Annotated in this window: 61 protein-coding genes (2 of these 61 cut by a window edge); 34 read left to right on the top strand and 27 right to left on the bottom strand. The window is 33.2% G+C overall.

Translation table 11 applies throughout. The annotated features are described in order from the left end of the window. Positions 1–2,279, top strand: the 3' portion of a protein-coding gene (locus IEV10_RS01330; protein ID WP_188372895.1) for a DUF8818 domain-containing protein. It extends 1,165 nt beyond the left edge of the window; 2,279 of the gene's 3,444 nt are visible here — the last part of the coding sequence; the start codon falls outside the window, past its left edge; it ends in the stop codon at positions 2,277–2,279. Positions 2,280–2,356: 77 nt separating this feature from the next. Further along, a complete protein-coding gene (locus IEV10_RS01325; protein WP_188372894.1) occupies positions 2,357–2,872 on the top strand; it encodes a DUF3575 domain-containing protein in 516 nt (171 codons plus the stop codon). A gap of 71 nt (positions 2,873–2,943) precedes the next feature. On the opposite strand, the gene IEV10_RS01320 is transcribed toward IEV10_RS01325, so the two are convergent. Continuing rightward, positions 2,944–4,488, bottom strand: coding sequence for a glycine--tRNA ligase (locus IEV10_RS01320; RefSeq protein WP_188372893.1), 1,545 nt, complete (start codon positions 4,486–4,488; stop codon positions 2,944–2,946). A 228-nt stretch (positions 4,489–4,716) separates the two neighbouring features. On the opposite strand from IEV10_RS01320, the gene IEV10_RS01315 reads away from it, so the two are divergent. Together IEV10_RS01315 and IEV10_RS01310 are read left to right on the top strand one after the other, a co-directional pair. Continuing rightward, positions 4,717–5,397 carry a ComF family protein gene (locus tag IEV10_RS01315; RefSeq protein ID WP_188372892.1) on the top strand — a complete coding sequence of 227 codons (681 nt, stop codon included), beginning with the start codon at positions 4,717–4,719 and terminating at the stop codon, positions 5,395–5,397. A gap of 55 nt (positions 5,398–5,452) precedes the next feature. Next, on the top strand, positions 5,453–7,063 hold the full coding sequence (locus IEV10_RS01310; protein WP_188372891.1) for an Ig-like domain-containing domain: 1,611 nt from the start codon (positions 5,453–5,455) through the stop codon (positions 7,061–7,063). On the opposite strand, the gene IEV10_RS01305 is transcribed toward IEV10_RS01310, so the two are convergent. Continuing rightward, positions 7,047–7,829, bottom strand: a complete 783-nt coding sequence (locus IEV10_RS01305; protein WP_188372890.1) for an amidohydrolase — start codon at positions 7,827–7,829, stop codon at positions 7,047–7,049. The two genes, IEV10_RS01310 and IEV10_RS01305, sit on opposite strands and share 17 nt — an antisense overlap. 57 nt (positions 7,830–7,886) lie before the next feature. Between IEV10_RS01305 and IEV10_RS01300 the strand changes: the two genes are divergently transcribed. Continuing rightward, positions 7,887–9,044: a serine hydrolase domain-containing protein gene (locus IEV10_RS01300; RefSeq protein WP_188372889.1), complete on the top strand. Its 1,158-nt coding sequence runs from the start codon at positions 7,887–7,889 to the stop codon at positions 9,042–9,044. Here the strand turns inward: IEV10_RS01300 and IEV10_RS01295 are convergent. The 4 genes from IEV10_RS01295 to IEV10_RS01280 all read right to left on the bottom strand — a co-directional run bounded on the left by IEV10_RS01295 (position 9,041) and on the right by IEV10_RS01280 (position 12,811). Next, positions 9,041–10,183: a methionine aminotransferase gene (locus tag IEV10_RS01295; RefSeq protein WP_188372888.1), complete on the bottom strand. Its 1,143-nt coding sequence runs from the start codon at positions 10,181–10,183 to the stop codon at positions 9,041–9,043. The two genes, IEV10_RS01300 and IEV10_RS01295, sit on opposite strands and share 4 nt — an antisense overlap. Positions 10,184–10,322: 139 nt before the next feature. Next, a complete protein-coding gene (locus tag IEV10_RS01290; protein WP_188372887.1) occupies positions 10,323–10,835 on the bottom strand; it encodes a hypothetical protein in 513 nt (170 codons plus the stop codon). A gap of 2 nt (positions 10,836–10,837) precedes the next feature. Next, positions 10,838–11,809, bottom strand: coding sequence for a hypothetical protein (locus IEV10_RS01285; protein WP_188372886.1), 972 nt, complete (start codon positions 11,807–11,809; stop codon positions 10,838–10,840). A gap of 21 nt (positions 11,810–11,830) precedes the next feature. Continuing rightward, positions 11,831–12,811: a hypothetical protein gene (locus IEV10_RS01280; protein ID WP_188372885.1), complete on the bottom strand. Its 981-nt coding sequence runs from the start codon at positions 12,809–12,811 to the stop codon at positions 11,831–11,833. A gap of 156 nt (positions 12,812–12,967) precedes the next feature. On the opposite strand from IEV10_RS01280, the gene IEV10_RS01275 reads away from it, so the two are divergent. The 3 genes from IEV10_RS01275 to IEV10_RS01265 all read left to right on the top strand — a co-directional run bounded on the left by IEV10_RS01275 (position 12,968) and on the right by IEV10_RS01265 (position 17,077). Next, a complete protein-coding gene (locus tag IEV10_RS01275; RefSeq protein WP_188372884.1) occupies positions 12,968–14,233 on the top strand; it encodes a sensor histidine kinase in 1,266 nt (421 codons plus the stop codon). Then, positions 14,226–14,897, top strand: coding sequence for a response regulator transcription factor (locus tag IEV10_RS01270; protein ID WP_188372883.1), 672 nt, complete (start codon positions 14,226–14,228; stop codon positions 14,895–14,897). The genes IEV10_RS01275 and IEV10_RS01270 overlap by 8 nt, the downstream gene beginning before the upstream one ends. Before the next feature lie 92 nt (positions 14,898–14,989). Further along, the gene (locus tag IEV10_RS01265) at positions 14,990–17,077 is read left to right on the top strand and encodes a S46 family peptidase (protein WP_188372882.1); all 2,088 of its coding nucleotides are present in this window, start codon (positions 14,990–14,992) and stop codon (positions 17,075–17,077) included. A gap of 38 nt (positions 17,078–17,115) precedes the next feature. Here the strand turns inward: IEV10_RS01265 and IEV10_RS01260 are convergent, their stop codons facing one another. The 4 genes from IEV10_RS01260 to ahcY form a co-directional block, all read right to left on the bottom strand. Then, positions 17,116–17,856: a DUF5131 family protein gene (locus IEV10_RS01260; protein WP_188372881.1), complete on the bottom strand. Its 741-nt coding sequence runs from the start codon at positions 17,854–17,856 to the stop codon at positions 17,116–17,118. Between the two features lie 5 nt (positions 17,857–17,861). Further along, positions 17,862–18,998, bottom strand: coding sequence for a three-Cys-motif partner protein TcmP (tcmP, locus tag IEV10_RS01255; RefSeq protein WP_188372880.1), 1,137 nt, complete (start codon positions 18,996–18,998; stop codon positions 17,862–17,864). A 114-nt stretch (positions 18,999–19,112) separates the two neighbouring features. Further along, the gene (locus tag IEV10_RS01250) at positions 19,113–19,577 is read right to left on the bottom strand and encodes a DinB family protein (RefSeq protein ID WP_188372879.1); all 465 of its coding nucleotides are present in this window, start codon (positions 19,575–19,577) and stop codon (positions 19,113–19,115) included. Between the two features lie 87 nt (positions 19,578–19,664). Beyond that, positions 19,665–20,981: an adenosylhomocysteinase gene (gene ahcY, locus IEV10_RS01245; protein WP_188372878.1), complete on the bottom strand. Its 1,317-nt coding sequence runs from the start codon at positions 20,979–20,981 to the stop codon at positions 19,665–19,667. Between the two features lie 127 nt (positions 20,982–21,108). Between ahcY and IEV10_RS01240 the strand changes: the two genes are divergently transcribed. The 8 genes from IEV10_RS01240 (at position 21,109) to IEV10_RS01205 (ending at position 28,243) form a co-directional block, all read left to right on the top strand. Continuing rightward, the gene (locus IEV10_RS01240) at positions 21,109–21,738 is read left to right on the top strand and encodes a 4'-phosphopantetheinyl transferase family protein (RefSeq protein WP_188372877.1); all 630 of its coding nucleotides are present in this window, start codon (positions 21,109–21,111) and stop codon (positions 21,736–21,738) included. Beyond that, a complete protein-coding gene (locus tag IEV10_RS01235) occupies positions 21,735–22,454 on the top strand; it encodes a phosphoglycerol geranylgeranyltransferase (protein WP_188372876.1) in 720 nt (239 codons plus the stop codon). The genes IEV10_RS01240 and IEV10_RS01235 overlap by 4 nt, the downstream gene beginning before the upstream one ends. Before the next feature lie 9 nt (positions 22,455–22,463). Next, a complete protein-coding gene (locus IEV10_RS01230) occupies positions 22,464–22,724 on the top strand; it encodes a hypothetical protein (protein WP_188372875.1) in 261 nt (86 codons plus the stop codon). After that, positions 22,708–23,340: a nicotinamide riboside transporter PnuC gene (gene pnuC, locus IEV10_RS01225; RefSeq protein ID WP_188372874.1), complete on the top strand. Its 633-nt coding sequence runs from the start codon at positions 22,708–22,710 to the stop codon at positions 23,338–23,340. Before IEV10_RS01230 ends, pnuC begins: the two co-directional genes overlap by 17 nt. Then, positions 23,301–23,864, top strand: a complete 564-nt coding sequence (locus IEV10_RS01220; RefSeq protein ID WP_188372873.1) for an AAA family ATPase — start codon at positions 23,301–23,303, stop codon at positions 23,862–23,864. The genes pnuC and IEV10_RS01220 overlap by 40 nt, the downstream gene beginning before the upstream one ends. A 3-nt stretch (positions 23,865–23,867) precedes the next feature. Next, complete coding sequence (locus tag IEV10_RS01215; RefSeq protein WP_188372872.1) at positions 23,868–25,421, top strand: DUF4301 family protein; 1,554 nt, start codon at positions 23,868–23,870, stop codon at positions 25,419–25,421. A 1-nt stretch (position 25,422) separates the two neighbouring features. Then, entirely contained in the window at positions 25,423–25,827 is a 405-nt protein-coding gene (gene arfB / locus IEV10_RS01210; protein ID WP_188372871.1) for an alternative ribosome rescue aminoacyl-tRNA hydrolase ArfB, read from the top strand. A gap of 232 nt (positions 25,828–26,059) precedes the next feature. Next, complete coding sequence (locus IEV10_RS01205; RefSeq protein ID WP_188372870.1) at positions 26,060–28,243, top strand: TonB-dependent receptor; 2,184 nt, start codon at positions 26,060–26,062, stop codon at positions 28,241–28,243. On the opposite strand, the gene IEV10_RS01200 is transcribed toward IEV10_RS01205, so the two are convergent. Continuing rightward, a complete protein-coding gene (locus IEV10_RS01200) occupies positions 28,240–28,671 on the bottom strand; it encodes a hypothetical protein (protein WP_188372869.1) in 432 nt (143 codons plus the stop codon). The two genes, IEV10_RS01205 and IEV10_RS01200, sit on opposite strands and share 4 nt — an antisense overlap. 171 nt (positions 28,672–28,842) lie before the next feature. Here IEV10_RS01200 and greA point away from each other — a divergent pair, with 171 nt between their 5' ends. Both greA and IEV10_RS01190 read left to right on the top strand, forming a co-directional pair. Then, on the top strand, positions 28,843–29,316 hold the full coding sequence (gene greA / locus IEV10_RS01195) for a transcription elongation factor GreA (protein WP_188372868.1): 474 nt from the start codon (positions 28,843–28,845) through the stop codon (positions 29,314–29,316). Between the two features lie 86 nt (positions 29,317–29,402). Further along, on the top strand, positions 29,403–29,795 hold the full coding sequence (locus IEV10_RS01190) for an HIT family protein (protein WP_188372867.1): 393 nt from the start codon (positions 29,403–29,405) through the stop codon (positions 29,793–29,795). Here IEV10_RS01190 and IEV10_RS01185 read toward each other — a convergent pair. After that, positions 29,792–30,148, bottom strand: coding sequence for a hypothetical protein (locus tag IEV10_RS01185; protein WP_188372866.1), 357 nt, complete (start codon positions 30,146–30,148; stop codon positions 29,792–29,794). The two genes, IEV10_RS01190 and IEV10_RS01185, sit on opposite strands and share 4 nt — an antisense overlap. Before the next feature lie 4 nt (positions 30,149–30,152). After that, positions 30,153–31,382 carry a sensor histidine kinase gene (locus IEV10_RS01180; protein ID WP_188372865.1) on the bottom strand — a complete coding sequence of 410 codons (1,230 nt, stop codon included), beginning with the start codon at positions 31,380–31,382 and terminating at the stop codon, positions 30,153–30,155. A gap of 123 nt (positions 31,383–31,505) precedes the next feature. Here IEV10_RS01180 and IEV10_RS01175 point away from each other — a divergent pair, with 123 nt between their 5' ends. From IEV10_RS01175 to aat, 3 genes are all read left to right on the top strand, one after another. Continuing rightward, positions 31,506–32,405 (top strand): flavin reductase family protein, encoded by a 900-nt coding sequence (locus tag IEV10_RS01175; protein ID WP_188372864.1) that lies wholly within the window; start codon positions 31,506–31,508, stop codon positions 32,403–32,405. Positions 32,406–32,409: 4 nt separating this feature from the next. Further along, the gene (locus tag IEV10_RS01170; RefSeq protein ID WP_188372863.1) at positions 32,410–32,787 is read left to right on the top strand and encodes a DUF3127 domain-containing protein; all 378 of its coding nucleotides are present in this window, start codon (positions 32,410–32,412) and stop codon (positions 32,785–32,787) included. 263 nt (positions 32,788–33,050) lie between these two features. Then, positions 33,051–33,674, top strand: a complete 624-nt coding sequence (gene aat, locus IEV10_RS01165; protein ID WP_188372862.1) for a leucyl/phenylalanyl-tRNA--protein transferase — start codon at positions 33,051–33,053, stop codon at positions 33,672–33,674. Position 33,675: 1 nt separating this feature from the next. On the opposite strand, the gene IEV10_RS01160 is transcribed toward aat, so the two are convergent. Beyond that, entirely contained in the window at positions 33,676–34,239 is a 564-nt protein-coding gene (locus IEV10_RS01160) for a DNA-3-methyladenine glycosylase I (protein WP_188372861.1), read from the bottom strand. Positions 34,240–34,319: 80 nt separating this feature from the next. Here IEV10_RS01160 and IEV10_RS01155 point away from each other — a divergent pair, with 80 nt between their 5' ends. Continuing rightward, complete coding sequence (locus tag IEV10_RS01155) at positions 34,320–34,937, top strand: thioredoxin family protein (RefSeq protein WP_188372860.1); 618 nt, start codon at positions 34,320–34,322, stop codon at positions 34,935–34,937. Here the strand turns inward: IEV10_RS01155 and IEV10_RS01150 are convergent. The 6 genes from IEV10_RS01150 to IEV10_RS01130 all read right to left on the bottom strand — a co-directional run bounded on the left by IEV10_RS01150 (position 34,934) and on the right by IEV10_RS01130 (position 38,853). After that, entirely contained in the window at positions 34,934–35,659 is a 726-nt protein-coding gene (locus tag IEV10_RS01150) for a hypothetical protein (protein ID WP_188372859.1), read from the bottom strand. The two genes, IEV10_RS01155 and IEV10_RS01150, sit on opposite strands and share 4 nt — an antisense overlap. Before the next feature lie 76 nt (positions 35,660–35,735). Continuing rightward, on the bottom strand, positions 35,736–36,440 hold the full coding sequence (gene truB / locus IEV10_RS01145) for a tRNA pseudouridine(55) synthase TruB (protein ID WP_188372858.1): 705 nt from the start codon (positions 36,438–36,440) through the stop codon (positions 35,736–35,738). Between the two features lies 1 nt (position 36,441). Then, complete coding sequence (locus IEV10_RS01140) at positions 36,442–37,239, bottom strand: undecaprenyl-diphosphate phosphatase (protein ID WP_188372857.1); 798 nt, start codon at positions 37,237–37,239, stop codon at positions 36,442–36,444. 56 nt (positions 37,240–37,295) lie between these two features. Then, positions 37,296–37,556 carry a DUF3098 domain-containing protein gene (locus tag IEV10_RS01135; protein WP_188372856.1) on the bottom strand — a complete coding sequence of 87 codons (261 nt, stop codon included), beginning with the start codon at positions 37,554–37,556 and terminating at the stop codon, positions 37,296–37,298. Positions 37,557–37,690: 134 nt separating this feature from the next. Beyond that, a complete protein-coding gene (locus tag IEV10_RS14375) occupies positions 37,691–37,825 on the bottom strand; it encodes a hypothetical protein (RefSeq protein ID WP_262890097.1) in 135 nt (44 codons plus the stop codon). Positions 37,826–37,974: 149 nt separating this feature from the next. Further along, a complete protein-coding gene (locus IEV10_RS01130) occupies positions 37,975–38,853 on the bottom strand; it encodes a cell division protein FtsX (protein ID WP_188372855.1) in 879 nt (292 codons plus the stop codon). A gap of 124 nt (positions 38,854–38,977) precedes the next feature. Here IEV10_RS01130 and leuS point away from each other — a divergent pair, with 124 nt between their 5' ends. The 6 genes from leuS (at position 38,978) to IEV10_RS01100 (ending at position 45,497) form a co-directional block, all read left to right on the top strand. Next, complete coding sequence (gene leuS / locus IEV10_RS01125; RefSeq protein ID WP_188372854.1) at positions 38,978–41,797, top strand: leucine--tRNA ligase; 2,820 nt, start codon at positions 38,978–38,980, stop codon at positions 41,795–41,797. A 5-nt stretch (positions 41,798–41,802) separates the two neighbouring features. Further along, complete coding sequence (locus IEV10_RS01120; RefSeq protein ID WP_188372853.1) at positions 41,803–42,279, top strand: hypothetical protein; 477 nt, start codon at positions 41,803–41,805, stop codon at positions 42,277–42,279. Between the two features lie 27 nt (positions 42,280–42,306). Further along, complete coding sequence (gene bamE, locus IEV10_RS01115) at positions 42,307–42,660, top strand: outer membrane protein assembly factor BamE domain-containing protein (RefSeq protein ID WP_188372852.1); 354 nt, start codon at positions 42,307–42,309, stop codon at positions 42,658–42,660. A gap of 148 nt (positions 42,661–42,808) precedes the next feature. Further along, complete coding sequence (ald, locus tag IEV10_RS01110; protein ID WP_188372851.1) at positions 42,809–43,909, top strand: alanine dehydrogenase; 1,101 nt, start codon at positions 42,809–42,811, stop codon at positions 43,907–43,909. A gap of 91 nt (positions 43,910–44,000) precedes the next feature. Beyond that, a complete protein-coding gene (locus IEV10_RS01105) occupies positions 44,001–44,696 on the top strand; it encodes a zinc metallopeptidase (protein WP_188372850.1) in 696 nt (231 codons plus the stop codon). A gap of 96 nt (positions 44,697–44,792) precedes the next feature. After that, positions 44,793–45,497 (top strand): Bax inhibitor-1/YccA family protein, encoded by a 705-nt coding sequence (locus IEV10_RS01100; protein WP_188372849.1) that lies wholly within the window; start codon positions 44,793–44,795, stop codon positions 45,495–45,497. Positions 45,498–45,553: 56 nt separating this feature from the next. Here IEV10_RS01100 and IEV10_RS01095 read toward each other — a convergent pair whose 3' ends face one another. Then, the gene (locus tag IEV10_RS01095) at positions 45,554–46,024 is read right to left on the bottom strand and encodes an Lrp/AsnC ligand binding domain-containing protein (protein WP_188372848.1); all 471 of its coding nucleotides are present in this window, start codon (positions 46,022–46,024) and stop codon (positions 45,554–45,556) included. A gap of 63 nt (positions 46,025–46,087) precedes the next feature. Next, a complete protein-coding gene (locus tag IEV10_RS01090) occupies positions 46,088–47,452 on the bottom strand; it encodes a saccharopine dehydrogenase family protein (RefSeq protein ID WP_188372847.1) in 1,365 nt (454 codons plus the stop codon). Positions 47,453–47,534: 82 nt separating this feature from the next. Here IEV10_RS01090 and IEV10_RS01085 point away from each other — a divergent pair, with 82 nt between their 5' ends. Next, positions 47,535–47,924: a DUF423 domain-containing protein gene (locus IEV10_RS01085; RefSeq protein WP_188372846.1), complete on the top strand. Its 390-nt coding sequence runs from the start codon at positions 47,535–47,537 to the stop codon at positions 47,922–47,924. A 65-nt stretch (positions 47,925–47,989) separates the two neighbouring features. Then, positions 47,990–49,606, top strand: coding sequence for a phosphoenolpyruvate carboxykinase (ATP) (gene pckA / locus IEV10_RS01080; protein ID WP_188372845.1), 1,617 nt, complete (start codon positions 47,990–47,992; stop codon positions 49,604–49,606). A 71-nt stretch (positions 49,607–49,677) separates the two neighbouring features. Here pckA and IEV10_RS01075 read toward each other — a convergent pair whose 3' ends face one another. Both IEV10_RS01075 and IEV10_RS01070 read right to left on the bottom strand, forming a co-directional pair. Then, complete coding sequence (locus IEV10_RS01075; protein WP_188372844.1) at positions 49,678–50,427, bottom strand: uroporphyrinogen-III synthase; 750 nt, start codon at positions 50,425–50,427, stop codon at positions 49,678–49,680. A gap of 15 nt (positions 50,428–50,442) precedes the next feature. After that, a complete protein-coding gene (locus tag IEV10_RS01070) occupies positions 50,443–51,096 on the bottom strand; it encodes a DUF4271 domain-containing protein (RefSeq protein ID WP_188372843.1) in 654 nt (217 codons plus the stop codon). Between the two features lie 106 nt (positions 51,097–51,202). Between IEV10_RS01070 and IEV10_RS01065 the strand changes: the two genes are divergently transcribed. From IEV10_RS01065 to IEV10_RS01055, 3 genes are read left to right on the top strand one after another with little or no spacing between them, the layout of a single operon-like run. Further along, positions 51,203–51,928, top strand: a complete 726-nt coding sequence (locus tag IEV10_RS01065; protein ID WP_188372842.1) for a polyprenol monophosphomannose synthase — start codon at positions 51,203–51,205, stop codon at positions 51,926–51,928. A 3-nt stretch (positions 51,929–51,931) separates the two neighbouring features. Beyond that, positions 51,932–53,275: a dihydroorotase gene (locus IEV10_RS01060; RefSeq protein ID WP_188372841.1), complete on the top strand. Its 1,344-nt coding sequence runs from the start codon at positions 51,932–51,934 to the stop codon at positions 53,273–53,275. Next, complete coding sequence (locus IEV10_RS01055; protein ID WP_229719556.1) at positions 53,272–53,727, top strand: DUF4296 domain-containing protein; 456 nt, start codon at positions 53,272–53,274, stop codon at positions 53,725–53,727. The genes IEV10_RS01060 and IEV10_RS01055 overlap by 4 nt, the downstream gene beginning before the upstream one ends. On the opposite strand, the gene IEV10_RS01050 is transcribed toward IEV10_RS01055, so the two are convergent. Further along, positions 53,711–54,742 carry an NAD-dependent epimerase/dehydratase family protein gene (locus IEV10_RS01050; RefSeq protein WP_188372839.1) on the bottom strand — a complete coding sequence of 344 codons (1,032 nt, stop codon included), beginning with the start codon at positions 54,740–54,742 and terminating at the stop codon, positions 53,711–53,713. The two genes, IEV10_RS01055 and IEV10_RS01050, sit on opposite strands and share 17 nt — an antisense overlap. A 90-nt stretch (positions 54,743–54,832) precedes the next feature. Between IEV10_RS01050 and tyrS the strand changes: the two genes are divergently transcribed. Continuing rightward, the gene (gene tyrS / locus IEV10_RS01045; RefSeq protein ID WP_188372838.1) at positions 54,833–56,131 is read left to right on the top strand and encodes a tyrosine--tRNA ligase; all 1,299 of its coding nucleotides are present in this window, start codon (positions 54,833–54,835) and stop codon (positions 56,129–56,131) included. Between the two features lie 86 nt (positions 56,132–56,217). On the opposite strand, the gene IEV10_RS01040 is transcribed toward tyrS, so the two are convergent. Both IEV10_RS01040 and IEV10_RS01035 read right to left on the bottom strand, forming a co-directional pair. Further along, the gene (locus IEV10_RS01040) at positions 56,218–56,658 is read right to left on the bottom strand and encodes a YHS domain-containing (seleno)protein (RefSeq protein ID WP_188372837.1); all 441 of its coding nucleotides are present in this window, start codon (positions 56,656–56,658) and stop codon (positions 56,218–56,220) included. A 43-nt stretch (positions 56,659–56,701) separates the two neighbouring features. Next, positions 56,702–56,945: the 3' portion of a LuxE/PaaK family acyltransferase gene (locus IEV10_RS01035; protein ID WP_188372836.1), read on the bottom strand. Its footprint extends 737 nt past the window's final position; only the last 244 of its 981 coding nucleotides appear in the window; its start codon lies off the right edge, out of view — the gene reads right to left on this strand; the stop codon is at positions 56,702–56,704.

Below are 56,945 nucleotides of genomic sequence, written 5' to 3'. Positions count from 1 at the left end.
GAGATGATAAAAGTTTAATGACGGCACCTTCTGCCGTTGAAGAATCATTTTCTGAAAACAGGATTCTGTACCGTAAAGAGTTATTTGGTACTGAAGAAATATTTGTGTTTTCTAATGATCCTAATGACCAACTCTTTAGCGTGCGATTTACTTTAGTGGGAAATAATCAAGGGAATTATGTATTGAGTAACGATAGTACAGTTGCTAATATTTATGAATTTGTACCACCAATTGCAGGAATTCCTCAAGGTAATTTTGAGCCTATTATTCAATTAGTCGCTCCAGAACGCTTACAAATAGCAACGCTAAATGGATCTTATATACCAACTGAAAAGACAAATGTGTTTTTTGAATTGGCAGGTAGTAAAAATGATTTGAACCTTTTCTCAAGTGCTGACGATAATAATAATGATGGTTTTGCTGGGAAGTTTAAAGTGCAACAAAAGCTCATAAAAAAAGATAGTGCTTGGAATGTTTCGGCTATTGCAGATGTTGATTATCTACAAGATAATTTTAGAACAGTACAACGACTGTACCGACCAGAATTTGCACGTGATTGGAATCTGGATAATTCTGAAGCTAATCAAGGTAATGTAAGTTTAGGAGACCAGCTACTTTTTAATTCAGGCGTTCAAATATTTCATCATAAAAAAGGACGAGCTGCGTATAATTATGAACACCTTAATTATTCCGAGGCTTTTAATGGAAATAGACATAATCTCAATGCAGATTTACGATTAGGAAGCTTCAGTATCTATTCTCAATCAAGTGCTCTGAGTAATAATTCGACATTAAACAGGTCAGAATTTGTAAGGTCTTTTAATCGTGTTGTTTATGGTAAGGACAATAAATGGGCTGGTGTGAAATTTGCTCTTGAAGATAATAAGCAAACCGAAAAAGCCTCGGGGAACTTAACAGCTTTAAGTCAGAAATTTACATCTTATGAGGCCTTTGCCGGGATTGGTGACAGCACAAAAGTATTTGTAGAATTGGGCTATATACATAGACTTAATGACAGCTTAAGAAATAATAATTTGCAACGTGTAAACACCTCTAACACCTACTATTTAAAGTCACGTTTAATTCAGAATAAGACCAGTAATTTACAGTTATTTGTTAATTATAGGACGCTAAAGGCGGAAGATAACACCTCACAAGATGAGCAATCTCTTAATAGCAGATTAAACTACAATCAACGCTTATTTAAAAATGTTTTAATTCTCAATACAAGTTACGAGACCAATTCTGGAACCTTACCACAACAAGATTTTACTTTTGTTGAGGTTGAGCCCGGTCAAGGTAATTTTACATGGATAGATTATAACGAAAATGGGATACAAGAATTAGGCGAATTTGAAGTCGCCCAATTTGCTGATCAAGGCAATTATATAAGAGTATTGTTACCTAATCAGGTATTTGTACAAACACATCAAAATCGTTTTAGTCAAACAGTAACGTTTAATCCTCAGAAATGGAATTCATCAGAAAACAAATCCAAAAAGTTCTGGTCACATTTTTACAATCAAACCTCTTTTTTAGTGGATAACAAATTGCGTCGTGATGGCGGTGATTTTAATTTGAATCCGTTTGAAGTACTTTCTATAAAAAGTGGCATAGATCCAAACCGATTAGGATTAAACTTTAGTTTACGTAACGTATTGTTTTACAACCGCGGGAAACAACGCTACACCACATCTTATACCTATCTAACAAATAAGAGTCAGAGTCTATTATCTATTGGCGCTCAGACGAGTAATTTACGAAGCCATCAGTTTAATTTTAACCATAAGTTTGCTAAAAGTTGGTTGTTAAATCTTGAAAATATATTTAGTAATTCTGAAAGTACAAACGAGGGCTTCTCATCTCGAGATTTTAATATAGATGAGACACAGTTTCAACCAAAACTATCTTACATATTTAGTGAAAATGCGCAGTTCGATGTTTTTTATAAATACACTAATAAGAAAAACACTATAGGCAATTCTGAAGAGTTACTGCAAAACAACTATGGATTTTCATTCACCTATAACAATGCCCAGAAAGTTGCATTGACAGGTGAGTTTAATTATTTTCAAAATGATTACACAGGTAATGCAAATACAGCTGTAGCGTTTCAGATATTAGAAGGTTTGCAACCAGGGCGAAACTTTACGTGGAGTTTAATTGCACAGAAAAAGTTAACTAAGTTTTTGGATTTAAACCTTAATTATTTTGGACGTAAAACCGAAACGTCAAAGACTATACATACTGGTACTGTACAGTTGAAAGCTTATTTTTAAAAATATGATTTATTTAACGCAACCTTTTATAAAATTAAACATCTTTGCGTTGTAATCACAAAACAATTCAATCAATTATGAAAAAAATCTTTTTAATACTATTATGTATTTCTTTTGTTAGCATGCAAGCTCAAGAGCAGTCAGAATCTGATATTTATTCAGGAAATCATGAACTCAAAGTCAATGGGCTTTTTCTAGTCATAGGTGCTTTTGATGTGACTTACGAATATTTACTAAACGAAGAATCTGGTCTAGGAATTAACGTTTTCTTGCCTTATGATTCTGATATAAAAGATGATATTCAGTATTATATTTCGCCGTATTACCGTTTTTACTTCGGTAAAAAGTATGCAGCAGGATTTTTCTTAGAAGGATTTGGTATGCTTAATTCTATTGAGCCAGATTTATTTGGTAATACAGATGATTTTGAAACCGATTTTGCCTTAGGTATTGGTCTTGGAGGCAAATGGGTAACCAAAGGAGGCTTTGTAGGAGAATTGAGTTTAGGTGTTGGTAGAAACCTTTTTAATACAGATAAAACGGATATAGATTTTGTTTCTAAAGTAGGGATTACTTTAGGTTATCGTTTTTAAAATTAAACTTAATATAAAACAAAAAGCACCTAAATTCTTAGGTGCTTTTTTTATAAATTGATTTTTGTTTATTACATCCTCATCAACCATTCCTTAACGTCTACTTCTTTTTTGATGATTGCTTTTAAATCTTCAATCTTTACTCGCTGTTGTTCCATAGTATCTCTATGACGTATGGTTACAGTATTATTCTCTAAACTTTCTCCATCTACAGTAATGCAAAATGGAGTTCCATTTGCATCTTGACGTCTGTAACGACGGCCAACTGCATCTTTCTCGTCATAAGCTACGCTAAAATCCCATTTTAAATCATCAATAATTTTCTTAGATAATTTTACTAAGGCTTCATCTTTTCTTACGAGTGGTAAAATAGCCGCTTTAACAGGTGCTAAAACTGCAGGTAATTTTAAAACGGTACGGGTTGTGTTATTTTCTAATTCTTCTTCTTGTAATGCGTTTGAGAATACCGCCAAAAACATACGATCTAATCCAATAGAGGTTTCTAAAACATATGGTGTGTAGCTTTCGTTATCTTCATGGTCAAAATACTGTAGTTTTTTACCAGAGTATTCTTCGTGTTGTTTTAAATCAAAATCAGTACGGCTGTGGATACCTTCTAATTCTTTAAATCCAAAAGGGAATTTAAACTCAATATCTGTAGCTGCATCTGCATAATGTGCTAACTTTTCGTGGTCGTGAAAACGGTAATTATCTTCTCCCAATCCAAGCGATAAGTGCCACTTTAATCGTGCTTCTTTCCAATGTTTAAACCATTCGCCTTGCGAGCCTGGTTTAATGAAAAATTGCATTTCCATTTGTTCAAACTCACGCATTCTAAAGATAAATTGGCGTGCCACAATCTCATTTCTAAAGGCTTTTCCAGTTTGTGCAATACCAAACGGAATCTTCATTCGACCTGTTTTTTGCACATTTAAAAAGTTGACAAAAATACCTTGCGCGGTTTCAGGTCTTAAATATAAATCCATTGCGGAATCTGCAGAGGCACCTAATTTTGTGCCAAACATCAAGTTAAATTGCTTGACGTCTGTCCAGTTTTTACTTCCAGATAATGGGTCAGCAATTTCTAGCTCTTCAATCAATGCTTTAACGTCTGCTAAATCTTCATTTTCTAAAGATTTACCCATTCGAGATAGAATAGTATTTATTTTTTCTTGGTATCCTAAAACACGGCCATTTGTTGATAAAAACTCTTCTTTATTAAAAGCATCACCAAAACGCTTGGCTGCTTTTTTCACTTCTTTTTCTATTTTGTTTTCAATCTTAGCACAATAATCTTCGATTAAAACATCTGCACGATAACGCTTTTTAGAATCTTTGTTATCTATTAAGGGATCATTGAAGGCATCAACGTGACCAGAAGCTTTCCATGTGGTTGGATGCATAAATATTGCAGCATCTATACCTACAATATTATCATTCATTTGTACCATGGCTTTCCACCAATAGTCGCGTATGTTTTTCTTTAATTCAACACCGTTTTGTGCGTAATCATAAACAGCACTTAAACCGTCGTAAACTTCACTGCTCTGAAATACATATCCGTACTCCTTTGCATGCGAGATTACCTTTTTAAATTTGTCATCGTTATTTGCCATGCTGCAAAAATATAAAACCGTCACAATTAACGGTTGGTTTTTGGTAATTTATAGAAGCTTCAAAAATAAAGATTACATTTAAGTTATAAATGAAAAAATTCGTCAATTCGAGTGTCTCGACTTAAGGAGAGATGTATCGAAAATAGAATTTAATAAATTAAGTGTCTTGTTCTCGATACTTTTCTTTCAGAAAAGCTCGAACTGACGACTATTCAAATCAAAACACGTTTGCTTAAAAATCTCATCAATTTATTCTTTCCGCAAATATGCGAAGCTTGTAAAACACCATTACAAAATAATGAGAAAGTGATTTGTATAAATTGTAGGCATGAGCTACCGGTGACTAATTTTCATTTTGAAAATAGTCATGCTGTTAAAAAAATGCTATACGGCCGTGTAGAACTCGAAAACACCACAGCATTACTTCATTTTTCAAAAAAAGGATTGGTACAAGAACTACTTCATAATTTAAAGTATCGTGGTCACGAACAAATAGGTAAATTTCTTGGAGATTGGCTTGGTGAAGAATTAGCTAAAATCGAAGACTATAAGGATATAGATATTGTAGTACCTGTGCCTTTACATAGAAACAAACGTAGAGAACGAGGTTATAATCAAGTTACAAAATTTGGACAAGCTATTGCAAAAGCTTTAGGTTCTGAATATAATGAAGGTGTTTTGGTAAAAATAAAGCATGCAAGAACACAAGTTTTTAAAGACCGAAATACCCGTTTTGATAATGCCAATACACGATTTGCTCTTGGAGAAGTGGAAAGTTTAGAAGGCCAACATATTTTATTAGTCGATGATATTATTACAACTGGCGCAACTATAGAAGCTTGTGTTACACTTTTAAATACAATTCCGAATGTAAAAATTAGTGTTGCCACTATGGCAATTGCTGAGTAGTTTGTTCGTTATTAATAGAATTAAGTTGTTAATTTGCTTAAATTTTTTGAAGCTAATGTTTATAAAGTCCTTTAGGGTATATTTTGTAATTCTATCTGCAATTTTATTAGCTGCAGGTTGTGCAAGTCGTGGTAGACCTTCTGGCGGAGAAAAAGATGTGACACCACCAGAAATTACTAATGAGAATCCTAAAAATTATTCTACAAATTTTAGAAACCGAGAGATTAAAATTTATTTCGATGAGTTTGTGAAACTCAAAGATTTGCAGAAGCAGTTGATTATTTCACCGCCAATGGATACGCCACCAGTAATCACGCCTTTGGGTACTGCAAGCAAGTATATTACCATAAAAATTAAAGATACATTAGCAGATAACACGACTTACGCCATCAATTTTGGTCAAAGTATAGTAGACAATAATGAGGAAAATCCATATCCGTATTACCGTTATGTGTTTTCGACAGGCGATACAATAGATTCTTTATCTGTAAAAGGCGCTGTTTTTGATGCCGAGAATAGAAATGCAGATCCATTTATTTCTGTGATGCTTTACGAATCTGATACAACGTATACTGATTCTATTGTCTACAAGGAGAAACCAAAATTTGTAACCAATACGCTAGATAGTTTAACAACATTTAGTATCGATAATATTAAAGCTGGTAAATATAGACTGGTGGCTTTAAAAGACGAAAATGCTAATTTCACTTACCAGCCAAAAACTGATAAAATAGGATATTACGAAGGTGAAATTACAGTGCCAACAGATGCCATATATAATATTACCCTTTTTAAGGAAACATTAGATTTTAAGGTTTTAAAACCAAGCCAAATCGCAGAGCAGCGAATACTATTTCCATTCGAAGGTGAATTAGAAAACGTTGAAGTTGAAGTGCAATCAGATTCAATAAAAAATATAGAATATAGATTAACTAGAGACAAAGAAACGGATAGTTTGTATTATTGGTATAAGCCAAAAGTCGAAGTGGATTCTGCTTTATTCCTAGTGAAGAGTGAAAATTTCACAGAGACGTTTAAATACAAATTCAGAAATGCAGATAAAGATTCTTTGACTATAACGGCATTTAAACCAGGAACACTAAGTTTTAATGATGATATAGCGCTTGAAGCATCTACACCATTTGCCAAAATAGATACAACAAAGATTAAGCTAATTGATAAAGATTCTGTACCGGTAAAATATAATGTAGAGTTTGATGAACTTTATAACCGTTATAAATTTAAAATAGATTTAAAAGAAACTGAAAAATACAAAATGGAGATATTGCCATCTGCATTTACAGATTTTTATGGCGAAGTAAATGACACCTTAAACTTTAGTTTTAATACACGTAAAAAATCTGATTTTGGCAATATTAGGGTGAATTTGATCAATGCAAAATTCCCTTTGATCGTTCAGCTTATTGACGACAGAGGAAAAGTATTGTATGAGCAATATGCAGACACATATCCAGTGGTAGATTTTAATGATATTGAAGCAAGACAGTATCAACTTCGAGCTATTTTTGATACCAATAAAAATGGCAAATATGATTCTGGTAATTACTTAAAGAAGATTCAGCCAGAGCGTGTCAGTTACGCTGAACCTATTGACCCTGTAAGACCAAATTTCGATTATATTATTGAGTTTATTCTAAAAGAGTAAAACGATCTCTATCGTTTAAAAAATTAAGTTTATTACGATAGGTTTCAATAACTGTTTTTTCAAGAGTTACAACTTCAATAGCGTCTTGATGAGGTTTTAGGTCACTTATTTTTCTACCTAAAACATCGTAACAAGTAGAGTGGCCTGGGTAATCATGGCCTGTATCGTCCATACCAATGCGATTAATACCAATACAATAACTCATATTTTCAATAGCTCGAGCTTTTAAGAGCGCATCCCAAGCATTAATACGAGGTTTAGGCCAATTGGCGACATAAAGTAACACATCGTAGTCTTCCGTATTTCTTGCCCATACAGGAAATCGTAAATCGTAACAAATTAGAGGGCAAATTTTCCATCCTAGATAATCAACTGTAGTTTTAGATGTCCCCGAAGTGTAAGTTTTGTGTTCACCTGCTAAAGTAAATGTGTGACGTTTATCATAAGTATCTACTTTTCCATTAGGATGAACAAAAACAGAACGATTATAAAAGATGTTGTTTTCTGAAATCACCAAACTTCCTGTTATAGCAATATCCTTTTTTGAAGCCAATTCTTTTAGCCAAGTTAAAGTTTCGCCATTCATAGTTTCTGCAACTGAGCTTGCATTCATCGTAAAACCAGAGGTGAACATTTCAGGTAATACAATGATATCTATTGTATCAGAAATACTTTCAATTTTCTGATGAAATTTTTTGCGATTTTCTTCAGGACTTTCCCAAACTAAATCGGTTTGGATAAGCGCAATTTTTAAGTCGGTTTTCATGATTTAAAATTAGTAAATTTACAAGGCTTAATAAATTAATTAACATAAATAGATACTATGTTTCTAGCTAAGAGAGGTTTTCTGCTTGTACTGTTGTTTTGTTTTTATTGTGTTTCTGCACAAGTTGAGTATTTTCCTAAGAAGAATGAAGTTTGGGAAGAAAAAGTACCGGCAGATGTAGATATAAACTCGGAATGGTTAAATGATGCAGTTGAGTTCGCCAAGACTAATGAATATTCTGGTTCAAGAGATTTACGTATTGCCATTCTCAAAGGATTTGCTCGTGAACCTTTTCATGACATTTTAGGACCAACAAAAAAACGTGGTGGACCAGCAGGCTTAATACTCAAAGATGGTTATATAGTTGCAAAATGGGGAGATACAAAACGTGTAGATATGACGTTTAGTGTCACAAAAAGTTTTTTGTCTACAGTTACTGGTTTGGCTGTTGATAAAGGGTTGATTGCTAATGAGATCGATTTTGTGAAAGATTATGTTTGGGATGGTACTTTCAATGGTGCTCATAACTCAAAAATTACGTGGCAGCATTTACTACAACAAAACTCAGATTGGTCAGGTGAAATATGGGGCGGAAAGGATTGGGCTGATAGACCTCCAAGAGAAGGCGATTTGGACGATTGGAAAAACAGAAAATATCACGACCCAGGAACAAAAATGGAATACAATGATGTGCGTGTAAATGTATTAGCATACTCTGCATTACAAGTTTGGCGCAAACCACTACCACAAGTCTTAAAAGAACACGTGATGGATAAAATTGATGCTTCAACAACGTGGCGTTGGTTTGGTTATGATAATGCTTGGGCAACAATTGATGGGCTTAAGATGAAATCAGTTACAGGCGGTGGCCATTCAGGAGCAGGAATTTTTATTTCAGCTGAGGATATGGCACGTTTTGGATTACTGTTTTTAAATAATGGCAAATGGAAAAATGAACAGTTAATTAGTAAGGATTGGATAGAACGCGCAATTACACCATCACAACCAAATATAAATTATGGTTATATGTGGTGGCTCAATAAAAAAGGCCCTCGTCATTGGGAGAATGTTTCTGAGAGCATCTATTATGCTGCAGGCTTTGGTGGTAATTTTATTGTTGTTGATAGAGCTCATAATGTTGTTGTCGTAACACGTTGGTTAGAGCCTTCCAAAGTGGGAGAGTTTATGCAGAAGTTAACTAAGGCTTTGGATTAGATGTTATTTAAAATCTCAGCAGCTTTTACTAAAGTTTCATCTGTTTTAGCAAAACAAAAACGTAAGACTTTATCATCTTTTTGATTGAGGTTAAAAACTGAAAGCGGAATCGATGCTATACCAAATTCTTTGGTTAGGCGTTTAGCAAAATTCACATCATTTTCATCTGTAATTTCAGAATAATCTAAGACTTGAAAATAAGTCCCTTTTGAAGGTGTAAACTTAAATATAGAATCTTTTATTAAGCTTAAAAACAAATCGCGTTTTTGTTGAAAAAATTGATTTAAACCTAAATAGGTCGTTTCGTCTTGCATATAATCAGCAATCCCTTTTTGAGATGGATGATGTACAGAAAACACGTTGAATTGATGCACTTTTCGAAACTCTTTCATAAGTGCTTCAGGACCGCATGTATAACCAATTTTCCAACCCGTATTATGAAACGTTTTTCCAAAAGAAGCCGTAATAAAACTGCGTTGTTTTAAATCTGAAAATAGACAAGCACTTTGATGTTGCTCATTATCAAAAACAATATGCTCATATACCTCGTCACTTAAAACAATAATATCAGTGTTATGAGTTATTTTTTGAAGTTCGAGCATATCTTCTTGAGACCAAATTGTTCCACTTGGGTTATGCGGTGAGTTGATGAGAATCATCTTGGTTTTAGAAGATGTTTTTGAAGCGACTTCAGTCCAGTCCACTTTGTAATCAGGAGCCGATAACTGAATAGGAATCACTTTTCCACCATTAACTTCTATAGCAGGCTCATAACAATCATAAGCAGGTTTAAAGACAATGACCTCATCATTGGGTCTCACAAATGCTGATATAACACAGTAAATGGCTTGAGTTGCACCTGCTGTTACGGTGATTTCTTTTTCAGGATGATAGGTGTTTTGGTAAAGCCTTTCATATTTGTTAGCAATCGCTATGCGTAACTCTAAATTTCCAGCCATCGGCGCATATTGGTTATGCCCATTGTTCATGGCCATATTCACCAAATCAATTAATTTTTGGTCGCTAGGATAATTCGGAAACCCTTGCGATAAGTTAATAGCATTGTGTTTGTTTGCAAGTGCACTCATTACAGTAAAAATTGTGGTGCCTATGTTTGGGAGTTTAGAGGTGAAATTCATAAGACTAAATATACCATAAGTTTGCTTACTATTTTTTAATTAATAAACCCTTTCTTGTAGAAGAAAAGGTTTATTACTATTATCAACAATGATTTAAAGAAATGTTTTATTTCTTTCTTCATCAAAAGAGTGCAGTAGCTTAGAATGATTTATCTTTAAGCCATCTAAAATAGTTTTTCTGTTTTTCTAGCTTTGGAAAGTTATTAGAATTTGAGTTTTCTAGCTCAATTTCTACTCCTGAGCAGTCACTTAAATTGACTAATCTTTTTTGACCTAAGAATTTATAAAAGCGAGAATCAGTTATCTTATTTGTACTATTATTAAGTTGTGCATTTAAAATAATACAGAACCCTTGTTTATTATTTTCTTTAGATTTTAATAATAGTTCGTAAACTGTTTCTTTGTCAACTCCCATATAGATATAGGCAACAGCCACACGCCAATAATCCACATAATCTAAATTTCTGTTTGGATGCTCTTCAATATCTGCATAGGCATAAGCTAAATCTCTTACGCCTTTATTGTAGTTTTTGGCACTTACCACATCTTTTTTTGGCGGGTAATAGTTGATATCAATTTCTTGTGCATTTACTGCTGTAATTGTGTAAATAGTCATTAAAATGGCACCTATTATTTTTTTGAATATTTTCATGATTATTGTTTTTTGATTATAATTTTTCTTGAATTCTGATTTAATTTCATAACTGATTTTTCTACAGAAAAGCTATATTTCTTTTTAATTTCTGAAATGATTTCATCGCTTTGAAAAGGTATGCCGGCGTGACTTCCAAAAACTTGTTTACCAGTAGTTCTCCAATAATAACGATCGATTAACATTTTAAAATAAGGTCGAATTGAATTATCGGTTTTTAAAGCATTTGCAACTAATGGGATATATTTTTTCTGTGTTTTTGGTTGCCCACTGTGTTCAAGAAGTAAACAGCCTAATCTAGCATAAGTATCACCAACAAGTTCTTTTGAAGGGTAGCCAAATTCTTCAAATATTTTTATGAGTTCTTGCTCTACTTCTCTGTCTAATCTGTGTTGCTTTTCTCGATTATTCTCGTAAGCAGAATGTCCATTACCTCTGTATCTTTGGTCTTTTTCTAATAGAACGAGGAGTTTCTCTATTAAGGGTTCGTTTAAGTGCTCTAGATTTAGTTGTTCCTTTTCTTTGAGTAATTCTTCTAGAGACTTACTCTTTATATGTATGCCTTCACAGTCTGAAATCCAATTTAGATAAGTCTTACCAAAGATTTTATACAATCGGATATCTTCCAAATTACTCTTATGAGACTCATATTCATAATTCAATATCATACAAAATGAAGACGCATTTTTCTGTTTTGAACTTAATAAAAGCTGATGTATAATCTCTTTATCAACCTTCATGTAAGCATAGCATATTGCAATGTTCCAATAGTTCAGATAATTTAAATCTTTGGTTGCAATATTTTTGATAATTGCATAACTGTTTTCTAATTTTTTTATGTAGCTTCTATAAACTTCATTAGTAACATCTTCAGCTTTTTTTGGATAGAAGTTAGTGTCAATTTCATGTGCATTTGATATACTCAAACTAAAAATTAATGAAATTGTACTTAGTAATATTTTAATTGTTTTCATGATTTTATATTTAGGAGGTTATTAAAAGACGCTACCATTGTCCTTTCTAGTATTTCTATTTTTAATTTCTTGTTGAGTGAGTTCAGGGAGACCAATACTTTGTCTTTTTATATTAACGGTTCTAGGATCTACTTTTCCAGGATGATAACCATAAATGCTTTTCCCTGTTTTGTATAGGGAAGTAATATCTTCAAACATAACCCAGAAGAATGGGGTTATTTTTCCTTTTGAAATTTCGTTATCAATATAAGGTTTAAAGAAATCCCATACCCAATTTTTTTCTCCATAAGAACCTCTTTGATGCCAAAGCAAAACCCAAGCTTCATTATGCCAACCATGAGCTTTAGTAATGTCAATAAGCTTTACAATGTTTAAGCTATCAGCGTATCTCATTACTTTTAGGTTATAAGCTTTAAGCTCTTTGTCAATTTTAGGAAACAAAATATCTTGGAGTTTTTTGATTGCAATAGTATCGTTATTAGCTCTTGCTTTTAACCAACTATCCATAGCGACTTCTTTGTTCTCGTCAGTAATTCCTAAATGATAATCACTCAACTTTCGAGTTACTTGATCTCTATCAACGAGTTCTTGTATTTGGAAATATACCATAGGATTATCAATAGCTTTATAAAAGTTAGCCAAATGATTATCATAGTTTGGTAATATGTTATTGAGGCATTTACGATAAAGGTCATTATCAGAGAAACTGAGTAAAAACTTTTTAGAAATCCTCTCTTTTTCTATTGCTTCTATAATCCATTTTTTGCAAGATATCTCATCTCTAAGTTGTGCAGCGCATGTAGCAGCTTTTATGTATTCTGCAGGTGTATTAACACCATTTATTTTAAAAGCTTCTTTATAAAAATCTAATGCTCTTTTTGGTTCGTTTTTTTCAAAAGCACGACGTGCAGACATTAATAAATCGGCATGCTTTACAAAGTCAATCTGTGCGTTACAAAATACAGTAACTAATAAACAGATACATAGAATTAATTTTTTCATTTTAATGTGATTTTATGATTACAGTGCAAATCTATTTCAGTTAATTCTGAAGTTGAATGAATTGAAAATGAATGATCTATAACAAAAACTTAAAAACCTTAACGAAATCTGAAAAATGTTAAATCTATACTTAGAATTTTTAATTTAGCCTTTATAATGAAAAGAAATAGTATCATAATAATTGTTTTGTCACTTTTAATTTTAGGATGGTTAGTCATTTGGCAAATCAACCATATTAAAGAAGAGTACAAGTTGAAAATTGACTTAGATAAAGTTGAGATGCAGACTGCTTTAATGGAAAGCGCAATTGAACTACGCCAATTAGAGAATAAAGATAAGTCACTAAGGAAGGATTCAGTTAAACTAAACCGTTTTACAGATTCTATTTTGCGTAAAAATTTTGAACCTTTTGATGCTGATATTATTTGGGGATACTTCAACGGTTTGCAAGAGCCTATTTCCCGATTGAATATAAATGAACCAAATGAAAATTTAAAAGCATCTTCATTAAAAGTATGTACATCTTGTTTATTAATGATTGGTTTAGTCAAAGATGTTAATCCAGATACTGTCACTGAAAAAGAAGTTGAAGAATCTGGCTATATTTTAGACCATACTCCAGCACAAATGCGAAGTATTCGTGGGATTGCTGCAGATGGGTTAAATTATTTGCATATACTACCAAAATCTAAAAACATGGGATTACTCAGTTATACTATACCTATTACTTTTTTAGTTGGCCTTTCTTCACTTTTCGTATGGTTATTCTATCTCAATGATAAGCAGAGTAGACTCATTAAACAAAAGAATGAATTCGTTAATCATTTGTCTCATCAATTTCAAACACCTTTATCATCTATAAAGCTAAGTGCTAATTTATTAGCTGAGGAAAAAAATCCTAACGAGTTGATAACTATAATACAAAGGGAAAGTAATAGGTTAGAAAATCATATAAAAACAGTGTTACATTGGGTAAAATCTGATGCTGACAGATTGCATATTAGCAAAAAACTTTTGAGTGTTACTGATATTATTGAACGCTCACTTAAACAGATGAAACCTATTTTTATTACAAATAAAACAAAAATTAGCTTTATACCTTCAGAAGAAGATTATAAAATATTTGCCGATGAAAATCATTTACAATTGATGCTTTTTAATATTTGGGAAAATGCAATGAAACATAATGAAGAAGCTATTGAATTGACTATAAGCTATTTTAAAAGTGAAGATGAAATTTCTATAAAAACATCAGATAATGGTATTGGATTACAGAAAGAAATAGTACCTGAAAAATTTAAAGGATTGGGTTTAGCGTATATTCGAAGTATTATGAATGAACATTTTGGTAGTATGGAGTTGAATTCATTAAATAATCAGGGTTTAAGTGTACAATTAAATTTCCCTTTAGAAAATGACTAATATTTTACTCATAGAAGATGATAAAAGCTTTGGTTATGTTTTGACTGAATATATGAAGCTCAAAAAATACAATGTAATTTGGAAAGAAACTGCAAGTGAAGCTATTTCAGAATTAAAATCATCTACAATATTTAATTTAGCCATTTTAGATATTAATCTAAAACAATCTTCAGGCTATGAAATAGCTAAAATGATAAAAGAAGAAAATATAGAGTTACCCTTTATCTTCCTAACCGCACGTGACTTAAAAATAGATCAGTTAAAGGGTTATCAGCTAGGTGCTGAAGAATATATAACCAAACCCATAGATGAAGAAATTCTTTTAGCAAAGATAGAGACCATTTTAGCTCGGAATAAAAATCATATCACTGAAAAAAATGAACTTTTTTGGAAAGATGTTCTTTTAAACATAGATAAAAGAAAACTTCACATAAATGATTCCGTATTGCAGCTTACGGAGCGAGAGTGCTTATTACTTAAAATGCTATTATCTAATCCTGAACAACTTGTTGAAAGAAATAAGATTTTGAAAAAATTATGGGAGAGTCAGGATGAATTTTCTCGTAATTCAATGGATGTTTATATTTCTAGACTTCGAAAATACATTTCTAATAGTGAAATCAATATTCGTAATGTACATGGTAAGGGTTTTGTTTTAGAATAGTAAAGTTATTAATGTTAACAAGAAATTTGCTGTTTTGAGTTGACAAAATCCTTTGCTTTTTTATCTTTATTAAAATCAAAACATTATAGACTATGCGTATTTTAAAAGTTATTATTTTATTTGTTGTTTTTCAAGTTTCAGCACAACAAGGCGGTATGTGGATTCCTTCACTTTTAGAAGGAATGAATGAAAGAGAAATGCAAAGTTTAGGAAGTAAGCTTACTGCCAAAGATATTTACGACGTTAATAATTCAAGTTTAAAAGACGCAATTGGTCATTTTAATGGCGGTTGTACAAGCGAAGTAATTTCTCCAAAAGGACTATTACTTACTAATCATCACTGTGGTTTTAGTCAAATCCAATCACATTCATCTTTAGAAAACGATTATTTAAAAGATGGCTTTTGGGCTATGAATTTTGAAGAAGAAATTCCTAATGAAGGACTCTATGTAGAGTTTATTGTGCGTATTGAGGACGTTACAGATGCAATGTTAAAGGGTGTATCAGACGAGATGAGTCCACGCGAAAAACAGTCGCAAATAGATAAGAATAGAAATGCTGTTGAAAAAAACGTTGCTAAAGAAACTTGGCAGGGCATAAAAATTCGTCCGTTTTACAAAGGCAATCAATATTATTTATTTGTAACAGAACGTTTTGAGGATGTTCGTCTAGTAGGAGCACCACCAAGTAGTATAGGTAAGTTTGGTAGTGATACCGATAATTGGGTATGGCCTAGACATACGGGGGATTTTTCGTTATTCAGAATTTATGCCGATAAGAATAATAGACCTGCTAAATTCAGCAAAGATAACGTGCCTTACACGCCTAAACACTTTTTACCAGTTTCACTAGATGGTGTTGAAGAAGATGATTTTACAATGGTTTTTGGATTTCCAGGGCGTACCAATGAATATCTTCCTGCTGTAGCCGTTGAGCAGATTACACAAAAGGTAAATCCATCTAACATAGCAATCAGAGAAGCTGCCTTAAAAGTTATTGATGCTAATATGAAGGCTGATGACCAAATTCGTATTCAATATGCCTCTAAACAAGCGCGTATTGCCAATGCTTGGAAGAAATGGATTGGCGAAAATCAAGGAATTGAAAAAAGCGGTGCCGTTGATATAAAAAGACAATTTGAAAAGGAATTTGTAAAGGCATTAAAGGCGCAAGGGAAAGAAGCGGCATATGGAGATATTTTACCAGAATTCGAGAAACTATATAAAGAGTTTGAATCCGTAAATGTAAAGCGTAATAATTTTGTTGAGGTCTTCTTGCGTTCTAATGAGTTGATGCAAATGATGTTCCGATTGGTGCAAATGGAAAACACTGCTAGTAGAGGTGACGAAGCTTTTGAAAGAGCAAGAGCATCAATGGTAAATCGATTAAAAGACATACACAAAAACTATAATTCAGCTGTTGACAAAGGTGTTTTTGAAGCTGTAATGCCACTATACACATCTAATTTTGATGCTTCTATTTATGACAAAACAGCTTTTGTAAATCTCGATAGTGCGTTAAAATTATTAGAAGGAGACTCTAAAACTGTATTACAAAAATTAAATAATGATGCGGCTTATCAATATGCGAAACCTCTAGTTTTAGAATTTTACACCAATTTGGAGCCGGAATTTCAGCGTATTAATACGCAAATAAATGCATTACAAACCAAATACATGAAAGCCTTAATGGAAGTACTCCCTGAAGAACGGTATTTTCCAGATGCTAACAGTACGCTTAGAGTTACTTACGGTAAGGTTAATGGTTATGCACCTAGAGATGCTATTTACTATAATCCTGTAACATATCTCGATGGTGTGATAGAAAAATACGTGCCAGGAGACTATGAATTTGATGTGCCTGAAAAACTCAGAGACTTGTATGCAGCAAAAGATTATGGGCAGTATGCAGACAAAAACGGTAAATTACCTATTTGCTTTTTGGGAACTAACCATACCACAGGTGGAAATTCTGGAAGCCCAGCGATTGATGCTGAAGGTAATCTAGTTGGTCTTAATTTTGACCGTGTTTGGGAAGGTACTATGAGCGATATCTATTACGACCCTGAGATATGTCGAAACATCATGGTTGATTTAAGATATGTCTTGTTTATTATAGATAAGTATGCTGGAGCTAAACATTTAATTGATGAAATGACATTGGTGCATCCGAAGAAGTAAGAATTAAAAGCCTCAATGATTATTGAGGCTTTTTTGTTTTAAATCATTTCCAATTCAGCAGGATATTCGTTCCATTCTTCTCCTTCTAATAGACGGCCATTGGCTTTTTTGCTTCTTTTTACATTGTCAGCTCCCCAAGTCCCCCATTGTTTGAAAAAGAAATGAACATTCTGCTCTTTACATTGGTTTTTAATGTTAATTGCCCAAATAGGCTTCATTGGTCTAGCTTTATGCCCACTTTCGCCACCAACTATTGCCCAATGTATATTTGATAAATCTAACTCGCCTAAATCTTCTAACAAAGGCTCTAATGAAAGAAAACGAATTTTTGCATCTATATTCCTTAAAATATCTATTCTATTTTTTGATTTTTTATTCTCAACTGTAACTCCTAACCAAACATTATTTGGAACAGATCTATCTACAAAATAATCAGCTAGAATCTTTTCTCGTTTAGTAAGAATTTGATACTGATGCCTTGGTGTTTTTTCCATGACTTCAAAAATTCTATCTAAATAATCATAAGGCATTTTTTCATGAAATAAGTCACTCATAGAGTTTACAAAAAAACGAGTTGGCTTTTTTATGTTCAAAGGTTGAGCTAAGCGTTCGGGCATTAAAGAGAATTCAAAACCGTTATCATATCCTGGGGTTCCCATAGCCTTTAAACGAAAAGACATGGTTTCAGCGTAGCAATTTTTACAGCCGGCAGAAACTTTAGTGCATCCTGTTGTAGGGTTCCATGTTGCTTCAGTCCATTCTATTTTAGTTTTTTTCATGGTATTTAAGTTAAATAAAATGTTACTACTTTTTCGGGATTTGATTTATAATTTTCGTAGTTTAAATAATAGCCATTCTTTGGCATTACTTTACCTAGTAAATCTTTTACTATTAATTTACTATTATTTCTAAACGGTTTTAGAATTTCAATAGTATGTTTAGGTAAATATCCTTTTTTTAGGCCAAACATATATATTTCTGCATTAGTTTTAGGATTATTCCTTAAAAAATTTGTGAGTTCGAAAGGATAATTAGAGACTTCTAATGTGTCAAAAAAAGAGCCTTGGTTAATTATTCTTTTGCTGAAACCACGACCTTGTTCAGTATCCACTTTCCATTTAGCTTCAAGCATTTTTTCAAAACCAAGTGCATTAGGCGTGAAAAAAAATAGACCATAATAATTACTTTTATCTTTCTCTAAAAGAAAGGTGTCAACAAAACAATTAGTTTGCTTAATAAATGCTTCTTTTAGCTTATCGGAAAAATCAAATACAGAGTTAAAGCTCATTTTTTTATTGTCAAAACATTTATTTAGAAAAGTTCTTAAGGCATTACCACTCTTAAATTCTGGGTCATAACTCTTGTTTGCAAATCGATACATGTCGAATAAAGGTAAAAAGAGAATTACTTCTGAATTACCAATACTCAGGAACTTAATTATTTGATTGATATCAATCTCTTTATAACCATGTGGGTCTATAAATATTAGATGCTTATCCTCATAATATTTTTTTACTTTTTTAAAAACTAAAGAATCTATTTCTGTGTAATCAATTTTGGTGAAGTCAATCTTTAAGTTTTTAGGCTTAAATATACCTTCTGTATATTCTTTTACTCTTTCAATTTTTAGCTTATTTGGCTCAATTTCTGATTCCCCATTGTCATTTAGCCATAAATCAATGTTAGGACATGTACTATCATTTGAAAAATAGTGGTCTTTTATTGTTTTTAAAATAGCAATAGGACTTCCTTCAGATTTATCTACATATACTCCTTCTCCACATAATAAATCATATATGTGAATTTTACTATAGTATTTTACTCTAGAAATAATGTTAAGGTAAGTCGATAGGTAAGTTTTAAGTAATACAACTTTCGCTCTTGAATGTTCTAATAATTCTGTTCTAGTGGTAGTCTTCATATATGATTATTAAAATAAAAAACCCTACTTATTACCATCTGGTAATAATATAGGGAGATTCTAATATAGCTAAAATTATTTAATGCTATCTAAATCACAAAAAGAATAGTAATCTCATCCTTTCAAAATATCTTTAATAATCTTTAAGTGGTGCTTGGTATGCACTTCTATAAATCTAATGGATTGTTGTTTGGTCAAAATGCCAAAATAAGGATGCTTAAACGTAGCTTTAGTATTAACGTTTTTAAGTTCAGGCACTAATTCTTTAGCCATTGCCAACTGTTCATCTAATTGTATTTTTTCAATATGTTCTGGAGGTAAAACATGCTTAGGGGCTTTTCCCATTCCTCTGGGGATGTAGCCTAATGTTAAGAATAATCGCCCAGAAAACCTAAGCTTTGGAGTTTTGTCTGTTGGAGCGTCTTTTAGTAGTCCAATAATTCCATTAATTACTTTAAGGCTATGGTCTATCTGCCAACCCACTGTAGATTTAGAAATTTTTGAATTTGAAATTTCATACTCTGGGATATGGGTTTCGAGTTGCTTTATATAGCTATCTAATTTTGAATGGTTTTTCATGATAAAACTTTGAGACAAGATAAATAAAAAACCTCCACATTTCTGTGAAGGTTTTTGTTTTATAATCTAAAAGCTTAACGCTCTTCCTTAGTATCTGTAGTGTTCTGGCTTGTATGGACCTTCAACAGTTACACCAATATATTCAGCTTGGTCAGATTTAAGCTCTGTTAATTCTACACCAATCTTTTCTAAGTGTAATTTAGCTACTTTCTCATCTAAATGCTTTGGTAACATGTATACATCGTTTCCGTATGCCTCACTATTATTCCAAAGTTCGATTTGTGCTAAAGTTTGGTTTGTAAATGAGTTACTCATTACAAAACTTGGGTGACCTGTTGCACAACCTAAGTTTACTAAACGACCTTCAGCTAATACAATGATGTCTTTTCCATCAACAGTATATTTGTCTACTTGTGGCTTAATCGTGTTCTTAGTATCACCATAGTTGTCGTTTAACCAAGCCATCTGGATTTCGTTATCAAAGTGTCCAATGTTACAAACGATAGTTTTGTCTTTCATTGCTTGGAAGTGCTCAGCACGTACGATGTCTTTGTTTCCTGTTGTAGTAATTACGATATCAGAATTTCCAACAACAGTCTCTAAACGTTTTACTTCAAAACCGTCCATTGCCGCTTGTAAAGCACAAATTGGGTCAATTTCTGTTACAGTAACTATAGAGCCAGCACCTTTAAAAGAAGCAGCTGTACCTTTACCAACATCACCATAACCACAAACTGTAACACGCTTACCAGCTAACATCACGTCTGTTGCACGACGAATTGCGTCAACTGCAGATTCTTTACATCCATATTTGTTGTCAAATTTAGATTTAGTCACAGAATCATTTACATTAATAGCAGGCATTGGTAATGTTCCGTTCTTAACACGCTCGTATAAACGGTGAACACCTGTAGTTGTTTCTTCAGAAAGACCTTTTATGTCTTTAGCTAAGTGAGGATATTTGTCTAAAACCATGTTAGTTAAATCACCACCATCATCTAAAATCATGTTTAATGGTTGACGATCTTCACCAAAGAATAGCGTTTGTTCTATACACCAGTCAAATTCTTCCTCTGTCATATCTTTCCATGCATATACAGCAGTACCAGCAGCAGCAATAGCGGCAGCAGCTTGATCTTGTGTCGAGAAAATGTTACAAGAACTCCAAGTTACCTCAGCACCAAGTGCTTGTAATGTTTCAATTAATACCGCAGTCTGGATAGTCATGTGTAAACATCCCGCAATACGTGCACCTTTAAGTGGCTGCTCATTTTTATATTCTTCACGTAAACTCATTAGTCCAGGCATCTCTGCTTCGGCTAATTCAATTTCTTTTCTTCCCCAAGCCGCTAACGACATGTCTTTTACTTTGTTTGGAACGTAAGCAATAGTCTTTGTACTCATATTTTTTCTTTATTTATAAATGAAACGCCTTTGGGTTTTAGAAGTTAATTTGATTAAATTCGCCTTTAAATATTGCCAAATGCGCTTTAAGCGCTGCAAAGATAATACATAACATTAACATTACTAAATGCCGCTGTATAAATCTATTAGCGTTAACACACAAACTACTGTTAAAATTTGGAAGATTGAAGAGTCATACGACGATTTAATGGCTCCATTAGACTTAAAACCTAATAGTTTGGAGCGGGTTTTAGGCATGAAAAGCGAACTACATCAACGCGGTTTTTTAAGTGTACGTCATTTGCTTCACGAATTTGGGTATACAGACCAAGACTTGTTTTATGATAATAATGGAAAGCCACATCTTAAAGATGGAAAGCATATTTCCATTACGCATAGCTTTACATTTTCGGGAGTTATTGTTAGTGATGTTGAAGTTGGTATTGATATTGAAATGCAGCGTGAGAAAATTGCTGTTATTGCCAAGAAGTTTGTGGATTACGAATTCAATTATTTAAAACCTGAAGAAGAAGATTACGTGCGTAAACTGACGGTGATTTGGGGAATTAAAGAATCCTTGTATAAGTTGTTTGCGACACCTGGGATGCTATTTCGTGAACATTTTTTAGTCATTCCTTTTACTTTTGAAGACGGTGAAACCATTTCTTGGATAGATTATAAGGATAGGAAATACAGATACAAAGCCAACTTTTTAGAATTCGATGGTTTTACCTGTGCTTATGTTTTAGAAGAATGAGCTCTATTTATCACAATATAAAATCAGCGGCTAAAAGACGAAAAAAGCTTTTGGCGATATTAATTGATCCTGATAAAACAGAAATTAATTCCATTGCCTCTTTATGTGTAAAGATCAATCAATCCATAGCGACTCATATTTTTGTTGGAGGAAGTGAAGTAGAAGAATTTGAAACCGAAAAAGTAGTTATAGAATTAAAGAAGCATACCAGATTACCGATTATTTTATTTCCAGGAGGCATTACTCAACTCACAGATAAGGCAGATGGAATTTTGTTTTTATCATTAATATCTGGAAGAAACCCAGAATACTTAATAGGTAAACATGTTGAAGCAGCTCCAAAGCTATTAAGAATGCAACTTGAAGTTATTCCAACAGGATATGTACTTATTGAAAACGGAAAGCAAACAGCTGTAGAACGTGTGAGTAAAACCCAGCCTTTATCACGAGAAAATATAGATGCCATAATTAATACGGCACGAGCGGGTGAGTTATTGGGGATGAAATTGATATATCTTGAAGCAGGAAGCGGCGCCACGCATCCTGTAGATTATAAGATTATTTCTGAAGTTAAAAAACGATTACAAATTCCTCTGATTGTTGGTGGTGGTATTCGTTCTAAAGAGGATTTAGAATTGGCATATAGCTCAGGAGCAGATATGGTGGTTATAGGCACAGCTTTTGAAGAAAATGAAAACTTCTTTGAAGAACTTTAAAAAGTAAATATGAAAGTATCAGTAGAACTCACATACACGCCTTTAAAAGATGATTATGAGCCACATATTATAGCTTTCATAAAAGCACTCAGAACTTCAGAATTTAAAGTTTTAAAAAATCCATTAAGTACTCAGGTTTATGGCAACTATAATAAGCTCATGCCTTTTCTTCAAGCCGAAATCCAAAAAGCATTTTCAGATGTAGATATAGCTATATTAAATATGAAAATAGTAAAAACAGATCGTAGCGATTATGAACCCCATTTTTGATTTTTTCCTTGATGCTTACAAAAGCACACCAACATATCAAATTATTTTAGAAGCCATTGCTTTTGTGTTTGGTATTGTTAGTGTTTGGTTTGCAAAACAAAAAAATATACTAGTATATCCAACAGGAATTATTTGTACAGTAATTACAGTTTACCTTCTTTATATCAATCAATATTTTGGGGATATGATGATGAATTTTTACTATTCTATAATGAGTATTTATGGCTGGTGGAATTGGTCTCGAAAGAAAAATGATAAATATGTGGTTCCAATTTCTAGAACTAATTCAAAAGAAAAAATTATTGGTTTTGGGTTATTTTTATTAACAATTTTAGTCACATTTCTAGTCTATAAAGCTTTTAATTATGAGTTAGAAATTCCTAATTATATAGATATTTTTACCTCAGGAATTTTCTTTACTGCAATGTGGTATATGGCAAATAAAAAGTTAGAAAATTGGACGTTATGGATATTTGGTGACTTAATAACAATCCCATTATACGCTCACAGAAGTCTAGGGATGTTATCTTTACAATATTTAATTTTTACTATTCTAGCCATAATGGGTTACTTAGCATGGAAGAAAAACTTAAGCAACAAACATCAGACTGTATAAAAGTTGTCCTTTTTGGTCCAGAATCAACAGGCAAAACTACCCTATCAAGCCAGTTAGCTAGATATTATAATTCTATTTGGGTACCAGAATATGCAAGAGAGTATCTTCAAAATAAATGGAATAATGAACGTAAAACTTGTGAGCCAAAAGATTTATTGCCAATAGCTATTGGGCAAATGAAATTAGAAAATGAATTGTCTCAGAAAACAAATTCTGTATTAATATGCGATACAGATTTATTAGAAACAAAGGTGTATAGCGAAGCTTATTATCAAGACGTATGTGACCCTGTTTTAGATAAATATGCTCAAGAGAATGTCTATGACTTATATTTTTTAACCTATATTGATACACCTTGGGAAGCTGATGATTTGCGAGATAAGCCAGATGAAAGGGTGCGTATGTTTAATGCCTTTGAAGACACATTAAAAAAATATAAGAAACCTTATGTTTTACTTAAAGGCGGAAAGAAAGAGCGTTTAGAAAAAGCAGTTTTACATATTAATAAATTATTGAATAAATAAAAATTGAAGCTTACTAAAGAAGATATAAGACAAATTGAAAGTTATGGTCTAACAGAACAGTTGGTCAATAAGCAAATTTCTCAATTTGTAAGAGGTGTTAATTATTCTAATATCCATTCTGCAGCTACTGTTGGTAATGGAATTATAGAGGTGTCATATCTTGATGTTTCAGAATATGTTTCGTTTTTTGATTCGCAAAAAAATAAAATTGACATTGTAAAATTTGTACCAGCATCTGGAGCAGCTACTAGAATGTTTAAATTCTTGTTTCAATTTCTAAAAGAGTATAATCCCGTAATACAATCGCTTAATGCCTATATAAATAGGAATAATCTCAAGAGATTACCTCTTTTTTTAATAGCTTTAGAAAAATTTCCGTTTTATTATATTGTTTTAAAACAAATAGAAAGCAATGGTGTTGATTATAATGCCTTAAATCCAAATCAAAAAGCCTACACTTTTGTTAAAGCAATGCTAGAAGAGAATCAGCTAAACTTTGGGAGTTATCCAAAAGGCTTATTCCCTTTTCATAAATACAATAATGATATTTCCACAGCTTTTGAAGAACATTTATTTGAGATGGCATTTTATGGTTCACGAAAAGAACCCCTAAAGCTGCATTTCACAATCTCTGAAAAGCATAGAGATAAGTTTACTACAGAGTTTAAACGTATTGAGGAGCGTGTTGAAGGGATAACAGGTTTTCCTTATGAAATTTCATTTTCATACCAGCATCAATCGACCGATACAATTGCATTAACTGCCAAAAATGAGCCATTTAGAAACGAAGATGGTAGTTTGTATTTTAGACCTTCAGGTCATGGCGCTTTACTTAAGAACCTGAATGCAATCGATGCAGATTTAATCTTTATAAGTAATATAGATAATGTAGTGGTTAAACATTACAAGGCAGAAGTCGCTAAATACAAAAAGGTTTTAGCGGGAATACTTCTAAAGATTAGGGCTTCGATTTTTGAATATATTAAACAGCTTAGAAATGAAGTCTTATCAGAAGAAAACTTAAATGAAATAGGAGACTTTTTAACGAATAAGTTAAATTTTTCTATTTCTGAAGAGTTTGAGAAATATTCGCATAAATACAAAGTAGAATATCTTCTAGAAGCATTAAATAGACCAATTCGAGTATGCGGAATGGTTAAAAATGAAGGAGAACCAGGTGGTGGGCCATTTTGGGTTAAGGATGAGGCTGGTAGGCTTTCACTACAAATTGTAGAATCTGCACAGGTCAATAAAAAGAATAAAGAGCAAAAAAGAATTTTAGCAAATGCGACACATTTTAATCCAGTAGATATTGTCTGTTCTATCAAAGACAATGAAGGCAATACGTTTGATTTGCAAAAATATGTAAATCATAAAGCTGCTTTTATAACCATGAAAACTAAAGTTGGGAAAGATATAAAAGCACTTGAGTTACCGGGTTTATGGAATGGTAGTATGGCTTATTGGAATAGCATTTTTGTTGAAGTTCCTATACAAACATTTAACCCTGTTAAAACTGTAAATGATTTGTTAAAACCATCGCACCAACTCAACTAAGATGGATTTTTCTCAATTAATAAACGAGATTGTATATAAAGCGGTTCGTAGTTCAGGAAGTGGTGGCCAGCATGTAAATAAGGTGGCGACAAAGATTCAATTGAGCTTTGATCTCTTCGATTCAGCATTTTTTAATGAAGAAGAAAAAGAAAGGTTAAAAGCCTACTTGCAAAATAGACTAACTAATAGAGATGTTTTGATGTTAAGTTGCGGAGAAAGCAGAAGTCAATTTAAAAATAAGACTATAGTTACTAGACGTTTTTTAGAACTAATCGAAGAAGGCCTAAGAGAAGATAAAGTGCGTTTACCAACTAAAATTCCCAGAGCTATAAAACAAAAAAGACTGCTTAATAAGAAAAAGACTTCTGAAAAAAAAGCAAATAGGAAACCTCCTAAAATTGATTAAAAAAATAATGATTTGTGATTCTAAAATCATAAATCCCTATTATCTTTGCAGCGTTCTCAAAAAAGGGGTGCTGTAAAAAGCTGAGATCATACCCATTGAACCTGGGCGGGTAATGCCGCTAAGGAAATTTTAATAGCTTGTTATGCCGAAATTGTTTCAGCATTTCATGCTCAAACTAATTATTAACTAAGAATAATTACCTCTTTTTATTCGATTATTATTTATAGTCGTAATGAAAAATTTATTCACTTTTATTTGCTTAGGAATCATTTCCTTTATTTCATTTTCTCAAGAAAAAACACAAGATTCAACTAAAACGGAAAAATTAGAAACTGTCTTAATTAAAGCAGTTCGGGTAAAAGCTAATTCTCCAATTACACATTCTAACTTAAAAAAAGAGGAATTAGCTAAACGTAATTTAGGTCAGGATATAGCAACCCAACTTAAATTTTTACCGTCTGTTGTTACAACTTCAGATGCAGGAGCAGGAATTGGTTATACAGGCTTTAGGGTACGTGGTACAGCAAACCAAGGTATTAATGTTACTATTAATGGTATCCCTTACAACGATGCAGAAAGTGCGACAACGTTTTTTGTTAATTTACAAGATTTTACATCTTCAGTAGAAAACCTTCAGTTGCAGCGAGGAGTAGGGACATCGACTAATGGCCCAGCAGCTTTTGGTGCAAGCTTAAATATTTTAACGGACGTTGATTCAGATGAGGCTAGTACTAGTACATCTCATTCAATAGGGTCTTTTAATACGAGACGTCATAATGTTAAGTTTAGTACAGGGTTGTTAAATGACCATTTTATATTTTCTGGTAGATTGTCACAAATTACTTCAGATGGTTATATAGATAGAGCATCTTCGGATTTAAAATCCTATTACTTACAAGGCGCTTATAAGGATGATAACACATTGGTTAAAGCTATACATTTTGCAGGAAGCGAAGTTACATACCAATCTTGGTTTGGTGTAGATAGAGACACTGCCATTAATAACCCTACATTTAATCCAGCTGGAGCTATTTTAGATGACCAAGGTGATATTGTTGGATTTCATAACAATCAAGTAGATGATTACAAGCAAGATCATTATCAGATACATTGGGCACAACGTTACAATAATAATTGGAGTTCAAATGTAAGTTTCAACTATACCTATGGTCGTGGGTTCTTTGAAGAATATGAAAATGATGATGACTTAGCTTTTTATGGCTTATCGCCAGTTCAAATAGGCGGAGAAACTATTACAACTTCAGATATAGTAAGAAGACGTTGGTTAGATAATGATTTTTATGTCTTATCAGGAAATGTGAACTATAAAGACAACCAATTTGACGTGACTTCAGGTCTATTTTACAGTACTTATGAAGGTGATCATTTTGGAGAAGTAATTTGGGCTCGTTTTGCTAGCGATTCCGAATTGGGAGACCGTTATTACTTTGGTGTAGGTAAGAAGAATGAATTTTCAACTTTTGCAAAAGCAGATTATAGATTAAATGACAAATGGCAATTTTATTTAGACCTACAGGGTAGGTTTGTTGATTACTCAACAACTGGACAAAACTCAGATGTTGCTGATTTTATTGTGGATGAAAGCTTCAATTTCTTTAACCCCAAATTTGGAGCTAGTTTCAAACTAAACGATAAGAATCATTTTTATGCGTCGTTTGCTAGAGCTCATAGAGAACCAAATAGAACAGATTTTGAAAATGGAAGTCCACGTCCAGAACGTTTAGACGATATTGAGGTAGGTTGGAGACATAACTCAGATAAATTAGCTTTAAATATTAATGGCTTCTATATGGATTATAACGACCAGTTAGTGCTTACAGGAGATCGAGATCTTTCAGGAGCACCAATTCGTACCAATAGTGGTAGTAGTTATCGATTGGGTGTTGAAGTTGATGCTAATATTGCAATTACATCAAAACTAAATATCCAACCAAATTTTGCATTGAGCACAAATAAAAATAGAGATTTTTTCTTTCAGAGAAATGGGGTTTTGACTCCTTTAGGTGATACAGATATTTCATTTTCTCCAAACCTTATTATAGGCAATACAATAGCTTATCGACCTACAAAAGAGTTATATCTAGCGTTTTTGTCTAAACATGTTGGAGAGCAATATATGGGTAATATTGATAATGAAGCGTCTTTATTAGAGGCCTTTTTTGTAAATGATTTTAATGCCACGTATAATTGGAAAGTAAATTCATTTATTGATAACATTGATATTTCGTTATTGGTTAACAATGTTTTTAACGAAAAATATATATCAAATGGGTATTTTGGTTCGTTTGATTTTCCTGACTCTTCAAGTTCTACAGGTGTTACGACAGGTTTTTTCTCGGGCTTCTATCCTCAAGCGACAACAAACTTCTTATTGGGTGTAACGCTTAATTTTTAGTTTGTAATTAAATATTGGTTATCACCAACAAACTCAACCCTGTACGGTAATAATGTGCAGGGTTCTGGGTCTTGACCTAGATTCTGACCGGATAAAAGTTCATATTCATTAGCATCTTCGCAACCACAAGTTGCTGTAAGTGCATTAACTGAAAGTAAAGAGCAGTTAGAAAATGCATGATTTGGATCTGCACCATCCCAAGCACGAAGTGTTTCACTACCTGTTCTTGCTATTATAATACCACCATTACCCTGACCTTCTAGTCTTACAGAATTACCAGTAAACTGTAATTGACTAAATTGTGGTAAGTTGAGATTCACGTTGACATTAACATTAACGTTAAGCAAAAAATTACAATTATTAGGATTGTTATTACTACTGCATCCAAACGTAAGAATGCACAGAGATAATATTAAGAACTTTTTCATAGCAATATTTCTAAAAGTGTAAGAATTTAATTTTAGTATTTTCCTTTTGCTGCAATTTACAATAATTAAGACATCCCATAAATATTTTATATATTTGTATAGTTGTCTCGTGAAAGCGGGATTTTTTTATGCTGAAATTGTTCAGCATCTTTTATTTAAAACGAATGAGTTATGAGTAAAGTATCTTATTACACAGCCGAAGGATTAAAAAAATTAAGAGAAGAATTAAATCACTTAAAAGATATAGAACGCCCTAAAGCTTCGCAGGCTATTGCAGAAGCCAGAGATAAAGGTGATTTAAGTGAAAATGCCGAATACGACGCCGCAAAAGAAGCACAAGGTATGCTAGAGATGAAAATTTCTAAAATGGAGGAAACCTTAGCAAATGCACGTGTTATAGATGAGTCGCAATTGGATACATCTAAAGTGCTAGCTTTATCTATTGTAAAGATTAAAAATCAAACAAACGGTATGGAAATGACCTATACTTTGGTAGCTGAAAGTGAAGCGGATTTAGCTTCTGGTAAAATATCTGTAAACTCACCAATAGGTAAAGGTCTTTTAGGTAAATCTGTTGGTGATGTTGCCGAAATACAAGTCCCAAACGGCATTATGAAGTTTGATATTCTTGAGATTTCGAGATAATAAAGATGATAAATATATTTTAAGATTCCTGTTTATAGCCTTAAGCAGGAATCTTTTTATATTTACATAACTAACTACTTAAAATCATGGCTTCTATTTTCACTAAAATTATTAATGGAGAAATTCCGTCTTATAAAGTTGCAGAAACTAAAGATTTTATCGCTTTTTTAGACATTAACCCCAATAGTAAGGGGCATACACTTTGTGTCCCAAAAAAAGAGGTTAATAAGATTTTTGATTTAGATGAAGACACTTATATAAACTTAATGGTGTTTTCTCGTCGAATAGCAAAAGCTATAGAAAAAGCTATACCATGTGAACGTATAGGTATGTCAGTTATAGGCTTAGAAGTACCTCACGTTCATGTACATTTAATACCATTGCATACAATGGATGATGCTAGATTTGTTTTAAAGCAGAATCTTTCGAAAGATGAATTTGAAACTTTAGCAGCTTCAATTGCATCACATTTAGATTAAAACCTAATAACACCTAGCATTATTAGTACTATGGCGATAATTATTAATAGGTCTATTCCAATAAACACATAACCAAAAGGTTTTATTTTCCACGATGTTTTTTTAGGTACAATGGCACGTTCGTGGTAGGCAACAACCCGCTCAATATCATCATTCCAACGCACAGGATAAATGGTGGTATTACAATTTTTGCAATGCATTTCGTGAGAAGTGTCGCCTGTAATAGCCTTAAAGAAAATAGTCTCAGTGATTCTTTGCTTAAAGGTGAGTTGTAAGCTGTCATTACTATAGCATTCAGGGCAGTTGTTATTTAATTGAAACTCTTTTAATGTAAAATAATTTGACGTTTTCATAACTCTAGTTTTTGAAGTGTTTTTTTAGAGCGATTTGAAAAGTAGTGCCTTTGTTTAGTTCAGATTGAATGACTTTTATTTTGCCATTATGATAATCTTCGATTATTCGTTTAGATAATGATAAACCTAAACCCCAACCGCGTTTTTTAGTTGTGTAACCTGGTTCAAAAACAGTTTGCCATTGACTCTTTGGAATGCCTTTTCCAGTATCAGTTATTTGTATCAAAACTTGCTTTTCTTTTTCAATAAGCCTCAAAGTTAATTTGCCTTTACCTTTCATGGCATCGATAGCATTTTTAACTAAGTTTTCTATGGTCCAACTAAAAAGCTGCCCATTAAGTTTTACCATAATCTCTTTTTCAGGTATGTCTATATTAAATTCAATAAGCTTTGATGTTCTTGACTGTAAATAAACATATGAGTTTTGAGTTTCAGAGACAATATCAATAGTTTTTAATTCAGGGATAGAGCCAATTTTACTAAAGCGCTCAGTTATGGTTTTAAGGCGGTCAACATCCTTTTCCATTTCTATGATGTAGTCTGGATTGACATTTTCAGATTTTAAAATTTCTGTCCAACCCACTAACGAGGATAATGGCGTGCCTATTTGATGTGCCGTTTCTTTAGCCATACCAGTCCACAGTTTGTTTTGTTCAGCTGTTTTAGAGCTTCTATAAAAAAAGTAAACTACTGCAGCAAAAAGGAGAATTATTAATAATAAAGCTAAAGGATAGTATTTTAGGTTATTTAGTAAAGGTGAATTTCCGTAATAAAGTGTTTGCTCTAAATCTTCCATGATTAATGGTTGATTTTCTCTCTGAAATTTTAAAATTAGCCGGTCTTTGTTAGTCTCAACATAATTGTCATCAATACTATCATTATAGACTTGGGCTAGTTCATTCTTTTCGGTAAGTCGAGGTTTCGCAAAAATATTTCTGTGACTAATAATGTTTTGGTCTTTATCCAATAATAACATTGGAGTGTTTAACGTAGAATCTACAACAATATATTCGGCAACTACATTCACTTCAAAATTATCTAAGTCTTGAGAATTATCATATGCATTTTTTGCAAATTCAGTATATGCAAATGTCCAACTCTTCATTTTTGAGCGTTCTTCGGATTTAAAATGCTGAAAAAACACATACGTATTCCAAAGGATTAAGGATACAATGATAAAAGATGAAATAATTATAATCCAACGGATTACATTTCTGTTAAGATGTAGACGCATCAATTAGAATCGTTAATAATTCTAAATATAATGTAATTCTGTAAATATTATTGTTTTCAAACCCTAGGGAATTCATTTTATTACGTCTGTAATATGGTTATCTTTGATAAAAATGATTTTTTTATGGTGTCTTACCAACCCAATGAGCTTTCTACAGCTAAATTACATAGTTATTTATTAAGTGCAGTTGCACCAAGACCAATTGCTTTTGCAAGTACAATTGACGCTAACGGAAACCCAAACTTGTCGCCGTTTAGCTTTTTTAATGTGTTTAGTGCCAATCCACCGATTCTTATATTTTCTCCTGCCAGACGTGTGAGAGATAATACAACGAAACATACCTTAGAGAATACAGAAGTTGTCAATGAGGTTGTTATCAATGTAGTTAACTATACTATCGTTCAGCAAATGTCATTGAGTAGTACAGAATATCCAGAAGATGTCAATGAATTTGAAAAAGCAGGTTTAACCATGTTAGAATCAGATTTGGTAAAACCCTTTAGAGTTGCAGAATCACCTATACAAATGGAATGTAAGGTTAATGAAATTATAAAACTAGGCAATAAAGGTGGTGCAGGGAATCTTATTATTTGTGAGGTTTTAAAAATACATTTATCCAAAGATGTATTAGAAGATAACGGAAGTGTAAACCAAGAGAAGTTAGATTTAGTCGCCCGAGCAGGTGGCAGTTATTATAGTAGAGCTAAAGATGGATTTTTCGAAATACCTAAGCCATTAAGCACTTTAGGAATAGGTGTTGATAAGTTGCCTGAATCCGTTAGAAAAAGTTCTGTTTTATCTGGAAATGATTTAGGAATTTTAGGTAATTTAGCAGCCTTTCCAAGTGAAGATGAAATAGATAACTATTTAAAAACTTCGGAAGAATTTGGGAACTTATCTAACGCAGATTTATCGGATGATTTTATTCATAAAAGAGTCAAAAAAATCATAGCACAAGGTAATTTCCAAGAAGCACTAATTATGCTTTTAGCAAAACATAAAATAAATAATTTGAATACTTAATAAAATGGAAGTACAAGGAAGAATCAAGGTGATTGGAGAAACACAAACCTTTGGCAGCAATGGATTTAGGAAGCGTGAGCTTGTAGTAACTACAGAAGAACAATATCCACAACATATCATGGTAGAGTTTGTTCAAGACAAAACAGACTTATTGAATAACTACCAGGTTGGACAACAAGTAAAAGTAAATATCAACTTAAGAGGGCGTGAATGGACAAACCCTCAAGGAGAAGTGAAGTATTTTAACTCCATCCAAGGATGGAGAATTGAGGCTTTACAATCTGAAACTGCTCCAGCTGATATGCCTCCAGTACCACCAACAGCAGCATTTGAGCCTGCGACAGATTTAAATACTGAAGACCACGACGATTTACCGTTCTAATTCAGAAAAATAATCAATTAAAAAAGCCTGTTTTTTTGAACAGGCTTTTTGGTTTTATTAAAAAAGTCCTGATTAAAAAATCAGGACTTAATATTGTGGTTTTAGGTTTAACCTTTACGAACAAACTCAAAAAAAAGCAATGATGAACAAAATTCGTAACATAAAGGTTATATCAAATATGAGAAAAAAAGCTAATTTACCCAAGCTAATTGCTTGATTTAACACTACTAACGCCAACTATAACGTTATAGTTGGGTGAAAAAATGTACTTTTTAAACGACAAAATAGAGTTTCCCCATGTTTCTGAAGCTTCTGTCGATGGATTATTAGCAATAGGCGGTGATTTATCTTCAGAACGATTATTACATGCCTATAAAAACGGAATATTTCCCTGGTTTGAAAAAGATGAACCCATTTTGTGGTGGTCACCAGACCCAAGATTTGTTGTTTTCCCAGATGAACTTAAGGTGTCTAAAAGTATGAAGCAGTTGTTTAGAAAAAAACAATTTAAGGTAACTAAAAATAAAGCGTTCGAGGCTGTTATCTCTAATTGTGCAGCTGCTGTTCGTGAAGGGCAAGATGGGACTTGGATTACAGACGCTATGGTTGAAGCTTATGTAAAATTACATAAACTAGGATATGCCATTTCTGTAGAGGTATGGAAAGACAAAGATTTAGTAGGTGGACTTTATGGCGTAGATATGGGTAATAAAGTATTTTGTGGTGAAAGCATGTTTGCTAAAGTGAGTAATGCGAGTAAATATGGGTTTATAGATTTTATTCAATCCTCAGACTATGATTTAATTGATTGTCAGCTACACACCAATCATCTCGAGAGTTTAGGCGGAAAACATATCTCAAGGCAAGAGTTCCTAAAGTACTTATAACTTATACTTCATTATACCTAAAACAAGAGACTTCATGGTCGTTGACCATTCCTGTAGCTTGCATATGCGCATAAACAACAGTAGAGCCTACAAACTTAAACCCTCTTTTTTTTAAATCCTTACTCAAAGCATCACTTAAGGGTGTGTTTGCAGGAGCATCCTTATAGTCTTTAAAATTGTTTTTTATGGGTTTATTATCAACAAAACTCCAGATGTATTTTGAGAATGTGCCAAACTCTTCTTGGACTTTTATAAATGCTTTTGCGTTAGAGACTGTAGCATTTACTTTTAGTTTATTTCTAATGATTCCAACATCTTGAAGCAGGTCAGCGATTTTGTCTTCATCATAGTTAGCTATTTTCTTATAATCAAAATAATCAAAAGCTTTTCGGAAGTTTTCACGCTTACGTAAAATAGTAATCCAACTTAAGCCAGCTTGAAACGTTTCTAAGATTAAAAATTCAAATAATTGATGGTCATCTTTTACAGGAACACCCCATTCATTATCATGGTACGATTCATAAAGTGGGTCGCCAACACACCAACCGCATTTGTGTTTTTCCATAGTTGTAAGCTTTTAATAATTATAGGACTAATGTAAGAACTGTTGCACAATTTTGTGCAATAGAATTTTAATTTTGTATTATGGAAACTTTACAAGTCAATATGATAAATGATATAATCTCCGATAGTTTAGAAAAGAGTATGACGTATACTCAATATAGAACTTTAGTTAGCGAGCTCACTGAAAATAACTCTACTACTGGACCAGAAAAGACAGAAGCTTTAGCAAACTATACAGCTCTCAACGATAGACGAATGAAACGTTGGGATAAAACAGTAAAGCTATCTGAAGATGCTAAAACAATTGTCGAAAATTCTAATAGAAAAATGACATGGTTGGTACTTACTGAAAGTTGGTGTGGAGATGCGGCACATATTATGCCTGTTATTAATAAAGTAGCGGACCTTAATGATAATATCGATTACAAAGTTGTACTTAGAGATGAAAATGAAGCCTTAATGAACGCATTTTTAACCAATGGTGGAAAGTCAATCCCAAAGCTTATTATGATTGATAATGACTCTAATGAAGTTATAGATACCTTTGGTCCAAGACCATCTGTTGCTACAGAACTAGTGAATAATTATAAAGCAGAGCATGGTCAATTAACACCCGAGTTTAAAGAAGACTTACAGCGTTGGTATAACAAAGACAAAGGGCAATCTACAATTGAAGATTTACTCAAGACTTTGGCTTAATTTTTTCCCTTAAAATAAAAGGTTATGGAGCCTAATTGGTCGGTACGGTTTGAAGTATTAAAGCGTACCGATTTTGCATATGCTATGGCGTGCTCAATCAAGCATTCATTATTACTGTTTGAAGATCCATTAATATAAGCTTCAAAAACATTACCACCATTATCTACTCTTATATTTACTACTATTTTACCAGAAGTTTCACACAAATATCTTGGCGTATCATAGCTCAGAAGCCTACGATTTTTTAAAGAATAACTTAATGTGCTTCCGCCTTTGGCGTGTTCGGCAATTCCGTGTTGCTTTTTATCTAGTAAATCTTGAAGCTTTTTATAGGACTCTGTTTCATTTTCTTTTAAGGCATAAGCTTTACTTTTTTTATAACTTGAATTAGTTGCAGTCTCTGTTTCTTTTTCAGCTCTACTATCTTCGAGTCGCTGAGTCGTTTTTTCAAAATCATCTGCGCTTATAGTCTTAAAGTTTTTCATGAGTTTTTTGAACTCTTCATCTTCATTATAAGCTTTGTTAGTTGTTGGAGATTTTAAATCCTGAATGTCCTCAAGTGCCTTCTGAATCTCTTCTTCGGTCTTTGATTCAATCTCATAGATGGTTTCTGCGATTAGCGCTTTAGTATTTGAAAGCTGAATACTAAACACCCCAAAAGCAACAATACCTGTGATAAGGCTTGTTATTAATACTGCTTTGTATTTTTCTATAAAATGCATTTAGTTTGTTTAGGGCAAAAATCGTACCTAAATAATATACGAGCGTAGTTTAGAAAAGGATTAAAGGATTTAATTTTTAATGCTGTTCTTTTTCAGGAAGGCTTTCAATAAATGCTTCTGGAGTCAAAGCATTTTCAACGTTAAAATCACCAATTCGAGTACGTCGTAATACTGAAAGGTGTGCACCTGAATTTAACGCTTTTCCGAAATCATGAGCTAAAGAGCGAATGTAAGTTCCTTTACTGCATACAACTCTAAAATCTAATTCTAATCCGCGAATTCCAGTAATTTCAAAGGCGGTAATTTCTATTTCACGAGATTTGATTTCTACAGTTTCACCAGCACGAGCAAATTCATACAAACGTTTTCCTTCTTTTTTTATAGCCGAAAATATAGGCGGAAACTGTTCAATCCTCCCAGTAAATTGTTCAGTAGTTTTATGGATTAACTCCGCAGTAATATGTTTCGTAGGAAATGTTTCGTTGATTTCTGTTTCTAAATCATAAGAAGGCGTTGTGCTTCCTAAAACAAAAGTGCCAGTATACTCTTTTTCTTGACCTTGAAATGTATTGATTTTCTTGGTCATTTTACCTGTGCAAATCACTAATAAACCTGTTGCTAAAGGATCTAAAGTCCCAGCGTGACCAACTTTTATTTTTTTAATGCTATATGCTTGACGGATGGCCCAACGTAGTTTGTTTACAGCTTGAAAAGAGGTCCATTGCAAGGGCTTGTCAATTAACAATACTTGCCCGTTTTTAAAATCATCAGCGGTTTTCATACTAGTTGTAAAATAAAGAAAATCCTATTGCAATTAACCCAACAATGACACAGTATAAAGCAAAGTAAGAGAGTTTACTCTTTTTAACGAGACTAATCATCCAAGTACATGCAAAAAGTCCGGCAACAAATGCAGCTATAAAACCAATGCCTAAAGTGGTGAAATTTGCAGTATCGTATGTGAGTTCTCCACCCAAAATGTCTTTCGCTATTTTTCCAAAAATTAATGGTACGACCATTAAAAACGAAAATCGTGCAGCTTTGGTTTTGTCGTTTCCTAATAACACCGATGTAGATATTGTTGCACCAGAGCGAGAAATACCTGGAAGCATTGCCACAGCTTGAGAAATGCCAATAATAAAGGCATTACTAAAGCTCACTTTTTTCTGTGTGTCTTTTGCTTTATCGGCTAAAAATAGTAATACAGCTGTAACAATAAGCATGCAACCAACGAGTAAAATGTTCCCGTCAAAAAGAGCTTCGAGTTGCTCTTCAAAAAATAGACCTACAATAACTGCAGGAATCATGGATACTGCAATTTTTGTAGCAAATTGCAAGTCTTCATTCCATTGAAACTTAAAAATACCTTTTAGAAGTAATAAAATATCTTTTCTAAATACAACTATGGTACTTAGTGCAGTTGCAAAATGAAGTACTACTGTAAATAAGAGACTTTCCTTTGGGATTGAATTATCACCTAAAATAGCTTTTCCTAATTCTAAATGTCCGCTAGATGACACAGGTAAAAACTCTGTGAGACCTTGAATAATTCCTAATAAAATGGCATCAACTGTATCCATGAAGCAAAAGTATTAAAATACAGTTACTGAAAAATTAAAACGCAATGAAATTTAGATTAATCCTTTTTCTTATCAGGATTTAAAAGAATAGCGTATACCTGTATACCAAAGCCAATAAGCACAAGTGTTGGTGCTAAGCGAATACGTCTCCAATGAAAAATAGACTCATCAAATACGTTTGGGTCATCACTGCCACCGCCAGCCATTATAATAAAACCAACAGCAATAAAGGCTAGACCAATAAATAACCATTTATAGTTTTTCTTTCCGAAGATAAAATCGCCTTTAGCAGATTGTTTACGTTTTTGTTCGCCCATGATTTGTGTTATAGCTATTGCAAAGTAAAGATATTATTTAAGATTGTATTGTTAAGAGCATCAAAAAAATAAATACTCAGTATTGAAAATTTTATAATCAACATTGAGCATTTAATATGGATTAGGAGTAATACCTAATAGAACGTTTTCTTAGAACTCTCTTTAGCTACTTCAGTTTTAGGCTGTTCTTCTAATTTTGAATCTGCATGCGCAAACACAAAAACCATAATTCCTACGAAGCATAGACCCACAAATAATATACGATTCATAATCAAAGATTTTTAGTTAAACTTCTCTTTGGTTGGCGTATAATTATGTCATTAGCTTTTAAATAAGATATAGGTAATAGATAACTCAACTATTGTTCCGTTATTGCGATAAGAATGGTAAAATGGTGTTAAACTTGATGTAACAAATGTTAATAATACAACTGATCCGTTTTCAAATTCAAGAAACGTTGCGTCGCGATAAAGGTACTTATCCAGGTAATGAGAATACCTAATAAAAAGATGCCTACAAAAAGGGCAACAATAAGTACCGTGTTTTCGAGTAGTCGGAGCTCTAAAAAGGTAATGTCTAAATAGTAAAGGACTACAGCCATACCTATTAATGCAATCACAGCGCCGATAATACCAAGCTTTACACTTTGCCATACAAAAGGCTTGCGGATAAAACGTTTTGTGGCACCAACCATTTGCATGGTTTTAATGATAAAACGTTTAGAGTACACGGCTAATCGTATGGAGCTATTAATCAAAAGGACAGCAATTAAGGTAAAAAGTCCACTGATAATTAATACCCAAAACGTGATTTTCTTCACATTGTCATTCATCAACTCTACCAAATCATTATCATATCGGATTTCTTCAATAAATCCTTTTTCGGAAAGGCTTTCAGTAATTTCAGTGAGTTTTTCAGTGGTTACAAACTCGGCTTTTAGAGAGACATCAATCGAGTTCTTCAAAGGATTGTAACCTACAAAATCCATAAAATCTTCACCTGTATCGGCTTTCATAAATTCAGCAGCTTCTTCTTTAGAGACATATAATGCTTCTTTAGAGTACTCTGCTAAGGCTAAACTTTTCTTAAGTTGGTTGATTTCAACGTCTTTTGCAGAATCATTCAAATAAATAGTCATGACCACCTGTTCTTTAAAATGATCAGCAACTTTTTTAGAGTTTATGATTAATAAGCCTAAGCAACCTAAAAGGAATAATACCAAGGCTATACTTATCACAACAGAGATATACGATGATATCAATTTACGTTTTTGGTAAGAGTCAAAAGATGAGGCCATAAAAGGAAAATTAATCAGGGTAAAAATATAAAACAATTCCGTTATGCTGAGTATTACAACGTTTAGTTTTTAATTGTGTTGTAATAGCCCTAAATTTGCCGCTTATTTCAAGGAAAATACTGCAATGCGATACGATTTTAATCAAATTGAAAAGAAGTGGCAAGAGCACTGGGCCAAAAATGAAACGTTTAAGGCTTCTAATAGCTCGGATAAACCAAAATATTATGTGCTAGATATGTTCCCTTATCCAAGTGGTGCGGGTTTACATGTTGGGCATCCGTTAGGATATATTGCCAGTGATATTTATGCCCGTTACAAACGTCATAAAGGCTTTAATGTATTGCATCCACAAGGTTACGATAGTTTTGGCTTACCTGCTGAGCAATATGCCATACAAACAGGTCAGCATCCTAGAATAACTACCGAAGAAAATATAAAAACCTATCGTCGTCAGTTAGACCAAATCGGCTTTTCTTTCGATTGGAGTCGCGAAGTACGTACCTCTAATCCAGACTATTATAAATGGACACAGTGGATTTTTATCCAACTATTTGAATCGTGGTTTAATAATGAAAGCAATAAAGCGGAAGATATAAAAACCTTGATATCCCTTTTTGAAACAGAAGGAAACGCAACAGTAAATGCTGCATGTGATGATGGTATTGAAACATTTTCTGCTGATGATTGGAATAACTTTTCTTCTGAAGAGCAACAGGAAATATTACTAAAATACAGATTAACCTATTTAGCTGAAACTGAAGTCAACTGGTGCCCAGCATTAGGAACTGTTTTAGCTAATGACGAAATCGTCAACGGTGTTTCAGAGCGTGGTGGACATCCAGTGGTTCGTAAAAAAATGACCCAATGGAGTATGCGTATTTCTGCTTATGCAGAACGTTTATTGCAAGGTTTGGAGACTATAGATTGGACAGATTCCCTTAAAGAAAGCCAACGTAATTGGATTGGAAAATCCGTTGGTGCTTCTGTGATTTTTAATGTGAATGGTCATGATAAGAAGATAGATGTTTTTACAACACGTCCAGATACTATTTATGGTGTGAGTTTTATGACTTTAGCACCAGAGCACGAGTACGTATCTCAAATAACCACACCAGAACAAAAAGAAGCTGTTGCTGCTTATGTTGAAGCTACTGCAAAACGAAGCGAGCGCGAACGTATGGCAGATGTAAAAACCATTTCCGGCGTATTTACAGGTGCTTATGCCGAGCATCCATTTACAAAAGCACCAATTCCAATCTGGATTGGAGACTATGTTTTAGCAAGTTATGGAACAGGAGCCGTTATGGCAGTACCTTGTGGCGACCAACGTGATTATGATTTTGCAAAGCATTTTGATATTACGATTCCAAATATTTTTGATGGTGTTGATATTTCTGAAGAAGCGTATGGTTCTAAAGATAATGTTAAGATTGCCAATAGTGATTTCCTAGATGGCATGAACTATAAAAAAGCAACCAAACGTGCCATTTACGAATTGGAACAAATAGGTCAAGGCGAAGGCAAAACTAATTACCGTTTGCGTGATGCCGTGTTTTCTCGTCAGCGTTATTGGGGTGAGCCTTTCCCAGTATATTATGTCAATGGCATGCCGCAAATGATAGACAAAGCACATTTGCCAATTGTATTGCCAGAAGTAGAAAAATATTTACCAACTGAAGAAGGCGAGCCACCTTTAGGTCGTGCCGATGTTTGGGCGTGGAATAGTATTGAGAATATAGTAGTGAGTAATGAGTTAATAGACAATGAAACTATTTTTCCTCTAGAATTGAATACCATGCCAGGTTGGGCAGGAAGCTCGTGGTACTTTTTCCGTTATATGGAAGAAGCAGCTAATAGAAATGGTGTTTTTGCTACAGAAGAGGCGTTGAAGTACTGGGAGAATGTAGATTTATACATTGGTGGTAGTGAGCATGCGACAGGGCATTTATTATACTCACGTTTTTGGGTAAAGCTTTTAAAAGATAGAGGTTTTGTAGGTGTTGATGAACCGTTTAAGAAGCTCATTAACCAAGGCATGATATTAGGGACAAGTGCAATAGTTTATAGAGTTTCAGGAACAAATACGTATGTTTCGAAAAACCTTAAGAATAATTATGATGTTGAAGAAATTAGAATTGATGTTGCTTTAGTTAATTCTTCAGATGAAATTGATATAGAGGAATTATCAAAATGGCAACCACAATTTAAAGGCGCAAAATTTGAGCTAGAAGACGGAAAATATATTGTAGGTAGAGAAGTAGAAAAAATGTCAAAACGTTGGTTTAATGTAGTTAATCCAGACAGTATTTGTGAAGATTATGGTGCGGACAGCTTAAGATTATACGAAATGTTTTTAGGACCATTAGAGCAATACAAACCTTGGAATACCGCAGGTATAACAGGGGTTCATAATTTCTTGAAGAAACTGTGGAAATTATATGTTGGTCAAGATGGCTTAAATGTCAATGATGCGGAACCAACTAAAGATAATTTAAAAACGCTTCATAAAACGATAAAGAAAGTAGAAGAAGATATAGAGAATTTCTCTTTTAATACGTCGGTATCTACCTTTATGATTGCAGTCAATGAGTTAACAGCACAAAAGTGCACAAGTAAGTCTATTCTTGAACCGCTATTGATTTTAATTTCGCCATACGCGCCGCATATCGCAGAAGAATTGTGGAGTCAATTAGGAAATGGGGAGTCAATTTCTACGGCAGCTTTCCCTAAATTTGAGGAAAGTCATTTGGTAGAAAGCAACAAAAACTACCCCATCTCGTTTAATGGTAAAATGCGCTTTACGCTTGAGTTGCCTTTAGATATGAGCAAAGAGGAAATTGAAAAAGTAGTTTTAGCTTATGAGAAGACACAAGAGCAATTACAGGGACGCACACCTAAAAAGGTTATTGTAGTTCCCGGTAAAATTGTAAATATTGTAGGATAGCAGTTATGAAAAAAAATATTTTCTTAATTATTTTTTTGTTAACGTTGGTTGGATGTTCAAGTGATGATTCTAATGATACGCCAGATCCATATATTCTAGAAACAATTATTGGGTCTTGGGCTTACGATACGGTTACTATTAATGGAGATTTTTTTCTCTATCAACATACTGATGGATGTGTAAAAGACCTATTTCAGTTTTATAATGAAGAAGGCAAAGAGTTTGATTTCGAAGAAGATTATGTTTCTAATTGCTCTAACTGTGCAGAATGTGCACTAACATCTACAAATTTAAAATGGGATTTGAGAAATAATGTTATTGATCTTTATTTTGGTGAGCAACTTGTCACTCAATTAGAAGTTCTTGAAGTCAATGCTAATTTAATTGAATACAAACGCATATTTGATTTCGATGGTGATGGCGTTAATGATGAAGTGGTTATTACAGGAATACCTTATGATCCTTATGATGAGTTTGACTAAGCGTTACTAATTATAAAGTACTATTACATGAAGCTAAAAAGAAAAGATAAGATTGGGTTATTTTTTTTTTTAGCTTTTGTAGTGAGTACATCATTAATCTGGTTTTTCGAAGAGCGTTTTAATCAAGAAGTTTGGCTTACTGATGTAGGTGGACGTTACAAAATGTTGGATGATATTCTTGAGAATAAATACCTCTTGGGTAAAACCAAACAAGAAGTGATTGTTCTTTTGGGGAAACCAGATGCAGATGCTAATCTAGGCGATAATTATTTTGTTTATCGATTGGGTGAGCCTCCAAGTTTTTTCGATTCTGAACCTCAATATTTAGTAGTCACTTTTTCAAATAACAAGGTGGTAAAACTCAGTAAAGCTGTAGATTAATTTTCTGGATTTTTTTGATGATTTCGTATTATTTGGGCTTCAAATTATCAGATTCGTAATAATTTTAAATATCTCATTTTAAGCATATTCGTTTAAGAATTTAGACTTAAATTCAAATCCAATTATTAATCTCAACGACTTCTAGAGTATGAAAATTGGAATCCCAAAAGAAATCAAAAACAACGAAAATCGCGTTGGCATGACACCAGCTGGCGTTTTTGAATTAACACGTAAAAATCACACAGTATATATACAAAAAGACGCTGGTTTTGGTAGTGGATTTTTTGACCAAGATTACAAAGATGTAGGTGCAATAATACTTGATACAATTCAAGAAGTCTATGTGTCAAGCGAGATGATTGTTAAGGTTAAAGAGCCTATTGCAGAAGAATATCCACTCATAAAATCGCATCATGTGGTGTTTACCTATTTTCATTTTGCTTCTAGTGAAGCTTTAACCAAAGCCATGCTGAAAAGTAAGGCTGTTTGCATTGCTTACGAAACGGTCGAAGATAAAGATGGGTCGTTGCCATTATTGACCCCAATGTCTGAAGTAGCAGGACGTATGGCAATCCAACAAGGTGCTAAATATTTAGAAAAGCCAATTAAAGGCCGTGGTGTTTTACTAGGCGGAGTTCCTGGTGTACCACCAGGTAAAGTGTTAGTATTAGGAGCAGGTACTGTAGGTATTCAAGCCGCAAAGATGGCTGCAGGATTAGGTGCACATGTAACCATAATGGATATTAACATGAAGCAAATACGTTATGTAAACGATGTGATGCCTAATCACGTTGTCACCGAATTTTCGAGCGCTTATAACATCAAAAAACGTATTAAAGACCATGATTTAATAATAGGAGGTGTACTTATAAAAGGTGCTAAGGCACCAAAACTAATAACCAAAGATATGCTTAAAGATATGCGGCCAGGAACAGTTATTGTTGATGTGGCAGTAGATCAAGGTGGCTGTTTTGAGACCACAAAAGCGACCACACACGAAGCGCCTACTTATATTATTGACGATGTAGTGCACTATTGTGTGGCGAATATGCCAGGTGCAGTGCCTTATACGTCTACATTGGCATTAACTAATGTGACTTTACCTTATGTACTACGATTAGCCAATCAAGGTTGGGAAATAGCCTGTGCTAAAGATGCATCTTTAAGAAAAGGACTTAATATAGTTGATGGTAAAATTGTTTATGAAGAAATTGCAGAGGCTTTTAATTGGTCTCTTGAGGCGATATAAATTGATAGATACTGACAAAATTTCTTAACATGGATTTGGCGTACTTTTTGCTCTAAATATGATAACTTTATAAATCAAAAAGGAAAAGATTATGTTTGGATATTATATTTTAATAGGTGCTATAGCACTTGTAAGTTGGTTAGTTAGTAACAAACTAAAACAAAAGTTTGCATTCTATTCTAAGCGTCAATTGCAAAACGGAATGTCAGGTCGTGAAATTGCAGAAAAGATGTTGGCTGACAATGGTATATATGATGTTGAAGTGATTTCGGTAAGAGGTCAATTAACGGATCATTACAATCCAAAAAATAAAACAGTAAATTTAAGTGAGGCAGTATATAATCAACGAAATGCTGCTGCAGCTGCTGTTGCAGCACACGAGGTTGGGCATGCTGTGCAACATGCACAAGCTTACAGTGCTTTAGAAATGCGTTCTGCTTTAGTTCCAGTAGTTAGTGTAACATCCGGAATGTCTCAATGGCTTGTTATTGGCGGTTTAATTATGGGAGCTGCCGCAGGTGTTGGTATGGGATATTGGGTTGCTGTCGCAGGCTTAGTGTTTATGGGAGCAGCAACATTGTTTAGTTTTATAACACTACCAGTAGAATATGACGCCAGTAATCGTGCATTGGCATGGTTAAAGACTAAAAATATGGTTTCTCAGCAAGAATATGAAGGTGCTGAGGATGCACTTAAATGGGCAGCAAGAACCTATTTAGTAGCTGCAATAGGCGCTTTAGCTTCTTTATTGTATTGGGCACTACAAGTTTTTGGTGGAAGAGATTAATTTGAATAATAATAATAGAGAAGCTCTGAGAAATCAGAGCTTTTTTTGTTTCTGCTTGAGAAAAAACCTACATTTAGAAAAAATTAATCAATTATTATGGATAATCAAATTCAAGGACCAATTTTAGTAGGTCATTTAGAAGACACTGAAAAAGCAACATTTTATCGTAAAACATACATGCATGTTGCTTGGGCTGTTTTAGCATTTACGTTTCTCGAGTATATATTTATTGGCTTTTTTGAAGAGACAGTAGTTTCTTTGATTAATCTAATGTTTGCTAATAGCTTTTCTTGGTTAATAGTTTTAGGCCTTTTCTGGGTAGGAAGTTCTATGGCAGATAAACTAGCACATCACGAGTCCAAACAAACACAATACATGGGTTTAGGTTTATATGTATTATTGGAAGCTATAATCTTTTTGCCTATGATATATATGGCGTATGCATATTCAGGTGGAGAAATGTTAACTCAGGCCATCATTGTAACACTTTGCCTTTTTGGAGGTCTAACAGCAGTAGTATTTATGACTAACAAAAACTTCTCGTTTTTAAAAACAGGATTAGTAATTGCTAGTTTTATTGCTATAGGATTAATTGTTGCAGGAAGTCTTTTTGGTTTTAACTTAGGATTATGGTTCTCAATGGCAATGGTGGTTTTTGCTGGTGCTGCTATACTGTATCAAACGTCTAAAGTGAAATATGAATATACAAAAGATCAATATGTTGGTGCTGCTTTAGGTATTTTTGCTGCAGTGATGCTATTATTCTGGTATATATTACAGATTTTTATGTCTCGGGACTAAATATCATTAACAGATATAAATAAAAGCTCTGAAATTTTCAGAGCTTTTTTTGTGCATTATATTTTAATCTGACGATCTATTTGCTGTTGAAGAGAAATAAAAGTTTCAGTTCTCGAAACTCCAGTGATACTTTGTATTTGTGTGTTTAAAACATGCATTAAATGTTCATTATCTTTAGATAATATTTTAATAAATATACTCCAATGACCAGTAGTATAGTGGCATTCTATAACCTCTGGAATACGTTTTAATTGCTTTACAGCTTCTGGGTTACTCACAGCTTTGTCTAGGTAAACACCAACAAATGCCATGGTGGTATAACCTAGCACTTTAGGATTAACAATAAACTTAGAACCTGCCAAGAGACCAGATTTTTCTAATTTCCTAAGACGTTGATGAATTGCAGCACCAGAAATACCAACATTTCTGGCAATTTCTAGAATAGGAGTTCTGGCATCTTCCATTAAGGCACGAAGTATCTTTTTGTCAATACCATCGATAAAAATACCTTTATCGTTAATCTTCATCTTGTATTTGATTTAAGATTGGAAGCTAAAAGTACTAAAAGTATCAGAATATGTAACCTCAGTTCAGATATTTAATGGATTATAGCCCAAATATTCTACCTCTTTTTCAGAAAATGCAATGCCATAGTCTTTAAGCTCCTCAAGAATAGGGTTGTAAACCTCTTTAGTTATAGGTATTTGCACACCAGGCGTTTTAATCTTTCCATTAAGTATGGCTAATGTTGCTATAGCAACAGGTAGTCCGACAGTTTTTGCCATAGCCGTATAAGTTTGGTCTTCGCCTATGGCTACCATAGTTGCATCAATTTGATGTTGTTCACCATTGAGTTCATAACCAAATTTATGATACATGACTATCATATCTTTATCGTTCTCATCTAAAGTCCAACTATCCATCAATATTTTCTGAAGTATTTGAGCTGGTGTAGCTTTCTTCAGAGTTACCATTTTTTTACTGCTGAACATATCCAACTCTAAAAACTTATCCCAAACAATATCATCTTGATCAATTTTAAGAGCATGTCTAAATTTGAGCTCAACAGAATCTGTAGGACTATAGGGCAAAAAGGCATTTATAAAATCGCGATAACTCATATTCTCACTGTCGTCAATAGTGTAGCTGTCATCCGTCATTCCTAATTGTACAAAAACATTCCATGCACGACTAAAACCAACGCGGCGCATTGTACCACGATATAGTGTTTTTACATAATCTAATCCATATACGTGCTGATACTTTAAAGAATCTCTGTTTGCATAAGCTTCAAATCGTCCATAATCATCAATCTCTAAAAATTCTGTACGTCTAAACAAGCGATTATATGGAATGTATTTAAACTGGTTTTCTTGTAAAAATTTAGCAGCGCCACCTTGTCCAGCAGTAACAACGTTTCTGGGATTCCAAGTAAATTTATAATTCCAAAGATTATTATCACTTTCTGGAGCAACGAGTCCGCCTGTAAATGACTCAAACAAAATCATCTTACCACCATTATCCCTAATGCGGTCAATAACCTGCATTGCACTCATGTGATCTATGCCTGGGTCAACACCAATTTCATTCATAAAGACCAAATTATTAGCTTTAGCGTCTTCATTTAAGTCTTGCATCTCTTTGCTGACATAAGATGCTGTTACCATATGTTTTTTATAGGCAATACAATCTTTTGCAGCTTCAATATGAAAACGCGCAGGTAGCATCGATACGACAATATTAGCATCTTTTATGGCTTCAGTTCGCGATTCAGTATTAAAAACATCTAGGTGAATAACAGATACATTTTCGTGATTACCGATAAGTTTTTTTGCGTTTTCAACATTAAGATCTCCAATTGTAACATGAAGATTTTCAGCATTAGACTTGTCTAATAAGTATTTGATGAGGTATGATGAAGACTTTCCTGCTCCGATGATTAAAATCTTTCGCATAATGGCTTTATATGACTAATTTTGTTTACCACGAATGTAATAAAATAGATAAGAGATTTAACAGTATTAATTCAATTTAATTATGAACAAAAAGTTATTGATTACAGGTTCTGTATTTGGAATTATAGCAATTATCCTAGGCGCATTTGCAGCGCATGGTTTAGAAAAATTGATTGATGATAAAGCGATACAATCTTTTGAAACAGGTGTACGCTACCAAATATACCATGCTTTTTTTCTATTGATACTTGGAAGTATATCTTTTATTAAAGAAAAAGCTAAATCTTATATACTAGTTTTAGTTAGTATTGGTGTTGTTTTCTTTTCATTTTCTATTTATGCCTTAGCAACAAATACTCTTTCAGGGTTTGATTTTAAGACAATAGCTTTTATTACGCCAATAGGTGGTCTACTACTTATTTTAGCTTGGGTAATATTGTTAATTAATATCTTAAAAACTAGAGTTGATTAACAGTTTTATCACCTTATATTCTAAAATAAAGTTTTATTTTTGCCGGATAACACAACATAATAAATATGGTAAATTCAGACCAATCTACGAAAACGATTTCGTTAGAAAAGTATGGGATTAAAAACGCTAAAGTTAATTATCAACTATCTCCAGAACAGCTACAGTCAAGGGCTGTTGAAAATGGTCAAGGTGTAGAAACAGCAAATAATACTTTAGCTGTCAACACAGGAGAGTTTACTGGACGCTCTCCGCAAGATCGTTTTATTGTAAAAGACGATATTACAAAAGACCGTGTTTGGTGGGGTGATATCAATATTCCTTTCGATAGTGATAAATTTCAGAAGCTTTATGATAAAGTCGTAGATTATTTATCTGAAAAAGAAGTTTATGTTAGAGATAGTTATGCATGTGCTGACGAACACTACAAACTAAACATAAGAGTTATTAATGAGTATCCTTGGAGTAATATGTTTGCTTATAACATGTTTTTACGTCCAACGGAAGACGAATTAAGAGACTTTACACCAGAGTGGACTGTTGTAAACGCTCCAGGTTTTATGGCAGATGCTGAGATTGATGGAACACGACAACACAATTTTGCGATTCTAGATTTTACAAGAAAAATTGCGCTAATTGGTGGAACAGGTTATACAGGTGAAATCAAGAAAGGGATTTTCTCTGCGCTGAATTTTATCTTACCTGTATTTAAAGATACATTACCAATGCACTGTAGTGCAAATGTTGGTAAGGATGGTGATACTGCAATTTTCTTTGGCCTATCTGGAACGGGTAAAACAACATTATCTACGGATGCTAATAGAAGTCTAATTGGAGATGATGAGCATGGATGGACAAAAGAGAATACAGTCTTTAATTTTGAAGGCGGTTGTTATGCAAAAGTGATTAACTTATCTCAAGAACAAGAGCCAGAAATTTATGGTGCAATAAAGAAAGGTGCTATTCTTGAAAATGTAATCATTGATGATAATGGTCATGTAGATTTTGCTGACACATCAATTACCCAGAATACAAGAGTAAGTTATCCAATCTACCATATTGAGAATATAAGGCAACCATCGTCTGGTAAAAACCCAAAGCATATCTTTTTCTTGACCGCAGATGCTTTTGGAGTACTGCCTCCAATATCTAAATTAACACCAAGTCAGGCGGCTTATCACTTTATATCAGGTTATACAGCAAAAGTTGCTGGGACCGAAGCTGGAGTCGTAGAACCTCAACCTTCTTTCTCTGCGTGTTTTGGAGCACCATTTATGCCACTACATCCAACTAAATATGCAGAAATGCTTAGTAAAAAGATGAAAGATGCAGGTGTAAATGTTTGGTTGGTTAATACAGGTTGGACTGGTGGACCTTATGGCGTTGGTACACGTATTAAATTAAAGTATACGCGAGCTATGATTAATGCCGTATTGAATGGCCATTTAGGGTTATATAATTATGAAGATTACCACATACATTCTGTTTTTGGAGTGGCCCAACCAAGACGTTGCCCTGGAGTACCAACAGAGGTTTTAAGCCCAAGAACAACTTGGAATGATGATGAAGCCTATTATAAAATGGCATTTAAGCTTTCTAATGAATTTAGAAATAACTTCAAACAATTTGAAAGCTATGCGTCAGAAGAAATTAGACGAGGAGGTCCTCAACGTTATGCGTTTTAAGTAAAATAGAGAACAACAAAAAAGCGATTCAAATAGTTGAATCGCTTTTTTGTTTTATATAAATAAGGAAATTATTTCCCTTTGTTAACGGCATCAATATATTTCTTTAAAGCCATAGTCATTGAAGGTGTTTCAGGAGTTGGTGCAGCAATATCCACACGCAAGCCTTTAGCTTCAACAGCTTTAATAGTTGTATTTCCAAACACTGCAAGACGTGTTTCGTTTTGCTTAAAATCAGGAAAATTGTGGAATAAAGATTCAATCCCAGATGGACTAAAGAATACTAAAATGTCATAAGTTACATTCTCTAAATCTGATAAATCACTAATTACAGTTTTGTAAAAAGTTGCTTGTGTCCAGTTTACACCTAACTTATCTAAAGTGTTAGGTATTACGGGCTTTACTTTATCAGTTGTTGGTAGTAAGAAACTTTCGTCTTTATATTTCTTTATTAGAGGCATTAAGTCTTCAAAAGTACGCTTACCAACATAAATCTTACGCTTTCTGTAAACAACATATTTCTGTAGATAATAAGCAACAGCTTCAGACTGGCAGAAATATTTCATAGTATCTGGGACTTTAAAGCGCATTTCCTCTGCAACTCTAAAAAAGTGATCAACTGAATTTCTACTAGTTAATATAATAGCAGAAAATTTGGTAAGGTCAATCTTTTGTTGTCTTATGTCTTTGGCTTCAACACCTTCAACATGTATAAACGGTCTAAAATCTACTTTTACCTTTTGTCTTTCTTGTAAATCGAAATAAGGAGAGTTCTCAATTTTAGGTTCTGGTTGCGAAACCAATATCGTTTTTACTTTCATATGCTAAACGCTTTTTTACCCGAAATAATCTTTAAATACCTTATATAAAATAACATAAGGTCCAATTTCGAGAGCGCAAAGATACAATAAAAAATAGAAAAAATTAGAAATTATGGCTTTTTGATAGTGTTGCAAAAATCTTATAAATCCACTGACATTAATTAAAAGGAATAGCGTTAAGCTTGAATAAATCACTATTTTTTTATCTAAATCACTGAATAATAACAAGATGTTGACAAGCAATAAAAGCAGGCCAGAAATGTTTTTATACGTATTTTTTTGAAAAATATACTCTTTTATAAACTCCGAGAATTCACATACATGAGCGATAATACGCTCAATAATAATCTTAAATAGGGTAAAAACTAATAGACCAAGAAATACATAAATTAATAAGAAAATGTTGTCCGGTAAGGGTTCTTTTAGCGTGGAATATGCAAAATGAATAAAAATCCCTAAAGTAAAAACAAAGTTTGTAAACAGGAGTATATTAAAGATGTCTAGCTTTTTTCGTTCACGAGAGTAGAGTTTAATATACCTATCATTCCAGATAACTTGTAAAAAATCTGCAAAGCGGATGCCAAATAACTGCCTAGTAGAGACAATTAGAATTAAGCAAACCAATATTAAACCTATGTAGATATCTTGTGTAAAGTACTCTCGTAACATTAAGCTAATTTATAAAGAAAAGTCGAGGTATATACTAAATGTAAAAAGGGAATTAAAAGTAACTTAGTGACTTAAAAATTTTACATTTGCTAAAATAAAAAGACCTATGAGTGATGCAATTGTCATCATACCAACTTATAACGAGAAAGAAAACATCCAAGCCATAATTGAAAGTGTTTTTGGGTTACCAAAAAGTTTTCATGTACTAGTTGTTGATGATAACTCACCTGATGGCACAGCTTCTATTGTCAGCAAATTACAATCTGTTTTTAATGACAAACTTCATTTGCTCTCAAGAGCTAATAAAAATGGTTTAGGAACAGCATATATAGATGGTTTTAAATGGTGTTTGCGTCGAGAGTATGATTATATTTTTGAAATGGATGCTGATTTTTCTCACAATCCAAAAGACCTAGTAAGATTATATCAAGCCACAAAACAAAAAGACGTCGACCTTGTTGTAGGATCTAGATATATTAAAGGTGTAAATGTTGTAAACTGGCCTTTGGCTCGTATTCTTTTATCTTACGGAGCGTCCTTATATGTAAAGATGATTACAGGTATGCGCGTACAGGATCCAACTGCTGGTTTTGTTTGCTATAAAAGAGAAGTGTTAGAAGCGATTAATTTAGATGAAATAAAGTTTATAGGTTATGCGTTTCAAATTGAAATGAAGTTTAAAGCTTACAAAAAAGGCTTTAAAATTGTTGAGATTCCCATTATCTTTACAGATCGAATTAAAGGCAAATCAAAAATGTCTGGAGGCATTATTTCTGAAGCAATCTTTGGAGTGATTAGCCTTAAATGGAAAAGTCTATTCAAAAAAGATTAAAGAATGAGTAACCAAACGCTTATAAAAAATGCCAAGATTGTAAATGAAGGTCAGATTACTGAAGGTGATATATTAATTGAAGATAATTTAATCAAAGAAATAAACGCTTCTATAAGCGCAAAGTCTGCTGATGTAAAAGTCATAGATGCAGAAGGAAATTACGTGTTTCCAGGGATGATAGATGACCAAGTGCATTTTAGAGAGCCTGGATTAACACATAAAGCTAATATAGAGACCGAATCAAGAGCAGCTATCGCAGGTGGTATTACATCTTTTGTAGAAATGCCAAATACCAATCCGCAAACAACCACAATAGAAAAACTTGAAGAGAAATTTGATATCGCGTCAAAGTCTTCTTATGCTAACTATTCTTTTATGTTTGGTGGTACAAATGATAATTTGGATGAAATTTTAAAATTAGACCCCAAAGCTGTAGCTGGCTTAAAACTATTTTTAGGTTCTTCTACAGGGAATATGTTAGTCGATAACCCTGAAGTGCTAGAAAAAATCTTTTCTAGTACAGACTTAGTGATCTCAGTACATTGCGAAGATGAATCAACAATTAGAGAGAATTTAGCAAAAGCAAAAGCTAAATATGGCGATGATATTCCAATGGAATTACATCCTGTTATTAGAAGTGAGGAAGCATGCTATCTATCATCATCTCAAGCTATTGAGTTGGCCAAAAAAACGGGAGCACGCTTACATGTTTTTCATTTGTCAACGGCAAAAGAGACAGCACTATTTACAAATAAAATACCATTAAAAGACAAAAAGATAACGGCTGAGGTTTGTATACATCATCTCTGGTTTTCTGATAAAGATTACCAAACTAAAGGAAGTCATATTAAATGGAATCCAGCTGTAAAAACTGCAGATGACAGAGAAGGTCTGTGGAAAGCGTTATTAGATGGTCGTATTGATGTTATTGCAACTGATCATGCACCACATACCATAGAAGAAAAAGACAAGACATATACAACAGCACCCTCAGGTGGGCCATTAGTACAGCATGCATTTGTGGCATTATTAGAGGCATACCATAACGGGAAATTATCTTTAGAGTTAATTGCTCAAAAAACAGCACATAATCCTGCAATTTTATTTGATGTCGAAAAAAGAGGTTATATTAGAGAGGGTTACTATGCAGATTTGATTATTACGGATTTAAACAATCCTTGGACGGTTAACAAAGAGAATATACTTTATAAATGTGGTTGGTCTCCTTTTGAAGGTAATACCTTTAAGAGTCGTATTACGCATACATTTGTCAATGGTCAATTGGTATATAACAATTTTAAGGTATTAAATGTTAAAGCTGGGCAAAGATTAACCTTTGATAGATGATGAAACAGGTTTTAGTCATAGTATTAGTTATAGGGCTTTTTTTAAGTTGTGAACCAAAATTACAACCAAAAAAACCAGAAAATTTGATTCCAAAAGATAAAATGACTGAGATTTTATCCGATATGTTTGTTGTAAGTTCTGCTAAAGGTGTTAGCAGAACTATACTAGAGGCAAAAGGTATCGATCCTGAAACATATATTCTAAAAAAATATAATATTGATAGTTTGCAATTTGCACAAAGCAATGATTATTATGCTCATGATATCGAAACCTATAAGGAAATTATAGAAGAGATAAAGGCTAAACTTACTTCTGAAAAGCAAAAATATGAAGCTGAAAATAAAAAGGAAGAAGCAGAAAATAAAAAGAAAAAAGATTCTCTTATAAAGTTAAAACAAGTTCAAAGAGCTAATCCTAATTTAAAAGAAGGGGTTATTAAAACAAAAAGCTAGAGTTTAAGTCCTTAAGAAAGAGTTTGGAAACTTTTTTTATTGATTCTTCAATCGGAGTAAATTCGTAATCAAGAGCTAATTTTAGTTTTGAGTTGTCATACTTGGTAACAGAAGTAATGGTCTTAACTAACTGCCTAGATAGCTTTCTCCTTTTCCTAAATAGCTTATGGTTTAACCAATCCAAGCGCCATAGAATATGTAATTGCCAAGGCTTAATTAGCTTTTGTTTTTTTGTAACGTTTAAAGCTTCAGCTGTTCTTCTATTAAAATCTTTAAAGAGTAGATTCTCGGCAACTAGAATGAATCCTTCATTTTTAATTTCACTTTGCATTAAAAGAATCATTATATCTATAACATCATAAACATCAACATATGCAGATCCACCTTCGGTATAAAAAGATAGTCCTTTGTATATCTGTTTAAATAAACTACCACTGCCACCACCATGCCAAAAACCAGAACCTAAAATTATTCCTGGATTAACTACGATAACATCCAATCCTTCTTGCGATCCGCGCCAAACCTCTAATTCGGCTCCATATTTAGTAATAGCATAAACACTATTATCTTCTTCTGGATTCCAAGGTGTTGTTTCAGTTATTAAATCTTCATGATTATTTGTTTGCCCAATTGCTGCAATAGAACTAACGTAACAAAGCTTTTTTACCTTAAGCGAAATACATAGGTTAACAATATTGGCTGTGCCTTTAATATTTATTTTCCGTAGCACTTTGTATTTATCAGGTTCAAAAGAGATGAAAGCTGCACAATGGTATACATATGTAATATCTTTAAAAGCGTCTTGTAGTTTTGGAATATTGGTAATATCTGCTTCAACCCATTCAATGGTATTATAAAGACTTTCCCAATTTTCAGAATAATAAGAAAACACATGCTTTGTAGATTCTAATTTATGGGCGCGTCTATAAATGGCTTTTACTTTTTTGCCTTCATTAGCTAGTCTGTAAAGTAAATGAGAACCTACTAATCCTGTGCCTCCTGTAACTAAAATCATAAAGCGAATTTACGCTTTTTTACATTTGTCTTTTGTCTTTTAAAGTGGAAACATATCTTTGCCTATCGAATTTTAGAATATAAACATCCAATGAGTAAGAATTTTGTTGAAGAGTTAAAGTGGAGAGGCATGTTGCATGATAGTATGCCAGGTGTAGAGGAACATTTAAGTGAAGCTATGAGAAGTGCCTATGTGGGCTTTGACCCAACAGCAGATTCTTTGCATATTGGTAATCTAGTGCCAATTATGTTGTTAGCGCATTATCAGCGTTGTGGACATCAACCAGTTGCATTGGTTGGTGGTGCTACAGGGATGATTGGTGATCCATCTGGTAAATCAAGTGAACGTAATCTATTAGATGAAAAGACATTGCGTCATAACCAAGAAGCTATAAAAGTTCAGTTAGCACACTTTTTAGATTTTGAAAGTAATGTGCCTAATGCAGCAAAATTGGTAAATAATTACGATTGGATGAAAGAATTTTCATTCCTTGAATTTATTCGTGATGTCGGTAAGCATATTACTGTGAATTATATGATGGCCAAAGATTCTGTAAAGAATAGAATATCTGCTGAATCCACTAGTGAAGGCATGAGTTTTACAGAGTTTACATACCAACTCGTTCAAGGTTATGATTTTTTACACTTGTATAAAGCAAATAATTGTACCATACAAATGGGTGGAAGTGACCAGTGGGGAAATATTACTACTGGAACAGAATTGATAAGGCGAATTGGTAATGGAAAAGGATTTGCAATAACATGCCCATTAATTACAAAAAGTGATGGTTCTAAATTTGGAAAGTCTGAAGGTGGAAATGTATGGCTAGATGCTAAAAGAACATCTCCTTATAAATTCTACCAATACTGGTTAAACTCTAGTGATGAAGATGCTGAAAAGTATATCAAGATTTTTACATTTTTAAATCAAGAAGAGATTAAAAATAGTGTTGAAGCTCATAAAGAAGCACCACATTTAAGAGGATTGCAAAAACGATTAGCTGAGGAGATTACAACAATGGTGCATTCTGAAGAAGATTTTAAAAATGCTGAAAAAGCATCAAATGTGTTGTTTAGCAAAACTTTTAAAGCTGATATTGCAACGATTGATGAAACTACATTTTTAGATGTTTTTGAAGGTGTGCCTCAAGCAGAGATTTCAAAAGCAGATTTTGAAGCTGGACTAGATATGATTGCGGCATTAGCTGCTAAAACAGAGTTTTTAAACTCTAATGGTGAAGCAAGACGTGCGCTTAAGGAGAACTCAGTATCTGTAAATAAAGAGAAAGTAAAAGAAGATTATATGATTTCTTCTGATGACTTAATTAATGGTAAGTACGTTATTCTTAACAAGGGTAAACGCAATACATATATTATTAAGATTGTATAAAAAAATGCCCGGAGAAGCCTCCGAGCATTTTCAACCAATCAATCAACTTTCAACTATTTATTAATCTTTCTTTTTCATTTAAAAAATTAATTTTTAATAGCCTCCCAATTTAAGTCGGCTTTTTTCTGTAAACCTTTCACATTTTCTTTTTTCCATAATTCTAAAGTGTTTGTACCCCATGAATTATAGAATAAATAGAGTTTCCCATCGCGTATTTCAAACGTTTCTGGGTCTATTCCTACTTTTTTAGATTTTACAGCAACAGCATAAGCACAATAGCCACCATATTGCGGTGCATATTTTTCAGGAGCCATTAAAAAAGTATCTAAGTTTTTCTGAGAAGAAAATTTATACTTTACATTATCATGCGTCGTTGAGAAACTTTTTTTGCCTTCGACAGCATTATTATTAAAGTATTCTACAACATCATATCCTTCTGCAACATAACCTTTTTTAAGGTTGTAATCTATAGATTGCGCGTTTAAACTCGTAATGCTAGTTAGTAATGCGATTAGTATAAATCTCATAATATATTTGTTTAGAGACTATGTCGAGAATTTAAAAGCTTGCTTACAGAACCATAAGATTACAACCACGAATATCTGAATTGTCAAAACGTCCTATGACTTCAAAAGTTTTATTCTCATAAGTTTTGCCAAGATCTTGAGTGGCTATAAAAGCGCAAGAATTAATATTTGCTAGGTCTATAATATTAAGACCTCCAGAAGTTGATTTTTTATGTATAGACAAAGCATCTTCTGTGTCACGAGTAAAGATTTTTAGCCAAGGCGGACATTCAAAAATACCATTACCT

The sequence above is a fragment of the Winogradskyella haliclonae genome (genome assembly GCF_014635865.1).
GTDB lineage: Bacteria > Bacteroidota > Bacteroidia > Flavobacteriales > Flavobacteriaceae > Winogradskyella > Winogradskyella haliclonae.
This window is presented reverse-complemented; position numbering and strand designations above follow the sequence as displayed.

What these genes read in the sequence shown, in the direction of transcription:
- IEV10_RS01135 (WP_188372856.1), bottom strand. Translation starts at nt 37,556, where the DNA reads ATGGGCGAACAAAAACGTAAACAATCTGCTAAAGGCGATTTTATCTTC.
- IEV10_RS01060 (WP_188372841.1), top strand. Translation starts at nt 51,932, where the DNA reads ATGAGTAACCAAACGCTTATAAAAAATGCCAAGATTGTAAATGAAGGT.
- leuS (WP_188372854.1), top strand. Translation starts at nt 38,978, where the DNA reads ATGCGATACGATTTTAATCAAATTGAAAAGAAGTGGCAAGAGCACTGG.
- IEV10_RS01260 (WP_188372881.1), bottom strand. Translation starts at nt 17,856, where the DNA reads ATGAAAAAAACTAAAATAGAATGGACTGAAGCAACATGGAACCCTACA.
- IEV10_RS01305 (WP_188372890.1), bottom strand. Translation starts at nt 7,829, where the DNA reads ATGAAAACCGACTTAAAAATTGCGCTTATCCAAACCGATTTAGTTTGG.
- IEV10_RS01120 (WP_188372853.1), top strand. Translation starts at nt 41,803, where the DNA reads ATGAAAAAAAATATTTTCTTAATTATTTTTTTGTTAACGTTGGTTGGA.
- IEV10_RS01325 (WP_188372894.1), top strand. Translation starts at nt 2,357, where the DNA reads ATGAAAAAAATCTTTTTAATACTATTATGTATTTCTTTTGTTAGCATG.
- IEV10_RS01175 (WP_188372864.1), top strand. Translation starts at nt 31,506, where the DNA reads ATGGTGTCTTACCAACCCAATGAGCTTTCTACAGCTAAATTACATAGT.
- IEV10_RS01265 (WP_188372882.1), top strand. Translation starts at nt 14,990, where the DNA reads ATGCGTATTTTAAAAGTTATTATTTTATTTGTTGTTTTTCAAGTTTCA.
- IEV10_RS01290 (WP_188372887.1), bottom strand. Translation starts at nt 10,835, where the DNA reads ATGAAAATATTCAAAAAAATAATAGGTGCCATTTTAATGACTATTTAC.
- tcmP (WP_188372880.1), bottom strand. Translation starts at nt 18,998, where the DNA reads ATGAAGACTACCACTAGAACAGAATTATTAGAACATTCAAGAGCGAAA.
- IEV10_RS01275 (WP_188372884.1), top strand. Translation starts at nt 12,968, where the DNA reads ATGAAAAGAAATAGTATCATAATAATTGTTTTGTCACTTTTAATTTTA.
- IEV10_RS01205 (WP_188372870.1), top strand. Translation starts at nt 26,060, where the DNA reads ATGAAAAATTTATTCACTTTTATTTGCTTAGGAATCATTTCCTTTATT.
- IEV10_RS01230 (WP_188372875.1), top strand. Translation starts at nt 22,464, where the DNA reads ATGAAAGTATCAGTAGAACTCACATACACGCCTTTAAAAGATGATTAT.
- IEV10_RS01055 (WP_229719556.1), top strand. Translation starts at nt 53,272, where the DNA reads ATGATGAAACAGGTTTTAGTCATAGTATTAGTTATAGGGCTTTTTTTA.
- aat (WP_188372862.1), top strand. Translation starts at nt 33,051, where the DNA reads ATGTACTTTTTAAACGACAAAATAGAGTTTCCCCATGTTTCTGAAGCT.
- IEV10_RS01180 (WP_188372865.1), bottom strand. Translation starts at nt 31,382, where the DNA reads ATGCGTCTACATCTTAACAGAAATGTAATCCGTTGGATTATAATTATT.
- IEV10_RS01185 (WP_188372866.1), bottom strand. Translation starts at nt 30,148, where the DNA reads ATGAAAACGTCAAATTATTTTACATTAAAAGAGTTTCAATTAAATAAC.
- IEV10_RS01130 (WP_188372855.1), bottom strand. Translation starts at nt 38,853, where the DNA reads ATGGCCTCATCTTTTGACTCTTACCAAAAACGTAAATTGATATCATCG.
- IEV10_RS01235 (WP_188372876.1), top strand. Translation starts at nt 21,735, where the DNA reads ATGAGCTCTATTTATCACAATATAAAATCAGCGGCTAAAAGACGAAAA.
- IEV10_RS01295 (WP_188372888.1), bottom strand. Translation starts at nt 10,183, where the DNA reads ATGAATTTCACCTCTAAACTCCCAAACATAGGCACCACAATTTTTACT.
- IEV10_RS01320 (WP_188372893.1), bottom strand. Translation starts at nt 4,488, where the DNA reads ATGGCAAATAACGATGACAAATTTAAAAAGGTAATCTCGCATGCAAAG.
- IEV10_RS01240 (WP_188372877.1), top strand. Translation starts at nt 21,109, where the DNA reads ATGCCGCTGTATAAATCTATTAGCGTTAACACACAAACTACTGTTAAA.
- IEV10_RS01200 (WP_188372869.1), bottom strand. Translation starts at nt 28,671, where the DNA reads ATGAAAAAGTTCTTAATATTATCTCTGTGCATTCTTACGTTTGGATGC.
- pnuC (WP_188372874.1), top strand. Translation starts at nt 22,708, where the DNA reads ATGAACCCCATTTTTGATTTTTTCCTTGATGCTTACAAAAGCACACCA.
- IEV10_RS01280 (WP_188372885.1), bottom strand. Translation starts at nt 12,811, where the DNA reads ATGAAAAAATTAATTCTATGTATCTGTTTATTAGTTACTGTATTTTGT.
- IEV10_RS01300 (WP_188372889.1), top strand. Translation starts at nt 7,887, where the DNA reads ATGTTTCTAGCTAAGAGAGGTTTTCTGCTTGTACTGTTGTTTTGTTTT.
- pckA (WP_188372845.1), top strand. Translation starts at nt 47,990, where the DNA reads ATGGTAAATTCAGACCAATCTACGAAAACGATTTCGTTAGAAAAGTAT.
- IEV10_RS01150 (WP_188372859.1), bottom strand. Translation starts at nt 35,659, where the DNA reads ATGCATTTTATAGAAAAATACAAAGCAGTATTAATAACAAGCCTTATC.
- IEV10_RS01070 (WP_188372843.1), bottom strand. Translation starts at nt 51,096, where the DNA reads ATGTTACGAGAGTACTTTACACAAGATATCTACATAGGTTTAATATTG.
- IEV10_RS01270 (WP_188372883.1), top strand. Translation starts at nt 14,226, where the DNA reads ATGACTAATATTTTACTCATAGAAGATGATAAAAGCTTTGGTTATGTT.
- IEV10_RS01310 (WP_188372891.1), top strand. Translation starts at nt 5,453, where the DNA reads ATGTTTATAAAGTCCTTTAGGGTATATTTTGTAATTCTATCTGCAATT.
- ahcY (WP_188372878.1), bottom strand. Translation starts at nt 20,981, where the DNA reads ATGAGTACAAAGACTATTGCTTACGTTCCAAACAAAGTAAAAGACATG.
- arfB (WP_188372871.1), top strand. Translation starts at nt 25,423, where the DNA reads ATGGATTTTTCTCAATTAATAAACGAGATTGTATATAAAGCGGTTCGT.
- greA (WP_188372868.1), top strand. Translation starts at nt 28,843, where the DNA reads ATGAGTAAAGTATCTTATTACACAGCCGAAGGATTAAAAAAATTAAGA.
- IEV10_RS01095 (WP_188372848.1), bottom strand. Translation starts at nt 46,024, where the DNA reads ATGAAGATTAACGATAAAGGTATTTTTATCGATGGTATTGACAAAAAG.
- IEV10_RS01140 (WP_188372857.1), bottom strand. Translation starts at nt 37,239, where the DNA reads ATGGATACAGTTGATGCCATTTTATTAGGAATTATTCAAGGTCTCACA.
- IEV10_RS01220 (WP_188372873.1), top strand. Translation starts at nt 23,301, where the DNA reads ATGGAAGAAAAACTTAAGCAACAAACATCAGACTGTATAAAAGTTGTC.
- IEV10_RS01250 (WP_188372879.1), bottom strand. Translation starts at nt 19,577, where the DNA reads ATGAAAAACCATTCAAAATTAGATAGCTATATAAAGCAACTCGAAACC.
- IEV10_RS01170 (WP_188372863.1), top strand. Translation starts at nt 32,410, where the DNA reads ATGGAAGTACAAGGAAGAATCAAGGTGATTGGAGAAACACAAACCTTT.
- IEV10_RS01040 (WP_188372837.1), bottom strand. Translation starts at nt 56,658, where the DNA reads ATGAGATTTATACTAATCGCATTACTAACTAGCATTACGAGTTTAAAC.
- IEV10_RS01100 (WP_188372849.1), top strand. Translation starts at nt 44,793, where the DNA reads ATGGATAATCAAATTCAAGGACCAATTTTAGTAGGTCATTTAGAAGAC.
- IEV10_RS01105 (WP_188372850.1), top strand. Translation starts at nt 44,001, where the DNA reads ATGTTTGGATATTATATTTTAATAGGTGCTATAGCACTTGTAAGTTGG.
- truB (WP_188372858.1), bottom strand. Translation starts at nt 36,440, where the DNA reads ATGAAAACCGCTGATGATTTTAAAAACGGGCAAGTATTGTTAATTGAC.
- IEV10_RS01190 (WP_188372867.1), top strand. Translation starts at nt 29,403, where the DNA reads ATGGCTTCTATTTTCACTAAAATTATTAATGGAGAAATTCCGTCTTAT.
- IEV10_RS01075 (WP_188372844.1), bottom strand. Translation starts at nt 50,427, where the DNA reads ATGAAAGTAAAAACGATATTGGTTTCGCAACCAGAACCTAAAATTGAG.
- IEV10_RS01155 (WP_188372860.1), top strand. Translation starts at nt 34,320, where the DNA reads ATGGAAACTTTACAAGTCAATATGATAAATGATATAATCTCCGATAGT.
- IEV10_RS01065 (WP_188372842.1), top strand. Translation starts at nt 51,203, where the DNA reads ATGAGTGATGCAATTGTCATCATACCAACTTATAACGAGAAAGAAAAC.
- bamE (WP_188372852.1), top strand. Translation starts at nt 42,307, where the DNA reads ATGAAGCTAAAAAGAAAAGATAAGATTGGGTTATTTTTTTTTTTAGCT.
- IEV10_RS01050 (WP_188372839.1), bottom strand. Translation starts at nt 54,742, where the DNA reads ATGATTTTAGTTACAGGAGGCACAGGATTAGTAGGTTCTCATTTACTT.
- IEV10_RS01285 (WP_188372886.1), bottom strand. Translation starts at nt 11,809, where the DNA reads ATGAAAACAATTAAAATATTACTAAGTACAATTTCATTAATTTTTAGT.
- ald (WP_188372851.1), top strand. Translation starts at nt 42,809, where the DNA reads ATGAAAATTGGAATCCCAAAAGAAATCAAAAACAACGAAAATCGCGTT.
- IEV10_RS01090 (WP_188372847.1), bottom strand. Translation starts at nt 47,452, where the DNA reads ATGCGAAAGATTTTAATCATCGGAGCAGGAAAGTCTTCATCATACCTC.
- IEV10_RS14375 (WP_262890097.1), bottom strand. Translation starts at nt 37,825, where the DNA reads ATGAATCGTATATTATTTGTGGGTCTATGCTTCGTAGGAATTATGGTT.
- IEV10_RS01085 (WP_188372846.1), top strand. Translation starts at nt 47,535, where the DNA reads ATGAACAAAAAGTTATTGATTACAGGTTCTGTATTTGGAATTATAGCA.
- tyrS (WP_188372838.1), top strand. Translation starts at nt 54,833, where the DNA reads ATGAGTAAGAATTTTGTTGAAGAGTTAAAGTGGAGAGGCATGTTGCAT.
- IEV10_RS01160 (WP_188372861.1), bottom strand. Translation starts at nt 34,239, where the DNA reads ATGGAAAAACACAAATGCGGTTGGTGTGTTGGCGACCCACTTTATGAA.